This window comes from Flavobacterium adhaerens, assembly GCF_040045115.1.
In the GTDB taxonomy this organism is placed as follows: domain Bacteria; phylum Bacteroidota; class Bacteroidia; order Flavobacteriales; family Flavobacteriaceae; genus Flavobacterium; species Flavobacterium adhaerens.
Map to the genome: position 1 here is coordinate 32,177 of NZ_JBDLZX010000002.1, position 57,671 is coordinate 89,847.

Below are 57,671 nucleotides of genomic sequence, written 5' to 3' on the forward strand. Positions count from 1 at the left end.
CGAATAAACGAATAAACGAATAAACGAATAAACGAATAAACGAATAAACGAATAAACGAATAAACGAATAAACGAATAAACGAATTTGCTGTTTATTTCCTAATACTATCGTGAGAGTGGGTTTGAGTTCCCTCATTCCATAAAGTAAGCAAATCTGTAGCTACAGATGCTCCACTTCCTGCGGCAATAGTCAATTGACTTCTCCAGCCAGCCAAAGTTCCAGCAACATAAATACCATCAGCCACTTTATGGTCAATGTTTTTTAGTTGAATTCTTTGTTTTTCGGGAAGTGCTTTTTGATGGGGTTCTACAAATTGCATTAAGCCTTCTATGCTAAATGTGTTGGCCGACCCAATTCCGATTACGATAGTACGGGTTCTATATGAGTTTTTATTAGTTGTTACCGTAAAGTCAGGGTAGTTCCCTTGTATTGATAGTACTTTCTCTTCAGGAATTTGGATGATATGAGGGTAAGTATCAAATAATTGTTGCGTACTTTCTGCCAATAAATCCGAACCTAATTTACCTGCTGGTATTCCGTAGGCATTATTAAAAATAGCTTCTTGAAGAGAAGAGGTTTTTTGGTGTGTGAAAATTCCAATTTTTTTTTCTGAAACAAAGGATTTGTTTTTTGCAGAGCCTAATACCATTGCACAGGATATTCCCGAAACACCACCACCAATTATCAATACGTCGAACACAATAGTTAGGCTTTATCGTTCATTTTTTCTACTATCTTTTTAGACATTCTAAAAATTAGAAGAATTAATACAGCACAAAATGAGGCAACTACACCTACAAGTGCTATTACACTATCTCCTTGGAAAGGATTTTTAAAATCAATTAAGGTTACATTGAAAATGAGCAGCGAAATGGCTAAGAACACCAAGATGTTAGTAAAAATTTTCATAGGTTATATTTTAGTTTTTACAAGTAATTTTTTAATCATAATTTGTTTTTAGCACGGTCAAATAAGATTGAGTTAAGTCCCGTAATAATGTTAGTGGGTAAAAGTATAATTTTTTTCTTTAGAGAAACAAGCCTTTAACATTAGCAGCAAATAATTTAACAGCTATTGCCAATAGGACTACGCCAAAAGTCTTACGAATCACTCCAAGTCCGTTCTTTCCTAATAATTTCTCTATTTTTCCAGATGATTTCAAAACAATATAAACGAGTATGATATTGAGTACTATGGAGATAACTATATTGATAGTGTGAAATTGTGATCGCAAAGAGAGTAAAGTTGTCATAGTTCCAGCACCAGCTATTAAAGGAAATGCTAAAGGAACGATAGAAGCAGAACTGGCTTCTTCGTCTCTATAAAGATGAATGCCCAAAATCATTTCCAACGCTAAAAAAAACAAAACAAAAGAACCAGCAACGGCAAATGAATGCACATCTATACCTATCAATTTCAAAAATTCTTCTCCAATAAATAAAAAAATAATCATAATAAATCCAGCCACTAGCGCTGCTTTTTCAGATTCTATATGACCATGTTTGGTTCGTAAACCAATAATGATGGGTATTGATCCCACAATATCAATAACAGCAAAAAGAACCATTCCGACTGTAATAATCTCTTTAATATCAAAATCCAGCATCTTGTAGTTTTTTTAATAAATAATTACTTTGTTGTTGTTTTAGCTTTCAAAAGTACATATATTTTTTTCAATTAGAATGTTTTGTTGTTAATCTGATAGTTTGTGCATAAATGAATCAAGTGTTAAATAGACTCGCTTATTTTGGATTTGATTTTTATGTAAGTAAAATTGGTGCAATGTGTTAATTTATCCATTTTATGAGTTTAAGTTTTCGGCCTTATTTTTATTTCCTGAATCTTTAGTTACCTTTGCAAAATGTTTCAGCTAGGAAAAACCATCGTATCGGAGGATATACTCCAAAAAGAATTTGTGTGTAATTTGTCTGCCTGCAAAGGAGCTTGTTGTGTCGATGGTGATGCAGGAGCACCATTGAGCTTGGAAGAAACAAAGGTTCTGGAAGAGTTATATCCAAAAGTGAAACCCTTTTTACGAAAAGAAGGAATTGAAGCTATTGAAGCTCAGGGAACTTGGATCAATGGTACCGATGGTGATCTCGAAACACCTTTAATTGATAATAAAGATTGTGCTTACGTTATTTTTGATGGGCCAACCGCACTTTGTGGAATTGAACAAGCCTATAATCAAGGAATAGTCGATTGGAAAAAGCCAGTTTCTTGTCATCTGTATCCTATCAGAGTTAAAGATTTTTCTGAATTTGCAGCGGTAAATTATGACAAATGGGATATTTGTGATGACGCTTGTTCTCTTGGTGCAGCACTCGAAGTACCCGTTTACAAATTTGTAAAAGAAGCTCTTATTCGTCGCTTCGGAAATGACTGGTATCTTGAACTTGAAAAAGTAGCCGAAGACCTAAAAAATGGCTTGTAGTTTAGTTGTGTGAACTTCTTCTTCTTTTCTTAAAAAGGATTATTTTATGGGGGTTTACATCGTTTTTATTGAGTTAAACACCTAGTAATCAGTAAAATAAAATAAGTAAGAAATTTCTCTTAAAAATCTATTTGTTGTTAAAAACTAAGAGTGATTGTGAATAAGTTTGACTTTTAAAAACCGCATTATTTCATAATCTTTGTAATTCGATTTTCGTATCAGTTTTCATTATAAAAAATCAAAATAAACATCAAATCCCATGTCTAAAATAGAACCAATTTTACAAGAAAATAAAAATCGTTTCGTTATTTTTCCAATCAAGCATCATGATATTTGGGAAAGATATAAAACGATGGAAGCTAGTTTTTGGACGGCTGAAGAAATTGATTTGTCGCAAGATTTAAACGACTGGAATCATAAATTAAATGATGATGAGCGTTATTTTATTAAGCACATTTTAGCATTTTTTGCAGCTTCAGATGGGATTGTTAATGAAAATTTGGCAGAGAATTTCGTAAATGAAGTTCAATATGCCGAGGCTAAGTTTTTCTACGGATTCCAAATTATGATGGAAAATATTCATAGTGAAACGTATTCACTTTTAATAGATACTTATGTAAAAGATGAAGCAGAAAAATCCGAGTTGTTTAATGCTTTGGATGTGTTTCCAGCTATTCGAAAAAAAGCAGATTGGGCTCTTAAATGGATAGAGTCCGATTCTTTCTCAGAAAGACTTATTGCTTTTGCAGCAGTAGAAGGAATTTTCTTCTCGGGAGCATTTTGTTCTATTTACTGGTTGAAAAAACGTGGTCTGATGCCTGGTTTAACCTTCTCAAATGAATTGATTTCACGTGACGAAGGAGTTCATTGCGATTTTGCTGTGCATTTACACAATCATCATTTGGTAAATAAAGTCCCAAAGACGCGTATTAGAGAAATTATTGTAAATGCTTTAGATATCGAAAGAGAATTTATTACCGAATCACTTCCTGTGAGTTTGATTGGTATGAATGCAAACTTAATGACACAATATCTTGAATTTGTTGCTGATAGATTATTAGTAGAATTAGGTTGTGCAAGAGAATACAATGTTGCCAATCCATTTGATTTTATGGATATGATTTCACTTCAAGGAAAAACTAATTTCTTCGAGAAAAAAGTTGCCGAATATCAAAAATCTGGAGTTAAAGTTTCCGAAAGTGGTGATGCTCAAAAAATTAGCTTTGATGCTGATTTTTAAGAAGTCTCTAACCAGAATTTGATACAATAAATAATAAAATAAAATAGTTATAAATTAAGTAGTTTTTAAGTTCCCCCAAATCTAAAAACTAAGTTGATTCAGCCCAATATTAAAGGGACTTATGACGGCATTTTGTTGCATTTTTTTAAAATGAAGCAAAATATCGAAGGGAGTTATGTGTCAACACCGAGTAAAAAATGAATTATGAATTCCTACTATTCGTAAGTCGAAATTCATTCACTAAAATAAATTTGATAGTATGTACGTAGTAAAGAGAGATGGTCACAAGGAGCCTGTAATGTTTGATAAAATTACAGATAGAATTAAAAAATTATGTTACGGCTTGAACGAATTGGTAGATCCAGTTAAAGTAGCTATGCGAGTTATTGAAGGTTTATATGATGGAGTTTCGACATCAGAACTTGATAATCTTGCTGCAGAAACTGCTGCTTCTATGACAATCGCACATCCTGATTATGCACAGTTGGCTGCTCGTATTGCGATATCAAATTTACACTCGAATACAAAAAAATCATTCTCGGAAACGATGAATGAAATGTTTCATTACATCAACCCAAGAACCAATCTTGAAGCTCCATTATTAGCCGAAGAAGTGCATAGAGTGATTATGGAAAATGCTGAATTTTTAGATTCCCATATCATCTATAATAGAGATTTTAACTACGATTACTTTGGTTTCAAAACTTTAGAGCGATCGTATTTATTGAAAATAAACGGTAAAATTGTAGAGCGCCCACAGCATATGCTTATGCGTGTTGCGGTAGGGATTCACTTAGACGATTTAAAATCGGTTATGGAAACGTACGACTTAATGTCTAAAAAGTACTTTACACATGCAACTCCTACATTGTTCAATGCTGGAACACCGAAACCGCAAATGTCTTCTTGTTTCCTTTTGGCAATGCAAGATGATAGTATTGATGGTATTTACGATACCTTAAAACAAACCGCAAAAATTTCACAATCTGCTGGTGGAGTAGGGCTTTCTATTCACAATGTTCGTGCTACAGGATCTTATATTCGTGGTACTAATGGTACTTCAAACGGAATTGTACCGATGCTGAGAGTGTTTAATGACACGGCACGTTATGTAGATCAAGGAGGTGGAAAACGAAAAGGGAGTTTTGCCATTTATATCGAAACTTGGCATGCTGATATTTTTGAATTCCTTGATTTGAAAAAGAATACAGGTAAAGAAGAAATGCGTGCAAGGGATTTGTTTTTTGCAATGTGGACTTCAGATTTGTTCATGAAACGCGTACAAGAAGACTCAACTTGGACCTTGATGTGTCCTAACGAATGTCCAGGTTTGTATGATGTGTATGGAGAAGAATTTGAAGCGTTATATACAGATTATGAGTTTAGAGGGAAAGGTAGAAAAACCATCAAAGCGCGTGAATTATGGGAAAAAATTCTAGAATCTCAAATCGAGACTGGAACTCCATATATGTTGTACAAAGATGCAGCGAACAGAAAATCAAATCAAAAAAATCTAGGTACGATTCGTTCATCAAACTTATGTACTGAGATTTTAGAATATACTTCTAGCGATGAGGTGGCAGTTTGTAATTTAGCTTCTATTTCTTTGCCAATGTTTGTTGAGAACGGAGCGTTCAATCACCAATTGTTATTCGATGTGACCAAACGTGTAACTCGTAACTTGAATAGAGTAATTGACCGAAATTACTATCCAGTTAAGGAAGCAGAAAATTCTAATTTACGTCACAGACCAGTAGGATTGGGTGTACAAGGTTTGGCAGATGCTTTTATCATGTTGCGTATGCCTTTTACCAGTGATGAAGCTAAAACATTAAACCAAGAAATTTTCGAAACACTTTATTTTGCCGCATGTACAGCTTCTATGGAAATGGCAATCGAAGAAGGTCCATATTCTACTTTCAAAGGTTCTCCAATGTCTAATGGAGAATTTCAACACAATCTTTGGGGATTAAAAGATGAAGAATTGTCAGGAAGATGGGATTGGGCTTCATTGAGAAAAGAAGTTATGAAAAACGGTGTTCGTAACTCATTATTGGTAGCTCCAATGCCAACAGCTTCTACTTCTCAGATTTTAGGAAACAATGAAGCTTTTGAACCATATACTTCTAACATTTATACAAGACGTGTATTGTCTGGTGAGTTTATTGTTGTTAATAAACATTTATTACACGATTTAGTAAAACTTGGTTTATGGAATGAAGACTTGAAGCAAGAAATCATGCGTCAAAACGGATCTGTTCAAAATATTGATATCATTCCTCAAAATTTGAAAGACTTGTACAAAACCGTTTGGGAAATGTCTATGAAAGATATTATCGATATGTCTCGTCAGAGAGGATATTTTGTGGATCAATCGCAATCATTAAACTTATTTATGCAAGATGCTAACTATTCAAAATTAACATCGATGCACTTTTACGCTTGGCAGTCAGGTCTGAAAACAGGAATGTACTATTTGAGAACGAAAGCAGCGGTAGATGCCATTAAGTTTACTTTGAATAACGATAAAAAAACTGTTTCTATTCCAGAATCTAAACCGCAAGTTAGAAATGCTGAAGCCGTAGAGGTTGATACTTCGATGTCAGTAGAAGAATACAGAGCTATGATCGAACTAGCTAAAAATGCTGGCCCAGAAGATTGCGAAATGTGTGGGTCTTAATTGATAATGACATTATAAAAAAAATAGCCGTTCCTGAATAGGAATGGCTATTTTTTTTATAACGGATTTATTGTTTTATGCTTCTTGTTTTCTCTCTCCAATTTGTTGTCTCCACATCGCATAATAAAGTCCTTTTTCGGCTAGTAAGTCGTCATGTTTACCTTGCTCAATTATTTGCCCTTGTTCTAAAACAAATATTTTATCAGCATGCATAATCGTAGATAAACGATGGGCGATTAAAACGGTTATTTGATCTTTTTTGGATGAAATGTCCCGAATGGTTTTGGTAATTTCCTCTTCGGTAATCGAATCTAATGCTGAAGTTGCTTCGTCAAAGAGTAATAAATGTGGATTTCGTAACAAAGCTCTGGCAATAGATAGGCGTTGTTTTTCCCCTCCAGAAACTTTAATACCGCCTTCACCAATAGTTGTGTAAATACCGTTTTCTGCTCTCGCTAATAAATTCTGACATGCCGCTTTTTGCAATACTTCATTGATTTCGGTATCAGTTGCATCGGGTTTCACAAACAGTAAGTTGTCTTTTATAGTGCCCGAAAAAAGCTGAGCATCTTGTGTTACAAATCCCAATTGTTGTCTTAACTCGGTAAGATCGATGTCATTTGCATTTTTTTCATTGTAAAAAATGGCTCCTTCAGCTGGGTTGTACAAACCAACGAGCATTTTTACCAAAGTTGTTTTTCCGCTTCCTGAAGGTCCTACAAAGGCTATAGTTTCGCCAGCTTTGGTATCAAACGAAATGTTTTTTACCGCATAGGTGTTTGCGCTTTGGTGTTTGAATGATATATTTTGAAATTGTAAATGATTAATAGCTCCAATAGTTTTTGGATTGACTGGGATTTTTTCGCTTTCTGAATTCATTAAGGTTCCAAAGTTATCCATAGAAGCTTTGGTCTCATTGTAAGTGGCGATTACATTTCCTAATTCCTGCAATGGATTGAATAAAAAGAAAGAAAAGAACATCAAGGTAATCAAATCTCCGGGTTTGATAATGTCATGGAAAATGAACATATACAATGAAAACACTAAACAGGTTCTCATAAAATGAACTGTTGTGCCTTGGATGAAACTTAACGAACGGATGAAGCGTACTTTTTTGAGTTCTAATCCAAGAATTTTTATGGTAGTTGCATTGAGTCGGTTGACTTCTTGTTCTGTTAAACCTAAACTTTTTACAAGTTCAATATTGCGTAAAGATTCTGTTGTTGCTCCAGCCAAAGCGGTTGTTTCGCCTAAAATCTCTTTAGAAACTTTTTTGATCCTTTTGCCTAAAAAAGAACTAACAAAGGCAATTACGGGAACTGTTATTAAAAATATTGGGCCTAATAGCCAATGAATACTCACCGCATAGACCACTATAAAAACAATGCCAACTACAGATTGGAAAATTAACGAAATGGATATAGTGATAAATTTTTCGCAATCAATTTTTACTTTTTGGAGTTTTCCTAAAGTTTCACCAGAACGTTGGTCTTCAAATTCTTGAAAGGGTAATTGTAATGCTTTTTGAATACCGTCCGTGTACATTTGAGCACCAGTTCTTTGGATGATAATATTGGTGTAATAATCCTGAAAGTTTTTTGTAATTCTGGACACCATTGCTGCTCCAAGTGATAATCCCAACCAACCTAAAACGGCTTTTATAAAATTAAGTTTGTTGTGACTGAAATTAGCAACTCCTACACCGCATTCATTTAGTAATTTTCCAATAATGATGGAGTCAAACATCGAAAAACATTGATTGATTGTGGCCAAAAATAGGGCAATATATAAAAGTGTTTTGTGGGTTTTTATATAGTTATATAGTGTTTTCATAAAAAATGTATTAGGTAGAAAGATTCAGTTGCAATCCCTTTTTGATTGAAAGGAAACAAAATTATAATAAAACATCGAAATATTTCGATATATAAAAAATATATTTTTATATTTGTTGCATGATTACGGAATTAACAATTAAGCAAGTCGAAAAAATATCTAAAGCTTTAGGGGATCCCTATCGTTTGAAGATCATGAAGATGGTGGGTAAAAGTGAAGAATGTGTACAGTGTTGTGATGTGATTTCGGAGTTCAATCTGGCTCAGTCAACAATGTCTCATCATTTGAAACAATTGATCGATGCTGAATTGCTTATAGCAGATAAAGAAGGTCGTAATCTAAAATTTGTAGTAAACAGAGAAATTTGTGCTGCTTATGCTAATTATGTTAGCAATTTTGGGCTTTAGCCTTTTTTTTATTTCAAAACATCGAAATATTTAGATATTTAAATACTTAAAACAATCAAATTAATTAAAGAAATTATGAAAAAATTGAATAACAAAGTGGCTGTGATTACAGGAGGTAATAGCGGTATTGGATTGGCAACAGCCAAATTGTATGCTCAACAAGGAGCAAAAGTGGCAATTACGGGACGCAATAAAGAAACTATAGATAAAGCTGTTTTTGAAATAGGTCAAGGATCTATTGGTTTGACAAGTGATGTATCGGATTTGAAAGCCATTGACAACACCTATAAAACCATTAGTGATACTTTTGGTAAAATAGATGTATTGGTTGTAAATGCTGGAGTTTTTATTGCGGCACCGATAACCGAATATACTGAGGAAATGTTTGATCAAACCAGTGATATTAATTTTAAGGGTGTTTTCTTCGGGATTCAAAAAGCTTTACCGTATTTAAACAATGGGGCATCGGTAATTATTACAGCTTCAACGGTAGCACACAAAGGATATGCAACAACAGCGGCTTATTCTGCTACTAAGGCAGCGGTGCGTTCTTTAGCCAGAACCTTATCGGCTGAATTATTAGATCGTAATATCCGTGTGAATGTTTTGTCTCCTGGTCCAATCGATACACCTATATTCCAGAGAGATGGTGCTTCGGAAGAAGAAGCAAATCAAACCAAAGCTCATTTTGCTTCTACCATACCTGCAAAACGAGTAGGAACTTCAGAGGAAATGGCTGAAGGCTTTTTGTATTTGGCCTCAGATGATTCTAAATTTATGATTGGTGGTGAATTGTTATTAGATGGGGGAGCAGCAACTTTGTAAATTGTGAAAATATATCCAAGTAGTGATTTAATCGAGTTAAAGCGCTACTTGGATTTATATAAAAAATTTATTATTAAGGGTTGAATGAAAAACCTACGCTAAAAAACAATCGCACTGTATCGAAATTATTTATCCACGAAGTGTCAAAATGTATGGGACCTAAAATAGATTGATACGAAATTGCAGCTCCTCCTGATAGTACCAAGCTTGTTTCTAAACTGTCGTCCCAATTTCCTTTAGGGCTAAAGGCATTGCCAATGTAATCATTAAAGTTAGCAAAGCCTACACTAGCCAGATTAAAATGAGGAGTGAGGTATAGCTTTCCAATTGCATTTATTTGTGTACCCAGTCTAATTCCCATTAATTGTGAGACATTGAGTTCGTCTTCATGAAGACCAGGAAAAGAAAAACGATAGCTTCCTGAATTCTGAATAATACCTCCCATAAAATATTTTGCTGCAAAACCAAAATCACTCAGAGATTGATGGTTTTTAAGTTTATCCATGAACATAAAATAAGAATCAAAGCCAATCATTCCTGATATTCTTTTTTTAAAAATTATTCTTCTTTCAAAAGTAAATCCTAATTTGGTATAACCATTTGTCGAACCCGATACGGCGGGCAAGGTTTCATCTAAATACGAAATATTAACATCAGTTAGTAATGAGCGATTTATATTGGCTTTTAAAATGGTTCCATTAGTAGCAAAGAATACTTTATCCATATCATTATACGAATAATGAATGCCAGCTTCAATGCTTTTAAAGTTGTAGTTATGAATCGAGAAAATATTGGAATTGTAATCGGAGTTGTATTTTGGTTTTAATTCGGTATAGTTGTAATTTAATCCAAAACCAACGTAATTTTTTAGAGAGTTTAAATTTTTATTGAATTCGGTATTGAATTCGAAGGCATTGTATAGCATATTATCGGCTGATTTGCCATCGAGAAAAATCTCTTGTTTTAAAAAAGCACCATATAATTCTGATCCCCACCACCAACTTTTATTTTTACTAAAGTTTTTTTGAAAGCCAATTCTAGCTTTAGGCTGTTCGGCTATGTCAGCCGTAACAATTAGACGAGAGGATTGTGTCAGAATATTTCTGGCAGTATAGTTAAGGATTAAGCCAACACCTCTGTAGGTGTCATAATGTAATGAAGTGTTGAGTTGGTTTTTACTATGTTCGTGACCATATAATGTTAGTCCTAATTTATCTTTATCTGTAATAAAATAACTATAGTTGATTTGATCAAAAAGATTAGTTCCCATCGCTCTATTAATTCCAGCAATTAAATCTGATGGAGTATATTTGGTATGTGTTTTAATGTTTGTTCGAGCGATTACTAATGGAATATTTTCTTTACTTACGTTTTTGTAAACAATAGTATCAAAGGAAAACTCTTTTAATGTTTCTGGAAGTTGATGAGTTCGTTGTTGGTAGGGTTTTAATTTTTCTGCTAAAGCTGTCAAAGCAGGTAAAACTTCGTTGGTAGCGATTTTACCGTCTTTATAAATTTCGCTACTTTTTTCAAAATCAGCAGTAGAAAAACGTAAATTGGGCAGATGATCGACCAAAATGTCACAGAGTGCTTGATTCGCTGGGTTTTTAATATTGCTGGGGAACATACTGGTTTGCATCAAGACTGTTACGAGACTGTTCAGTTTATCGATGGGTTCCATTCCTCCACCAACATCGCTTCCAATAATGATATCGGCTCCCATTTGTTTGGCTACATCGGTAGGGAAATTATTCATGACGCCGCCATCAACCAAAACTGTTTTTTCATGAGGTATAGGATTGAAAATTGCTGGTAAGGACATGCTGGCTCTCATTGCGTATGCCAAACTTCCTTTGCTTAGTATGACTTCTTTTCCTTCGACTAAATCAGTCGCCATTGCCCGAAAGGGAATTGAAAGTTTGTCAAAATCTTTGATGTTGTAAACAGGAAAAGTTAGTTCGGAAAGGTATTCTCTTAAATTTTGATCGTTTAATAAGGAACTCACACTGTTTAGTTTCCCATCTTTGACCCCAATTCCAACTAAATATCTTTGAAATTCTCTTTTTTCTTCTACACCTACATTTTTTAGAGACAAACCACCTCCTAAAACTTTATCCCAATCGATATGATTGGTAATGCTTGCGATACTGTCTCCTGAATATCCCATGGCATATAACCCCCCGATGATGCTTCCCATACTGTTCCCAACTATAAGATCTGGAACAATGTGTAGCGAATCTAATTTTTGTAAAAGAGGAATGTGAGCAATTCCTTTGGCACCGCCTCCACTTAGAACTAATACGACTTTAGGTTTTTTGTCTTGAGAAAGTATTATTTGTGGAAGGCTTATTACAAATAACAGGATAATGAACAGCGTTTTTTTATTTATAATCATAGCATATTTATGAGTGTGAAAAATAGAGGCCTTTTTGTTTGTTTAAAAATACTTAGTTATTTGTAATTGAGCAATTTTTTGAATGAAATTAGTGTCCTGCGGTTTTAGAAAAAATATTAATTACAATAACTCCAATTAATATCAGAGTTAAACCAATAATAGCTGGCAAATCGAGCATTTGTTTAAAAAAAATAACACCAATTATAGTGATCAAAACAATCCCTACTCCAGACCAAATAGCATAAGCAATTCCGATTGGAATTGTTTTTATGGCAAAACTCAAAAAATAAAAGGCTCCACAATAACCAATAATAGTAATAATACTTGGGATTAATTTGGTGAATTCAGCTGATTTTTTTAATGCTGAAGTAGCAATGATTTCAAAGACAATCGCAATCATCAAAAATAGAAAGTTTTTCATATCTCAAGTTTTTGTTCAAAGTTATATTTTTTATTAATGAAAAATAAAAACCCTCACATTTCTGCGAGGGTTCTATCTTAATTCTTAGTACTAAAAGTCTTAATACTAGTATCTGTAATATTCTGGTTTGAATGGTCCTTGAACTTCAACACCAATATAAGCCGCTTGATCGTCACGTAAAACTTCCAATTCAACGCCTAATTTAGCCAAGTGCAAAGCAGCTACTTTTTCATCTAAATGTTTTGGTAACATATACACTTCGTTTTTGTAAGCTGCACTGTTGTTCCATAATTCAATTTGAGCCAAAGTTTGGTTGGTAAATGAGTTACTCATTACAAAACTTGGGTGACCAGTAGCACAACCAAGATTTACCAAACGACCTTCAGCCAAAATGATGATGTCGTTTCCAGCGATAGTATATTTGTCAACTTGTGGTTTGATTTCGATTTTAGAAGCACCGTGGTTTTTGTTCAACCAAGCCATATCAATTTCGTTATCAAAGTGTCCGATGTTACAAACAACCGTTTTGTCTTTCATTTTCTCGAAATGACTTCCAACTACGATATCTTTATTTCCTGTAGTTGTAATGATGATATCAGCATTAGCAATTACAGTATCTAATTTTTTAACTTCGTAACCGTCCATAGCCGCTTGTAAAGCACAAATTGGATCGATTTCAGTAACGGTTACAATAGAACCAGCACCTCTAAAAGAAGCAGCAGTTCCTTTTCCAACGTCACCGTATCCGCAAACTACAACTCTTTTTCCAGCTAACATCAAGTCAGTTGCACGACGAATAGCGTCAACAGCAGATTCTTTACAACCGTATTTGTTGTCAAATTTTGATTTAGTAACAGAGTCGTTGATATTGATTGCAGGCATTGGTAATGTTCCCGCTTTTACTCTTTCGTACAATCTGTGAACACCAGTTGTAGTTTCTTCTGATAATCCTTTGATTCCAGCTACCAATTCTGGGTAACGATCAATAACCATATTTGTCAAATCTCCACCGTCATCCAATATCATGTTCAATGGTTTTCTGTCTTCACCAAAGAATAAAGTTTGTTCGATACACCAGTCAAATTCTTCTTCATTCAAACCTTTCCAAGCATAAACAGAGATTCCAGCAGCAGCAATTGCAGCAGCAGCCTGATCTTGAGTAGAAAAAATGTTGCAAGAAGACCAAGTAACTTCAGCGCCAAGAGCAATCAAAGTTTCAATCAAAACAGCAGTTTGGATGGTCATGTGCAAACATCCAGCAATACGAGCTCCTTTAAGCGGTTGTTCGTCTTTGTATTCTGCACGAAGTGCCATTAAACCTGGCATTTCAGCTTCGGCCAATTCAATTTCTTTTCTTCCCCAAGCCGCTAGAGAGATGTCTTTTACTTTGTAAGCCACATAAGGCGTAGTCGTTGTACTCATTTATAGTATATTTGTATGATATTTAAATTTTTTGCAAATTTATGTAATAAGTTATGATTTAAAAAGCATTCGACAATATTTGTGATTTGTTTAATGCTGTTATTAAGTGTGTTTTAGATTGTAGATTAGTTATTTAGAATTTTTGATTTAAGGAATATATGACAATAATTGTGTTTCTTAAATCGTAATGGAATTCAAAATCTGAAATCTAAAATCTAAAATCTATCCCGATAGCTATCGGGACTAAAATCTAAATTCTCAATGCCTTTATACAAAACAATAGATCTTGAATTCAATACTCGGATTCTGATTTGGAAAGTAGCTGAATCCTTAGAGGAACTGGAGTCGAAAGTAGAATTGAAACCCAAAACCCAATTGCGGTTCAATGGGATGAAATCAGAGTTGCATAAAAGAGCTTTTTTATGCGTGAGAATGTTATTTAAAGAAATAGGGGTTTCCGATTTTGATTTGCATTATGACAAATTCGGAAAACCTTATTTGAGTGATCAGCGTCATATTTCAATCACTCATTCGCATAATTTTGCAGCTATTATTGTGAGCGATAAGACCGTTGGAATCGATATGGAATTGCAGCGCGAAAAAATCATTCGAATAGCTGATAAGTTTGTTGATTCGGAATTTACGTATCTACAACCCGAATTACAAGATGAGTATGTCAAAAAACTCACCGTAATTTGGGGAGCCAAAGAAGCTATTTTTAAGATCCGAAACGAAAAAGGAATCAGCTTCAAAGATCATATTCAAGTAGATAATTTTTTATTGGATCAAAATCAGACTAAAGCTTGCCTTCTTTTTGATAATTTGCAAATGAAGTTTGAGGTGTATTATCTAGAAGTAGAAAGTTTTACTTTGGTTTATACTTTTGAGGGGAAAATACTTATATAGTCACTTTATTTCGATGTTCGAATATATTGAGGAATAAAAACGTACCCATCTTTCTGGCACGACGTTTTAAAATGTCTGCATTTTCGCCCTCATAAAGATCATCTATAGTTTGTAGCCAATAGTTTAACCAAATTCCAAACTCATTTGTTGTGATAACACCCCCAAAAAGGGCATCTACTTTTGTGTGAACTTCCAACGGATTTCCTTTGTATTTTTTGACTGCGAATAAATTGGTTTCCCAAAAATCGGTAAGTCTTTCTAAATGCTCTTCCCAATTTTGAATTGTTCTATTAAAATAAAAACCGATTTTCCCATCGGTTCTTATTTTGGTATAAAAGGTATGAACCAAAAGGGAGATGTCGTCTCGGTTTTCTATTGTTTTTTTCATCGTTAAAGATTGTTGACAATAATCAAAATAATGCTAATAAAGACACTAATCAACATAAGATTAAAAACAACTTTACGACTAAATTGAGCTAAAATTGAGGTGTTAGCAAACATGCTTGATAGTACAATAAGGGTTAGTTGTACCATTTGTAGAAATGAAGTGCCGTTAGAAAGAACAAACATGGCTGCCGCTGCACCAAGACAACTTTGCCCGATTATGGCTAATGTTGCTGCACCAAAATAATTTTTGTTGAAATTTTCGAATATTGAGTTGTAAAGTGTCATAATGTGTAGTTTTTATAATAACAAAACTACACTTGTATTGCTTCTCGTTTTTATGACTCAAATCATAATAAGAATTTTATCGATAAACTTTTCGCTTAATTATTTTCAATTCACTTTTTTTCTCTAATGATTTTATGGCTCTAATAACAGTCTCTACTCGTAGGCCAGTTAGATCACCAATTTGTTGTCTGGTAAAACTGATAAGATAACCGTTTTCATCTTTCTTAAAATTAAAATGTTCGATAGCATAATCGATCAATTTCAAAATGCGGTGTTCTGGTTCCTGAGAGGATATTTCGGCTGCCATAACAGATTTGTAATAAAGACGCTGTGATAGATTTTGGACGAATTTTAATCCCACCAGTGGATTTTTGGAAATTAATTCTAAAAACTGATTTTTAGGCACACAGACAATTGTGGCATCTTCAACAGCAATTGCGGTAGCAGGATATAGTTTGTCTATAAATAGAGGAGGTTCGCCAAAACATTGGTTTTCATAAAAAAAGCCTTGTATGAATTCTCGGCCGTCATCGTTATAATTACTCATTTTAACCTCACCCGAAAGAATTTGGTAGTAATGCGTAGGTAACTTTCCTTCTTGAAAGACTATGTCCGATTTTTGATATTTTTTTATCAATCCGCCAAATTCTTCCAGTAACTTTAAAGCAATCATAATTTTTTATTTAAAAAAAATAAACCTGAAATCGAAACAACAAATATAATTCATTCAAAATTGTTTACAGACTTTGAAAAAACTTTTACTTTTACCGTTCTATGCAATATAAAAACGAATTATACCAAGAATTACTGCAATACAAGCTAACGGGCAGAAAAGCCCTTGCCATATTACTGGATCCCGACAAAATAGTTTGGGAACATTTAGCGTATTTAATAGAACAGATAAACCAATCGCCAGCAACACACATTTTTGTTGGTGGAAGTATAGTAGAATCGAAAATTTTAGACCAATTAATTATTCGTTTAAAAGAAGAAATCAACTTGCCGATTCTTTTGTTTCCAGGTGATACTTCTCAGATTTCATCTCAGGCCGATGGGATTCTATTTTTGTCGTTAATATCCGGTAGAAATCCAGATTATTTGATAGAACATCAAGTAAATGCAGTTCCTATTTTGAATAGGATGAATTTAGAAATCATACCTACTGGGTATATGTTGATTGAAAGCGGGACTCAAACTGCGGTAGAAAGAGTGAGTCAAACCAAGCCTTTAGCCCGTAATAATATCGAATATGCTATTTATACAGCTCAGGCTGGCCAAATGTTGGGTAATAAACTTATTTATCTAGAAGCAGGAAGTGGAGCAAAGCACGCTGTTCCCCTAGAGATGATTTATCAGGTTTCAAAGGGTATTCAAATTCCATTAATTGTTGGTGGCGGAATTGCAAATCGTGAAGCTATTCAAAATGCGTATGAAGCTGGTGCAGATTTGGTAGTAATTGGAACTGCTTTCGAAAAGAATATTGATTTTTTTAATTCTTAAAATACTAAAATTGTAGAATAAAATGTTTGATTATTTATTTGCCCAATATAGTGGTTATCCAATTCACGAGGTTTATTTAGAACTTATTGCTGTTTTTTTTGGACTTTTGAGTGTATGGTTTGCTAAGAAAGATAATATTTGGGTTTTTCCAACTGGTTTAATAAGCACATCTATTTATGCGTATTTACTTTGGCAATGGAGTTTGTTGGGAGATTCCATGATTAATGTGTATTATTTTATAATGAGTTTTTATGGGTGGTATCATTGGACAAGAAAGAAAGATAATATCGTTGAATTTCCAATTTCTTCGATGAACAGCAAAGAAATGGTAACAGCAACCATTATTTTTGCATTAACCGTTTTTTTTGTAGTTATTGTATATCTTTATTTTGATAAATTTACCAACTGGTACTCTTATTTAGACACATTTTTGACTGCAATTTTTTTCGTTGGAATGTGGTTAATGGCTAAAAGAAAAGTAGAAAATTGGGTTTTATGGATTGTAGGGGATCTACTTTCAATACCTCTTTATTTTGCCAAAGGATACACTTTTACCAGTTTTCAATATATAATATTTACAATTATTGCCATTTATGGCTATTTAGAATGGAAGAAAATCTTGTACAACTCACAAAAACTGGAGCTTCATCAGTTATAAAAATTGCCATTTTTGGTCCAGAATCAACAGGTAAAACAACCCTAGCTACCCAGCTCGCCGATTATTACAAAACGGTTTGGGTTCCCGAGTTTGCACGCGATTATTTACAAGAAAAATTAGATAGCGGTCGTGGAATTTGTGACATTGATGATATGTTGCCGATAGCTTATGGGCAAACAAAATTGGAAAATGAAGGAGTTTTAAAAGCGAATCGTTATCTGTTTTGTGATACTAATTTGTTGGTAACCAAGGTTTTTTCGGAGTTGTATTATAATTTTTGTGATTCGTTATTGGATAAAGCAGCGCGTTCGCATCAATATGATTTATTCTTTTTGACCGATATTGATGTCCCTTGGGAAGATGATGGTTTGCGAGATAGTCCAGATGGAAGGGAAGATGTTTTTGGAGCATTTAAACAATCATTAATTGATAATAAAAAACCATTTATTACTATTTCTGGTGACAAAGAAACACGTTTGAAAATAGCTGTTGACATCATTGAAGACTTGACAGAGGCATTGCAAATGGGGTTGTCATCTGCAGATTTTGTTCAAATTTACGAGCATGGTATTCCAATTGAAAATATTAAGAGACAGTTAGAGATTTTTAATGAAGGAATTCCAAAAACAGTTTTAGTGAATCCAGCCACCCATAATCATGGGATTTTAAAATTGTCAGAAACTGATTTTGAGCAAAAAGCCGTTTTTTTTGACGAGAATAAATCTAAACTTCAGTTGCTAAAATTTGTTCCTGCTTCAGGCGCAGCTACAAGAATGTTTAAATTTTTGTCAACTTTTTTAAATGATTTTGATTTAAGAAATGAAACAATCAATGCTTATATCAATCGAAAGAAGGATACTGAGTTGCCACTTTTTATTGTTGGGATGGATAAATTTCCTTTTTTTATAGAGATTGATAAAAAGTTGCATGAAATATATCCCGATTTTGATACTTTTAAACGTGATTATAAAAACTATTATTTTATAAAAACATTATTGGCTTCAGAGTATTTTGATTTTGCTAATAAGCCTAAAGGGATATTACCATTTCATAAATATCCCAACAAGATTTCTGCTCCTATTGAAGAGCATTTGTATGAATGTGCTTTTTATGCAACTTCAAATGATAAGTCTAGTTTGCATTTAACGGTTTCCGAAAATCATCAAGAGCAGTTTGAGTCTATTATTAATCAAGTAAAAGAGAATGTTGAAATAAAATCGAATTCAAAAATTGCTGTATCGTATTCCTATCAAAAGAAAGAAACCGATACCATAGCTGTGGATTTAAATAATAGCCCTTTTCGAGATGAAAATGATAAATTAGTTTTTAGACCTGGTGGACATGGTGCATTGATTGAAAATTTAAATGCAATTGATGCAGATCTTGTTTTTGTGAAAAATATTGATAATGTGATTCAAAATAATATTCATCAAATTTCTTTTTATAAAAAAGCTTTGGCAGGAATTTTAATGGAATTACAAAGCCAAATATTTGAATATATGAATGCTTTGGATACTGAGGAAATGACTATTGAAGGAATAGGTGAGATTACTCTTTTCCTAAAAAATCAATTGAATATAGAAGTGAACGCTGATTTTTCAAAATTTAAACTTAAGAACCAAATAAGTAAATTAAAAGAATTGCTTGATCGACCTATACGCATTTGTGGAATGGTAAAAAATGAGGGAGAACCTGGAGGAGGACCATTTTGGGTAATGGGTGCAGATGGGAGAAGAACATTACAGATTGTGGAGACGTCACAGGTTGATTTGAATAATGCTGAACAATTGAAAATACTTAGCAATGCAACACATTTTAATCCAGTAGATTTAGTTTGTGGATTAAGAAATTATCAAGGGCAGAGGTTTGATTTGAAAAAATTTATTGATCTGGATAGTGGTTTTATTGTTTATAAAAATCATGGAGGAAAGGATTTAAAAGCCTACGAACTTCCTGGTCTATGGAATGGGGCTATGGCCAATTGGTTGACTGTTTTTGTTGAAGTTCCTTTGTTTACTTTCAATCCTGTGAAAACAGTAAATGATTTATTAAAGCCAGCTCATCAACCATTATAAAATGGAATTAGAAATTATCCTTTCGGAGATAAAGTATAAGGCAGTACGAAGCAGTGGAGCCGGTGGACAAAACGTGAATAAGGTTTCGTCTAAAGTTGTGTTGTCTTTTGATTTGAAAAATTCTCAAGGATTGAGTGAAGAAGAAAAAGCTTTATTAGAAATTCAAATAGCAAATAGACTTACTGTTGATCAAATTTTAATTCTGAATTGTGATGAAGATAGGAGTCAGCTTAAGAATAAGGATTTAGTAACGAAAAGGTTTTTGTATATTATTGAAAGAGGATTACATGTTCCGAAAGAAAGAAAACCTACCAAGATTCCAAAATCAGTAATCCAAAAGAGAATAAAAGACAAGAAGAACATGTCAGAATTGAAGCAGTCTCGAAAAAGACCTGAATTATAGAATATATAATAACAAAACAGCAACCTATAAAAGGTTGCTGTTTGTTTTAAAGGATTAATGTTTGTTGTTATTTATCTTCTTCAACCAAAGCTACTTCATACATATCTTTTCCATCAACTTGAACTGGTTGGTAGTAAGTTTCACCAAATTTTACATATTTTGTGTCACCTACAGTAACTTCTTCACCGCCTTCGGGTAAATTATCCACTAGAGTTCCTGCTTCGGGAGCAACTACGGTATAACCATTAGATGATTTTTCATAATACGAACCACCGTAATAATAATTGTTTACCGTTGTTCCGTTATTTATGGTTTGTGCACCACTAGGAATAGTTGTTACGGTTCCCCCAACTGGAGCAGCTACAGCTTGATAACCACCACTTGTTGGTTGGTACCAAACACCTTGATCGTAGTGATATTTTGAATTTTCAACGCTAACTATAATAGCAGTTGTAGCCAAAGTAGCAACAAAGAAACCCCATGGATGCCAAGCTGGTCCCCAGTAAAAAGGACGATAAGGTCTTGGGTAATAAGGGTGGTAGCAATTGTAACGATAGCCACCATATCTATAAGGAGGTCTAGCATATGGCCTACTGTTGTGTCTTACATAAGTATTTCGGTTATTATGGACATTAACGTTTCTATTAACATTGACGTTGACATTTTTTTTGCTGTTGTCTATGTTTATTTTGTTACCACCTTTAATGTTGGTGTTTTTATTGCCAATACTTGTTTTGTTACCGATATTATTTTTGTTACCAACTTTGTTTTTATTTATGGTATTACTATTTCGGTTACCAACTTTTGAATTGTTACCAATTTTAGAATTACTGTTTATTGAGCTTGGTTTTTTAACAGTTGATGGTTTTTTAATTCCAGAAGTCCCTCGATTAGCTGAAGAAACATTTGGCCTTGATTGAGAAGCTGATCTCGATGGCATTGATTTGTGTGTAGCTCCTCCATGTGTAGCCCCACCTCCATGTGCAGCTCCACTACCACGTGTGCCACCACCACCACGGTGTTGAGCAAAGCTTTCAGCTGTGATGAATAGAAGAAGACCAAATAAGCATAGAAATGCTTTTCTTGTAAGTGTTACTTTTATTATTTTCATTTTGAAAGTTTTAAGAAGTTAAATTGTTTTTTTTATAAGTACCTGTATAAGAATTAACTGTAGCTAAATTAGTAAATTTATCTTATTGTTTATTTGTTTAAAGGAAATATCTGATGTTATTATTTTGTAATATTTTTAGGTTTGAATTGAAAAATAAATGATTTTGATAGTTCAATAGCATTAAGTGTGATTAAAACAAAATCAGGAAACGCTATAAATTTCTAAAAATCTTTTTTACTTTTGCGCTGTCTCAAAGGGGTGCTCTAAAATAACGAGCTGAGATTATACCCAAAGAACCTGGGCAGGTAATGCTGCCAAGGGAATAGATTCCTGAAAGTGTTTTTTCTTTCAGGAATTAGAACAAATCATATTTTTTTAACAAAAGAATAATTGCCCCTTTTATTCGTAAATCATTTACGGATGAATAATCTATTTTTTAAAAAAGATGCTAAACAGAAAACCAAAAGAGTTTTGGTAACCTCTTCTGTTTTTCTTCTGACTTCTTTTTTCTTAACTGCGCAAGAAAAACAAAAAGATTCTACCCAAGTCAATCAACTCGATGAGGTTTTGGTTTCGGCAGTAAGAGTTACGTCTAAAACGCCAGTGACTTTTTCTAATATGAGTAAAAAACAACTAGAATCTAGAAATCTTGGTCAAGATATTCCAGTTTTGATGAATTATTTACCATCAGTTGTAACCACTTCTGATGCAGGAAATGGGATGGGATATACCGGAATTCGTGTTCGTGGTAGCGATGCTACTCGTGTTAATGTTACGATTAATGGAATTCCGTACAATGATGCCGAAAGTCAAGGTACTTTTTGGGTAAATATGCCCGATTTTGCTTCATCGGTAGAGAGTTTGCAATTACAACGTGGAGTTGGAACTTCAACCAACGGGTCTGGAGCTTTTGGAGCAAGTTTGAACATGTTGACCGATAATTATGCGTCTAAAGCAACTGGTGAAATTTCGACATCCTTTGGTAGCTTTAATTCTAATAAGAATACTGTAAAGTTTAGTACGGGTTTGCTGAATGACCATTTTGAAATTGCAGGACGATTATCAACGCTGAAATCGGATGGTTATATCGATAGAGCGAGTTCGGATTTAAAATCGTATTTCTTGCAAGGGACTTATGTTGGGAAGACCACTTTAATTAAAGCGCTGGCTTTTGGAGGAACCGAAAAAACGTATCAAGCTTGGAACGGAATTGATGCTGCAACTTTAGAAAGAGAACGAACTTATAATCCTTCGGGAGCATTTACCGACGAATTTGGAAATACTCGTTTTTATGATAATGAAACCGATAATTACCAACAGGATCATTATCAATTGCATTGGAATGAAGCGTGGTCTGATAAATGGAGTTCAAACTTTGCATTGCATTATACCAAAGGGAAAGGGTATTATGAAAACTATAAAGAGGATGCCGATATGGCTGATTATAGTTTGAATGCTGTTGGTGCAATCTCAACTACTGATTTGGTGCGTCAAAAATGGTTGGATAATGATTTTTATGGAACTACTTTTTCGGTAAAATATGCAGCAGATAAACTGGATTTGATTATCGGCGGAGGATGGAATAAGTACGAGGGAGATCATTTTGGGAAAGTAATCTGGGCACGATATGCTTCACAATCTGAATTAGGAGATCATTATTATGACGATTTTTCGACAAAAATAGATGGAAATATTTTTGCAAAACTTAATTTTCAGCTTACCGAAAAATTGAGTTTGTATGGAGATATGCAATACCGAAATGTTCAATACAAAGCCAATAGTTGGGAAACAGGTTTGGTAGATGATAATTTTAATTTTTTTAACCCAAAGGGAGGTTTGAATTTTGAAGTGAATCAGAAAAACAATCTTTATTTTTCATACGCAAGAGCAAACAGAGAGCCTAATCGAACAGATTATGAAGGCGGAAATCCAAAACCAGAGAAATTAGATGATTATGAATTAGGATGGAGATTTAAATCTTCTAATGTCCAAGTAAATTCAAATGTTTACTATATGGGTTATCAAGATCAACTGGTCTTAACGGGTGAGTTGGATGATGTTGGTAATCCTATCCGAAAAAACAGCGGTGATAGTTACAGGTTAGGTTTAGAAGTAGATGCAACTATTCGATTTTCTGAAAAATGGTCACTTTCTCCTAATTTTACTTTGAGTACAAATAAAAATGTCGATTTTGTTACAGATGCAACGGGAAGTTTAGTCGATTTGGGAGATACCAATATCGCATATTCTCCAGATTTTATTGCCGGAAATATTTTGATGTTTTCCCCATTAAGACCATTAAAAATAAGTTGGTTGTCAAAATATGTTAGCGAGCAATACATGAATAATATCGATGATGCAAGTGGAAAATTAAAAGATTATTTTGTGAATGATTTAAATATTAGTTACGAAATAAAAGTAAAATCCGTTTTCAAGGCTATTATGGTTAATGTTTTGGCAAACAATATTTTTAATGTTGATTATGTTTCCAATGGAGCCGATTATGGAGGAGGATATGTGTATTATTATCCTCAAGCAGGAGCTAATGTTTTAGCAGGTCTTACCCTTAAATTCTAAAAAAGAATATTTCTTTATGTCAAAAATCCTGATCGTAATTGAACTGTCAGGATTTTTGTTTTTAGATTGAATAGAATTTAGAGGATCTTAAAAATTGTCTTCGATGAAATTATGGATTACTATAGGAAAAGGAAATGTTTTGGCAGTTTCTATGCTAATGCCTTTTTCAAAAATGCCTTCTATTCTTGCTTTCCAAAACTTGATATGCAAATGTTGATGTGAGAGTTTGTGAGTAATACTTTGATCGTTGTATTCTAGTAAACTCGTAATCTTGTTTTTTGGTGGGAAATATTCAGGGATTTTAGAAGCTAAGATTTCAAAATCTACCTCCTTTTCAGTTTCAATAAGAGGGAACTCGTATAAATTATACCAAATTCCTTTTGATGTGCGTTTTTGGATTAGAATATTTTCTGTAGTATCAATGCCAATTATATAGTTAAAATAACGGTTTCGGATTTTAATTTTTTTAGATTTTACAGGTAATTGATCGACTTTCTTTTTCTGCAAAGCGGCACAACTATTACTAAAAATACAAATGCTGCAATTAGGATTTTTGGGAACACATTGTAAAGCACCAAATTCCATTATAGCTTGGTTGAATTGAGCAGGGTTATCTTTGGGTATAAGTTGGTATGCTAAAGCCGAAAATTCTTTTTTTGCCAATGGCTGTGCAATATCGGTTTCGATATCAAAGTAACGCGATAATACTCTGAAAACATTTCCGTCAACTACTGGTACGCATTCATTATAAGAGAAAGAAGCAATTGCAGCGGCTGTGTATTCGCCAATTCCTTTTAGTTTCAATAAGTCTTTATAGTTGTCAGGAAAAACACCGTTCATTTCGTTAGCTACTATTTGAGCCGTTTTGTGTAGATTTCGAGCACGAGAATAATATCCTAATCCTTGCCAGAGTTTTAAGACTTGCTCTTCATGGGCATTTGCCAAATCAAAAACTGTTGGAAAAGTAGTTGTAAATGATAAAAAATAAGGTGTTCCTTGCGCAACTCTGGTCTGTTGTAGCATGATTTCAGAGAGCCAAATTGGGTATGGATCGGTGGTTTTACGCCACGGCAAATCTCTTTTATTTTGTAAGTACCAGTTAATTAGTGTTTTATAAAAATGCATCTGAAAATTTTAGAAAACAAAAGTAAATGTTTATGTAATTAAATTTTAACGATTTAGGTTGATTTATTGTTTTTTAAATTCCTATATTTGCACACTCAAAAAAATTATTACAACATAATAAAAAGGAAAGAAAATGACGAAAGCAGATATCGTAGCGAAGATTTCAGAAAAATTAGGTCTTGAAAAAGGAGATGTTCAGGCAACAGTAGAGACTTTTATGAACGAAGTAAAAAACTCACTAGAAACAGGTGATAACGTTTACTTAAGAGGTTTCGGTAGTTTTATCGTTAAGACTAGAGCTGAAAAAACTGGAAGAAATATTTCTAAAAATACCACTATCAAAATTCCAGCACATAACATTCCTGCTTTTAAACCTGCAAAAGTTTTTGTTGAGGGAGTTAAAGTAAACAACGAAGCAAAATAACACTATTAATTAATTATAAAATCTATTAGATATGCCAAGTGGTAAAAAAAGAAAGAGACATAAGGTAGCGACTCACAAACGTAAAAAAAGAGCGAGAGCTAACCGTCATAAAAAGAAAAAGTAGTTTTAAACTACTTTTTTCTTTTTTAAGTTCATTGAAATCGAGAATTAGTATTCAGGTGTTCAGTTTTAAGTCATCAGTTTTTCTGCAAGCTTAATACTGTCTTCTGTTAACTAATTTTCACCGGGTACAAAACCTGTTAAATTATTGTTTAATCCATCTGTAGATAAGATTTTAGATTTTAGTCCCGATAACTATCGGGGTAGATTTTAGATTTTTACTAAGTCTATTTTCTTTTTTCTATTCTCTATTTTCTGAAAAAACAGATAAAAATTTACAAATGAACAAAGAATTAATTATTCGTTCTAGTTCTGATTTCGTAGATTTTGCCTTATTAAAAGATGGAAAACTAATTGAATTACACAAAGAAGAAGAGAAAAGCAACTTTCAGGTTGGTGATATTTTTATTGCCAAAATACGAAAACCAGTTGCAGGTCTTAACGCTGCTTTTGTAAATGTAGGCTTCGAGAAAGATGCCTTTTTACATTATCATGATTTAGGGCCAAACTTAGCTTCCCAACTGAAATTCATAAAACTTGTAAGCGCAGGTAAATTAAAAGATTTCTCCCTAAAAAACTTTCAGTTTGAGAAAGAAATAGATAAGAATGGGGCAATAACAGATGTTATTAGTGCCAATCAATCTGTTTTGGTACAAGTCGTCAAAGAACCAATATCAACTAAAGGTCCAAGATTAAGCGCAGAGCTTTCTCTAGCAGGAAGATATATAGTTTTGGTTCCGTTTTCTGACCGTGTTTCTATTTCACAAAAAATAGAAGACAAAAAAGAAAAGGAACGCTTGAAACGCCTTGTACAATCTGTCAAACCAAAAGGTTTCGGTGTTATTGTTCGAACAGTAGCCGAAGGCAAAAGTACAGTAGAATTAGAAAAAGATTTGCAGAACCTGCTTAGCAGATGGAATGCAATGTGTAAAAAATTACCAACTGCTCATCATCCATCCAAGATATTAGGGGAACTCAATAGAGCTTCTTCAATATTAAGAGATGTTTTTAACGATACCTTCAGCGGTATTCAAATTGATGATGAAGAGTTGTACCATCAAACAAAGGAATATGTGCACGAGATTGCACCATCCAAACAATCAATTGTTAAGTTCTATCAGTCTAAGGATACTCCTATTTTTGAGAAATACAATATAGAGAGACAAATCAAGACATCATTTGGGAAAACAGTTTCCATGAGTAAAGGAGCATATTTAATTATTGAACATACTGAAGCGTTGCATGTTATAGACGTCAATAGCGGAAATAGATCCAATAAAGCCACCAACCAAGAGGATACTGCAATGGAAGTCAATATGATTGCAGCTGCCGAAATCGCCAGACAATTACGTCTTCGTGATATGGGCGGAATCATAGTAGTAGATTTTATCGATATGTCGAATCCCGAAAATCGTAAAGTCTTGTTCGACTTCTTGAGAGAAGAAATGAGTGACGATAAAGCAAAACACAAAATCTTACCCCCGAGTAAATTTGGACTAGTCCAGATTACCAGACAAAGAGTAAGACCAGAAGTCAATATTAAAACACGAGAGGAAGATCCAAACAATGAAAATGGTGAAATTGATGCACCAATATCAATCATCGACAGAATCACTTCGGATGTTGAGAGACTTTTAAAAACCCACAAAAAAGTAGTGCTTAATGCACATCCGTTTGTGGCTGCATACCTCAGTAAAGGTTTTCCATCATTGCGTTCAAAATGGTTTTTTGAACACAAAAAATGGGTGAAAATCATACCACGTGACGCTTACACGTATTTAGAATACCATTTCTATGACAAAAAAGGAAATGTTATCAAAGAATAAAAGAAAAACCGCCTTTCGTGAGATTAGGCGGTTTTTTTGTGCTTTTTTTTGGAGCATGATCCAGCTATTCACTTCAATCTTTATTATTTTAAAGAAAAATAATAAAGGATTTCCGTTGCTATCTGGGCTAGAAATCAGTTTTAAAAACAAAAAGTATCCCAAAAAAAACAGCCAATCCCATAAATGAGAAAGGCTGCTTTGCATATCCAAATTGTAATTACTTGATTTTAACTGTTTGAAGTTTCAATACCTGTTTTTTTCTTTGTACCAATAATACTGTAAATAAAACCCCCATTAGCGACATTCCTATTCCAACAAGATTAGGAGAAGCATAACTAAAACCAGCCATTAAAGGCAAACCTCCCAAAAAGGCTCCAAGAGCATTTCCGATATTAAATGAAGCCTGAATTGCAGCTGAGGCAATCATTTCGGCACCAACAGCAACCTGAAGCATCAGCATTTGAATAGATCCAATAAACGTAAATGAAATACAACCAGTGGTAAAAACCAATATCAAACTAATATAAGGATTAGACGAAAGGAAATACACCATTGCCAAATCTAATACCATTAGTAAAAATAACGTAATAAGTGTTCTATCTGCTGGGAAAGTATCTGCCAATTTGCCTCCCATAATATTTCCAACAACCATTCCTGCTCCAGCAAGTATCAATATATAAGGTACATCCGCGCCATCAAAACCCGAAATTTCAGTTAGCAAAGGAGCGATATAGCTAATCCAACAAAACAAGCCTCCAACACCAATTGCCGTTATGAAAATTACCAGCCAAGCTTCAATTTTCTTGAAAAGTTTCATTTGTTTTTTCATAGAAACCTTGTCTTTTATAGGGAGATTAGGCATCCAAAAATAAATAGAAATAAAGGTAAGTACCCCAAAAAAACCAATTAAAGCAAAAGTAATTCGCCAAGAAAAATGATGGCCAATAAAGGTTCCTATAGGTACTCCAATTAAATTAGCGATTGTTAAACCCGCAAACATTATCGAGATGGCTTGTGCTTCTTTTCCTTTTTCGGCAAGACGGCTAGCTACTACAGCTCCTACTCCAAAAAAAGCTCCATGTGGTAATCCAGATAGTAAGCGAGTCAAAATAAATAATTCATAATTTGGAACAATTATCGACAATGAATTGAAAAATGCTAACATCATTGCTAGAATTAGAAGTGTTTTTTTGGGCGGATAATTTCGCGCACCTATTACTAATAAAGGCGCCCCAATAACTACTCCTAAGGCATATGCCGAAATTAAATACCCTGCTATCGGAATGCTTATTTTTAAATCAGATGCTACATCTGGTAATATTCCCATCATGACAAATTCGGTAATTCCAATTGTCAATCCTCCCAAAGAGAGTGAAATTAAACTCTTTTTCATTTTATTCTAAAATTGATTGTTTGAATGTCGTTAAGTGTTTTACTTGTACGGCGTTAATTTTGAAAGGGCAAATTTAATGAGAACATAGTGGAAAAAAGTTGTAAATTTACCATATAAATTTGCAAATATAGGTTATGAAAAAATTAAATCAATTTGATTCTTTGCTTTTAGACGAGTTTGAAGAAGATCAATATCACCTTCCTAAACACAGTCATACCTATTATGAAATTATTTACATCGTGAAAGGGAGTGGTATTCATCAGTTAAATAATAATTTGATACCGTATCATTCGGGTGATTTTTTTGTTATTTCTCCAGACGATGAGCATTATTTTGATATTAAAAAAACAACTCGGTTTTTTTTTATAAAGTTTACCGATACTTATTTTAACTCGAATAAAAAATTATCTTGCGATGAATTTCTGCTCAATACTCCAGAGAATTTTATGCGCGACAAATTACTAAAAGAAAATGTATTAAAGTTAGATAAGTCTTGCGCTAGCATTTTAAAAAATACGATTGATAATATTAGAATCTACAATTGTAAAACAAGTATTTCGACATCACCCATTGTATTCTATCAAATTTTATCCATTTTTGGGTTGATAAAGGAAAGTTTACAACAACAAAATATAAAAATCACAGGTTCTGGAATAGACAACGATCAGATTATTTCTTATATCCATCAAAATATTTATAAACCAAAGCTGGTTCAGATTAAAACAATATCAGAGCATTTTAATATTTCCGAAAGTTATTTTGGGACTTATTTCAAGAGAAATTTTGCTTTGAGTTATAGAGAATATTGCAATAAATTGAGAACTCAATTAATCGAAAAAAGAATTTTGAATAAGCAATTGTCTATGAAACAAATTGCGCACGAATTCGGATTTACAGACGAGAGTCATCTTTCTAATTATTTTAAAAAACAAAGAAATTTAAATCCAAGCGCTATTAAGAAGTTGTAGAATTGTTATTTATTCTTTTACAATTTCTATTTTTCTTCGAATTTCAGTTCCAAATTCGTCAACAACCGTGATATAATGAAATCCAGTTGTAGCCGAAATTGGCATTTCGTGAAATGTCTTTGTGCTTCCTTTAAAGACATTATCAATATACCAAAATAATTTACTGTCTCTTTGCGAATGTGCAACCTTTAGGATTACGGGCTGAATCTCGCTGTTGAAATTTTTGGTCAGATAGATTTTACTGCCCGCTTTGGGATAAATAAAATCCATAGTAATCGTTTGTGTTCCCATACAATCATTTCGAAATGCAGGCAAGGGCAAATACTCAATATGCTTACTTTTGTAATACCAAGCCATTACTGGGGGAAGAACAAACCAGTTTTTGGTCACGATATTCTCTATATTTTCGCAACTACTGTTGACCTGAAATTGTTGTGTTTTATCTAAATGTACTGTTTTGTGATACGGACAAATAGAGGTGTTTTTCCCTTTTTTAGAAACCCACTGATTCATAATAGGACAACCCTCTTTGGCCAAATGACCACTTAAACGGCAAATTTCAACTTCATTCAAATCTTTATATGGTGCATCGAACCATCGCTGTCTGGGTAGCAAATTAAAGACATCAAACAAAACGGGAGCGGCACTGGCAACACCTGTTAAGCTAGGTCTGCCTTCTCCTGTTGCATTTCCAACCCACACTCCAACTACATACCGACTATTGGTACCAATTGCCCATGCGTCACGGTTTCCGTAACTGGTTCCGGTTTTCCAGGCAATTTTGAGAGAACTGTCGTAAAACTTCCAAGCTTCATCTCCTTCTGGTCGATTGACTTGCTCCATGGCATTGTAAGTGAGCCAGATTGAGCCAGCCCCTAAAATGTTTTTTTGTTTGGTTTCATCGCCAAAATCCACTTCAAAATCATCATCGTAATTTAATTCGCCAAATTCATTGGTTCTGTACAGGCCTTGATTTTTATTGAAATAATTCAAAGTCGAAGACAAACCTGCATAGGTTCGGCACAAATCCCACAAATTGCTTTCGGCTCCACCCAAAATGAGCGACAAACCATAATGGTCGGGTGGTTTTGAAACATCCCGTAATTTGAACCGTTGCAATTCTTCGTAAAATTTATTCACGCCAAAATCCTGCAACATCAACACGGCAGGAATATTCAGAGACCTCGCCAACGCTCGATGTGCCGGAACAGCTCCGTCAAAAGTCAAATCGAAATTTTGAGGAGTAAACCCCGAGATTTGTGTAGGGATATCAGCAACTAAAGTATTCGGCAACAACTCTCCATCGTCTTGCATTGCTGCATACAACAGCGGTTTCAGGATACTTCCAGTGCTTCTTGGTGCTTCGATAATATCTACATCTTTTTGATGAGTTGCATCAGTAGGGGAGTTCCCAATATAGCTCATCACATTTTTGTTAGAAACATCAATTACCAATATAGCAAGATTGTGAATTTCATTCTGCTTATATTGGTTGTAATAATACTTTGCAATTTGGTTTATTCTATTTTGCAAACCAATATTGACAGTAGTTTTAACACGATCTCCTTCCTGTGTTTTAGCGATACGTTGTAATAAATGTGGTGCAATTTGAGGTAAATTATAAGGTTTTTGAGGCAAAGGTTCGTCTATGGAAAGTTCGTATGTTTGTTTATCGATTATTCCTTTTTGACGGAGTTTTAGTAAAAGTCTATTGCGTTTGCCTAATAATTTAATTTGGTTTTTTCCAGGATAAATCAAACTTGGGGCGTTCGGCAAAACGGCCAAAGTAGCACTTTCTGCCCAAGATAATTGATAGGATTCTACTCCAAAATACCGCCAAGAAGCCATTTCTAACCCCACCACATTTCCGCCAAACGGAGCATGAGCCGCAAATAATTCGACTATCTCATTTTTAGAATAGCCCAACTCCAATCGAGTAGCAAGGATAATTTCGATTATTTTTTCAAAATAAGTTCGTTCTTTACCATTTCTGGACAAACGAATCACTTGCTGAGTAAGTGTACTTCCCCCACGAACTACTTTACCTGCTTTCTTGTTTTGCTGGAAAGCATTAAACATAGCCACTGGATTGAATCCGAGGTGTTTGTAGAAATATTCATCCTCAAAATAGACAATGCATTTCTTGAATTTGTCCGGTACGCTGTCTTGCGCTGGAAACCGCCATTGTCCGTCACTAGCAATTTTAGCTCCAAGTAATTCTCCTTCTTTACTTTCGATTACCGTGGAATATGGCTCTTGAAACAATGTTCTAGGCAACGAAAAATAATAAACCACCAGCAGCAAAAAGGTTATTGATGATTTTATTTTATGTTGTTTTATCCAGTTTATGATACGTTGCGGGAACTCGATTAGTTTATTTTTCAAAGCTGTTTTATTTTACCGCAAAGAGCGCAAATGATTATTATCAAAACTTAAATTTAGCCACAGATTACACAGATTACACGGATGGAACGGATTTGCACGGATTTTTTTAAACGTTAATTTATCTGCTTAATCTGCCAAATCTGCGAACCATAATTTCACGCAGATTTTGCAGATTTTGCAGATTTTTTTCCAATCCGTGTGAAATCCGTTCCATCCGTATAATCTGTGGCCCAAAAAACTACTTCACCACCTGAACCCAAAATCCTTTAGTCCTTGCCAAAAACGTATTGTCATACATCGCCTCACATTGCAAGCCAGGTAAATAATACGTTCCCAGATAAGAAGCATTCAGTAATATTCTAAAAGTTTTAGCTTCGCCGGCGCGCAATCCAAAATAGAAATTGGTTCGATCATCGCGAATGTCAATATAATCGGCAATATTGTTGGTTGCGTCTCCGTAATCGGTGAAACGGGTATTGACAATCTCGAAACCAGATGGCAGAATTTGCGATAAAGCCACATTCTCTACGTGTTCATTTTTTTGGTTTTTAACCGTAACCTCAGCGACAAATTCAGTTCCCTGATTAATTTTTGAAACATTAATTACTCCGCCTTTTCTGTTTTTGAAAACAATGGACGCCGAAACATTGCTTTGGAAAGTATTTTCTTGCCCGACAGGAAGAATTCCAGTATTGAGCACTCGAACGAATAATCTGTTTTTACGGTTGTTTTTCAAAGTTACACTGTTTGAACCAGATTTGACAACCAAACTTCTGTCGGCTATGGTTTTCATTGTTTTAATAACTTGGGTTTTCCCGCCATTGGTCCATTGCAAATCGATTCCTTTGGCACCGTTATCTTTCGAAAACTTCGTCATGGCGTACAAACAATAAGCGGTGGTTTGTGTACTCATCCATTGGTCACTAGACATACTTTTGGCCAGTTTTACTGCCATCGCAAATGCCTTTTGTTTTTGTCCAAGCAAAAATAAAGTTTCCAAAGCCATGGCACGGTTTCTGTCGGCCGAACCATAATAGTAATAATTATAACGGGAATCGTCTTCAATTTTGCTATTAAGAAATAACGTTTGCCCAGCCGATTTTTGTCCAGCCAAAACATAAGCCACCGCCAAACGCAATTTGCTTTCGTTCGAAATTCCTTTGGTTTCACGGAGTCTATTCATCGAAGACAAATCAGGTACTCCTGCCAAAGCCAAGGTATATAAACGATAGGCTTGTGCCAAATCGTTTCCGTAACTCGGTTCAAATCGCCAACGTTTAGCTTCTTTTTGTTGGTATGAAATCCATTTGGATTTAAAATTGATTGGCAAAAAGTATCCTTTTTTCTCGGCTTCTATCATAAAATGACCCGCGTACGAAGTACCCCAATCATCGGCGGTTGTCCCGCCTTGCCAGTAGGCAATTCCGCCATTCGATAATTGAAAACCTCCCAAACGGCTAATTCCGGCAGTAATATTCTTTTGAGTCAAATCTCTGCGGGTCGCATCCAAATCGGTTATATCGTTCAGATACAATTGCGGGAAAACAGACGAAGTGGTTTGCTCGACACAACCATGTGGATACTGTATTAGATATTGCAGTCTTCCGTTTAAATTAATGGTTGGCATCGAAGAAACCTCCAGTTTTGCCTTATTGCTTCCAGCCACGCCAAAGGTTTTCCACGAAATAGTTTTGGCGCTATTCGGTTCCAAAATCACATCAGTAAACGTATTGGTCACTGGATTCGGATTGGTCATATCGATTTCGACATCATAGACTGATTTCTCTTTGCCTGAAGTCGCCACAATTTGCACTTTCCCAATTCCGGTTACAGAGCCTACGGCCAAATTAAAATAGGCCATTTTTTCGTCTGGCTGGGCAAATGAAACCTTTTGAACAGGACTTCCGATTACTTTCAAACCATTATTGGTTTTAAGCTGAACCGTAACATTTTTGATGTTTTTTTCCATCGCAAAAACCGTAACTGGAATTGTCACTTTCTCTGATGGTGAAATTTTTCTCGGCAACGAAGCCAATACCATCAAAGGACTGCGCACTGGAGTTGCTTTTTCGACACTTCCATAAGCGCTCGTCAAAGCATCGCCGGCGACAATCATCGTTTTGACAGAACCAATGTATTTTGGCAATTTTATTTGGTGGGTTTTGGTTTGTCCTTTTTCCAATTTGAAAGGTCCCATATAAAGTACGACTGGCTTGAATCGATTGGCTTTTTTGGCTTTTCCGCCACCTAAATCCTGGTCTCCACCAATACTGAAAATCTGGTTCACTTTTCCGCCGTAAGCCCCAATCACATCATCATAAATATCCCAGGTTTTAACTCCCAAAGCTTCACGAACATAAAAATTATCCCAGGCATTAGGTGTCTTGAAACGGGTCAAATCCAACAAACCTTCATCGACAATGGCGATGGTGTAGGTCATTTCTTTACCCGATTGCTCGCTCACTTTTAGGGCAAATGACTGTTCAGGACGCAACACATCGGGCATGTTTAATTTTGGAGTCAGAATGGTGTTTTTGTCTACCACTTCTATCGGTACTATTCCATACATACGGATAGGCGAATCGTTTTTGGTCGAAGCGTGTGGTTGCAGTAAACTGATATTAAAGTACACATTCGGAGCCATTTCTGGGGTAATCGGAATGCTGACTTTGGTTTCTCCTTTTTGGGTCTTAGCCCAAAGGGTTTTTACCACTTTGGAACCATTTTCAATCGAAATTAAAGCTCTTCCGCCTTCGCTCGATGGAAATGAAATTTGAGCATTCTCGCTTACGGCATATTTTTGTTTATTGGTAGAAAAAACCAACATATTGGCTGTTGAAGCATCAGTATTTCTGGTTTTTCCAGACCACAATGGCCAATCGATATTTACCGTCAAAGCCGTAGCGTGGCCTCCAACGGCATCCGAAACTCGAATCAGATAACGTCCCCATTCCTCATCGGTCAAGGCGAAACGAACATTTCCTCGTCCGCTGGCATCGGTATTTATTTGGAATGTTTTGTAAGCCGTAGTAACTTCATCCGAATAGTAATTGGACAAATTATCGCTCGAAGCATCCCACCACCAGCGCCATTCTACTTTATAGACTTTTACCTCCAGATTTTTAACCGATTTTGGCCTCCCGTTTTCATCAACGGTAACGATATCAAACTGGTTGACTTTTCGGGTTTCGAGCATTTCGTATTTGTTGAGTTCTGGAGTTTTCAACCCAATATAAGTGGTATAGGGAGAATAGGTCGTCGAGATAACATCGGTGCTGAAATCTCCTCCTTCTTCATAGACTTTGGTAATGAAAGAAGCATTGAGCATACCAGGAGCTTCTTCTTGAATTTTAGGGTCAATTTTTACACTTGCTTTCCCGTTGGTGTCCAATTTTCCGTTGAAAACGTTGATTTCCTCGGTATTGAATTTTCGCACCAAATCATCAAAAGTAAACTGCTCATAATTCTTGAAAATGGTGGTTCGTTGCGTGAATTTTGCCTGCATATCTACATTCAAATTCTTAGCAATTGCCCCGTGCAGCCAAGTTACTTCTAGATTTCCAGTATTGGGATTCGAAGCCGAAAGTTGGGTTCGTTGGAAAGTGTTTTTAATCTTTAAACGGTTGGGTTTAATGGTTTCGATTTTAATGTTTTTGTAAAACTTGGCACCACCCACACTGACCATCGCTTCCCAATTTCCGGTCTGAGCATCTGCTTGCGTTGGAATCGTAAAGGCATAATGATGCCATTCATTCGCTTTCTGAACGGTTTGATAGGTTACTTTCCCGTTGGGGTCGCTCAACCTTAATTTTATCGGATGTCCTGACGGAATCTTATTCGAAGCATCGTTCAAAATAAAAGACAAATACAAATTATCGCCTGGACGCCAAACGCCACGTTCACCGTAAATGAATCCTTTTAGCCCTTTTTGCAACGTTTCGCCATTGACATTAAAATTACTCACCGAAAGAGAATATCCATCGTCTAGTTTTACATAGGTCGATTGTGTCCCGTAAGTCACTATGGCAAAATAGGCAAATGCATCCAACTGAAAATTGGCAATCCCTTCGCTGCTAGTTGTTCCTGTGGCTAATTTTTGCTGCTGAAAATTATACAAATCCACTCTTGCATTCGAGATAGGTTCAGTAGTAATAATATTGTTTACAGCAAATAAATACGATTTGTTTTCTCCTCTTTTTGCGATTACCCCAACATCGGTCGCTAAAATATTGGTTGCAATTCGTGCATTATAATAATAAGAATTGGTACATGGATCTTGGCTTTCTCTCCAATCGTAGTTGTCATAATAATAATCATCATAAGCATTATCGCTATAATTGATGTCTTTTTCATCTATTTCTTCCTCCTCTTCGGTTTCGCTTTCTTCTTCGGTAGGATTTTGGCATTTGTATAACGAATATGCTTTTTTGTACGAGAACTCCACTCGGTAAATCGCTCCAGGTTCAGGTGTGATGATTTTGGACAAATCTAAAGCAAATGTGTTCCATCGACTCAAATTCACAAGACTATTTTCTTTTAAATTAATGGTTGACTTGGCGATGGGCTGTCCCACTTTTTTGAGGTTTCGAGCACCGTTCAGTTCATTATACTGCAGAAACTGTAGGATGTTGTTTTTGTAGATTTTAAACACTTTGACATCCACCGCACTCAGATTTACCGCTTCAAAATTGAGTTTCAAATTGCTGGAACTCGGCAAAATGGTTCCGCTTTTAACGAAACGGACATTGGGTTTTATTTCATCAAAAGAAATTTTCTCGGTGTAATTCTCGCTTAGTTTTTTACCATACACGCTTTCGATTCCTTGAAAAACCTCTAATAATAATTCGCCCATAAGTTTTTGGGAAACTACCGCAACTGGCTCAGCTGCTTCTATCACTTCTTGTTCTTCAGGCTCTTCAACCCAAGCGGTATCAACAGGAACAGCCGTAGCAGTAGAATCAACGACGGTAGAGGCAACTACTTCTGGAACTGCTGCAACCGATTTTTTAGCGACTGGCTCATTATCAAAATAAACTTTTAGTACATTTCCTTGAGTAGAAAACTTTAAATTATTGGTATTTTGAATCGCCACCAAGCCTTTGAAATCCTGACCTCGCTCCAATGGTTCCGAAAAATTTATGGATAATGATTGGTTGTCTCCGTTTTGTATATTGGTTTGGATGACTTTGAACTCATTCAATGCCGTAATCGGAAAATCTATAGTTCCTTTTTGTTCTATATCATACTCGGTTCCGTCAAAATTAATTTCGAGATTGCTCGGAGAATCCAATCGCTGAATGCTGTCAATTCTAAATTTAAATTCATTTGCAAAAGCGGGTGATTTCTCGAAAATAATTTTCAAATCTTTTCCGTTATGCTCGGCTTCCACCAATTTTTTGGCGGTTTCAAAATCGATATTGTCGGCGGTTTTCAGCTCGCAATTCAGGTATTGGTATTCTTTGCTGTAGGACTGCACGTCGATCGTGTTCACGATAAAATCCTGCTTGATGGTTTTTACCGTAAAATTGAATTGAGAAAGTTCCTTATTTTTTTCGGCGACTTTTGGATTGATTTTATCCAAATGCAAAGTTACCTGATATTCGGTGTTAGATTCCAACTTCTTTTCGGGAATAAAAGCGATGGTATTGTTCGAAAGCGCCACGACTTTTCCGTCCACACTTGGGGAAATATCAAACAAATTATCGTCCAAAACCTGATTGACTTTCCAATTGTTTTCGAAAGCCAAAACCACGCGAATGTCCGATTGCGCTGGAACTATCCCAGCCGTAAAACTGACGATGTAGTCTTTGAATAATGAAAAATCGGAGTTGAAATCGGCAGCTGATTTTCGGCCACAGGATTGAAAAATAAAAAACACAAAAAATGCGAGAACTAAACCTTTTGTTTTCACTTTTACACGGAGTTAATGGGTTAGGGATAAATGTTTATCAGAACAAAACTTTTGTATAGATAAATCGTTAATTACAAATGTTATGTTTCGATTGTAATAAAAGTACAGTATTTATTTGGTTAATTTAAGAAGAATTTTAGTATTGGAGTGAAAGTTTTCCCCTTTGGTACACGATTATATCAAGTCCCTACTTTCTTTTACTACAAAATACAACTTTTGGAAGGCGGTTCGATAAGATGGATTTTTTTTCTGTTGAATAAAATCTAGATTTAATAATAGGTTTTAATTGGCATTGTTGCTGTTGACAATTTTTTTTCTTAATAAAACATATTCATAAAGATTTATCAGAATAGGAAAAATTAAGAATACAAGCCAAATTATTACGTGTCGTGGGAAGAATTTAAATTTATAATTCAAGAAAAAAATAACAGACAGGAATAACAAGCAAAAAATTGAATATAATCGTCTTATTTGTGTTTTGGAAAATCTTTCGACGTGATCATCTTTTAATTCTTGTATCTGTTTATAATATTCTTCGTTAAAGAATTTCTTTTTTTCGGGCAAAAAACCAACTAACATATTAAGATTTTGAACCATATAAATGCTTGAAATTCCCAGTAGAAAATATTGTATAGCTATATTGCTTCCATCAATAAAATTACTGTTTTCAATCGAATTATTTTGATATACCCGGTATATATTATCTATTGCAAAAAATAAAAAAATAATTGAACTCCAAAGACTAAGCGCAAAACGATTATTCCTTGTCAATTCATTTTTTGTAAAAGCATGAAAAGAGGAAAACAGTATAAGTATGCTAATAATACTAAACAGAATCATCAAAAAAATATTTATACTGTTTTGACTGTAAAAATCAATAATCCAATATAGAACAGCCATAGAGAGTAATAATGTTGAGCCTTCTGTAAGCTGAGCCGTCACTTTCTTCCTGTTAGTCGCAATGGTCATGATGATAAAAATGGTAACAAAAGCCCATGGCCAAACAGTAACACGACTTTCAAAATTATAAATTCTTTCTCCCTTTCCTGGTATGAAAGAAAAGAAACTTAAGGCTAATGAAATTAGTGCGGAACCGAATACTTTTCGCCAACTATTGGTTATATTTTTAACTTCGAATAGGATTCCAGCTATTAAAGCAATTACACTAATTGGAACTAATTTTTGGTTTGAAATTATAATCTTATATAGAATAAAGAGAGATGGGAGTAATAAAAGTCCGCCCATTAAAGTGCCGTATTTTTTCACAAAATTTTCGAAATCCATTTTTATAATTATAAAATTGCCTATCCCCAAATATATAATAAAAAGTTACTGCCTATTTTCTTCTGCTAGCAAAAAAACCTTCCTTCTGGAGTTCTAACAGTTCAAAATGCTTTAGTAACACAATTGATCTGTTAGGAACTAAACAAGTAGAAGACTTATTATTTTCATTTTTACCAGCTTCAATTTATAGTTACAATATTGGCGACATAACACTGAAAATGAAGAATCAGAACTAATATATGCCCGATATCGTAGATTTATAATTATAAGTGTTCGAAACATACAATTTAATTACCTCCAGCTTTAGCTGGAGATAGTAAAGTTTAAAAAGGAATTGGCTTTAGCCTAAAAAATCATCAATTTTATTTGGCTAAAGCCTTTTTTTGTCAAAACTAAATCCTCCAGCTGAAGCTGAAGGCAATTCCATAATAATACCCCCCCTCTGGTGTTCGATTGCATTGAGTACCTACTTTTTTTTTTAGAACAAAATATAGCGTTTGCAACGCGGTTCGATAAAATCAATTACCACAACGGTTCAACATTCACATTGCAAAACATCTTGTTTTCTTCCTCATAATTTCTGTAACTGCTATTCACATAATCCCTTTCATGAAATACAATTTCGGCTTCTACAGGATTATAATGAATGTATTTCATACGTTGTTCCATTTGTTCTAAACTATCTAAAATAATTGGATGGAATCCGTCTTGCCACAATTTATAATTCTTGGCTCGCCCAGATTTTTGAGCTTCATAACTAAATTTTCTTAAAAGCCATTCCCGTCTGCTCTCAGGGTGTTCTTTGATAGCTTCGATTAATTTTTTGGATGTAAACTTTTTAAAATTCCGAATTATATTTTGCAATTCTCCATCAAAAGCCGTTGCAATCAAATGAATATGACTGCTCATATACACTTAGGCATGCACACTCAATCCTTTTTCTTTGATACAATAATTTAAAGATTCGTCTAAAATATTACAATATATAGGCCTAATGAACAAATCTACCCAGTCAACTACCGTTATGGTTATAAAAGTTGGTATTGTACTGTCTATTACTTTGTATTTCTCCGACATCGTTTTTATTTCAAATATATTATTTTAAGAAGAATATTTATACAAAATAGTTGACATAAGAAATGTATCGCTTCTAAACCGCGTTGCAAACGCTACATTTTGTCTTTTTAATTTAAGTAGGTACTCGATGCAATCGAGCACCAGAGTATGAGTGAGTTTCATTTTTTTTAAAAACTATTTCCTCCTGCTTGCAAAAAACCGTTTCATCAGATCAGCAGCTTCATTTTCCATCACGCCAGAAACCACGGTGGTTTTGGGATGCAGTTTGGTTCCCATAGTTAGAAATCCGCGGTGTTCGTCGCGGGCACCAAAGACAATTTTAGAAATCTGACTCCAATACAAAGCTCCAGCGCACATTTGGCAGGGCTCTAAAGTTACATACAGCGTACAATCTTTGAGGTATTTTCCGCCTAGGTAATTGGCCGCGGCGGTAATGGACTGCATTTCGGCGTGGGCGGTAACGTCGTTCAGCATTTCGGTTAAATTATGGCTTCGGGCAATCACCGTATTATTGACCACCACAACGGCACCAACGGGAATTTCGCCTTTTTCAAAAGCCATTTCGGCTTCCTGCAAAGCTTTCTTCATAAAGTACTCGTCGGTGAAAGGGTTTATCATGTATTAAAAAAAAACTATAATTTGAAATTTTTAGGATTTTGATGAGTTGAAAAAACATCCAGAATATAAATTCTATTTTCTTCTATCCTGTATATAATTTTAAAATTCCATTTTGGAAAAAATCTAATTTATTCCGAATTAAATAAAGGTTCTATCGGGTTCTTCTCGGGAAATAAATTTAGCTTTTCATCTAAATCGAACAAGGTTTCCACAACTAAATCGGCATTTTGAGGACTTTTGGAATAAATATAATCGTAGCAATTTTGTATGGAAATAACTGCTTGGGGAGACCAGACAACTGGCTTCATTTTTTTATTATTTTTTTTCTTGCCTCATCGGTTGAGTACCCAATCTCTCCGGCATCAGAAAGCTTCATGATTTCGTTCAAATGATTTTTATACTCTTTAGTTGTGAATGGTTTCCCAGCTGTTGAATAGGCATAAATATCATTGTTCAGTAAATCTTCAATCTGATTCAATAATTGCACATTCTCAGTATCCAATATTCTGTGTACAATATTTCGGCGTTGTGTTTCTACATTCATATTCTTGAGATTTACTTCAAAGTTATAAAAGATTTCATAAACCTTCCACTTTTCATAAAGTTATCATCGGTGAAAGGGTTTTCCATAGTGGCAAAAATAAGAATTCAATTTGTACCTTTGTGAAATGACCAAGAATTTACTACAAAACATATACAATCCAACCGATTTACGCCTGCTTGACGAAGATCAACTTCCGCAGTTGGCACAGGAATTACGTGATTTTATCATCAATATTGTGGCGACCAAAGAAGGTCATCTTGGAGCTAGTCTTGGGGTGGTGGAACTGACCATTGCGTTGCATTATGTTTTTAATACTCCCGAAGATTTGTTGGTTTGGGATGTAGGACATCAAGCTTACGGACATAAAATTTTGACTGAAAGAAGAGAGAACTTTCATACCAACCGTCAACTAAACGGGATTTCTGGTTTCCCGAGAAGAAGCGAAAGCGTATATGACTCTTTTGGAGTGGGGCATTCTTCGACTTCTATTTCGGCTGCTTTGGGAATGGCTATTGCTTCTAATCTGAAAGGCGATTTCGAGAAACAGCATATTGCAGTTATAGGCGATGCTTCGATTGCATCCGGAATGGCATTTGAAGGTCTGAATCACGCTGGTGTGACTGATGCCAATTTATTGGTGATTCTCAACGACAATGCTATCGGAATTGATCCAAGTGTTGGAGCTCTCAAAAAATACCTCACAGCGGTTAAGGAGGGGAAAAATCCACGAAAAAACAACATCATCAAATCACTGAATTTCGATTATTCGGGACCAATAGATGGCAATGATATTTTTGCCGTTCTTCAGGAATTAAAACGATTAAAAGAAATAAAAGGGCCAAAGTTTTTGCACCTGATTACCACCAAAGGAAAAGGATTGCAACAAGCCGAAGAAAATCAGGTAAAGTATCATGCGCCTGGTAAATTTGATGCTGCTACAGGTGAAATCATTCTGAAACAAGAAGAACATTTACCTCCGAAATATCAAGATGTTTTTGGATTAACTATTTTAGATTTAGCCAAAAAGAACGAAAAAATTGTTGGAATCACACCGGCAATGCCATCGGGAAGTTCGCTAAAATTTATGATGGATATCTTTCCACAACGCGCTTTGGATGTGGGTATTGCCGAGCAACATGCCGTTACCTTATCTGCTGGAATGGCTACGCAGGGAATGATGGTGTATTGCAATATTTATTCTACTTTTCTGCAACGTGCCTACGACCAAGTAATTCACGATGTGGCTTTGCAAAATTTACCAGTGATTTTCTGTCTGGACAGAGCTGGTTTGGTGGGCGAAGACGGAGCCACCCATCATGGTATTTTTGATTTGGCTTATCTGCGATGCATTCCCAACATGATTATCCATGCCCCGCTGAATGAAATCGAATTGCAAAATATTTTATACACCGCACAGTTGGGATTGGAACATCCGATAGCTATTCGATATCCAAGAGGTAGAGGTGTTATTTATGATTGGAAAGAATTGCACTTTGGGAAATACGAAGAAATTGAAATTGGTAAGGCAAAATGTCTGAAAGAAGGTTCAAAAATTGCTGTTTTATCTACAGGGGCAATCGGAAACAATGTTGCTTTGGCCTTGGGTCAAATAGCGTATTCGGAAAATTTTGCCCATTATGATTTTGGATTTGTAAAACCATTAGACGAATCTCAATTGCACCAAATTTTCAATCAATTTGAAATGATAATTACTGTTGAAGATGGAACTGTAAAAGGTGGTTTTGGAAGTGCTGTTTTAGAATTTGCAGCTAAGAATGCGTACAATTCTGGAATTCAGCTTTTAGGAATTCCTGACACTTTTATCGAACAGGGTTCAGTTACAGAGCTTCAGCATTCTTGCGGAATATCAGTTGATAGTTTGAAAATTATTTTTTCAAGTTATTGAAATTAACTATTTTGCGGGTTTAAAATACGATTTTTTTAAATATGACGATTTCTATTAAATATTATACAATTATATTCTTACTTTTTTCTATTTGTAGTTTCGCACAAGTAAAGATAATCACAAGTTTGTCAGATACAATTTCGTCTCAAAAGGTAAATTCAGAACCCTCGAATGTGATTGTAACCAAAAAGCCAGACACTATTTCTCATTGGAAACATAAGAATGTCTTAGGGGTTGATCTTTCGGAAATTGCTTTTGTAAATTGGAGTGCTGGGGGTACAAGTGCCATTACAGGGGTAATTAGAGGGGATTTGAAATACGACTATAAGGATGATTATCAAGTTTGGTCTAACGAACTTTTTTTTAGATACGGATTGAATAAGCAAGAAGGTATCGAGCTTAGAAAAACCGATGATGCATTCAAACTTAATTCAACTTATGGTTTACGAACAAGTCCTTCTTCAAATTGGTACCATTCGGCAAAATTAAATTTCAATACCCAGTTTACAAATGGTTATAGTTATCCCAATACCGAGAATCCTATTTCGAAACCTTTTGCTCCAGCATATACTTTTTTGGGTATAGGATCAGAGTATATTTATAAACCCAAAAATTTTACTTTATATTTATCTCCAGTTACTCTAAAAAACACATTAGTTTTAGATCAAGATCTAGCCAATTCTGGAGCTTATGGTGTAAAAAAGGCGGTTTATGACGAAAACGGAAATTTGCTTGTTGAAGGAGAAAAAGAAAAAACAGAACTCGGAATTCTAGTAACTAATTACCTAGAGAGAGAAATTTTTAATAATATCATTTTAAAAAACCGATTGACATTATATACCGATTACTTGCATAATTTTGGGAATATAGATGTAGATTGGCAATGTTTCTCCTATCTGACCGTGAATCAGTATGTAAAAGCCAATGTTGGTTTTAACTTAGTTTACGATGAAGATGTTGACGTTATTAAAGAAGTTGACGGGGTAAAATACAACGAAGGGGCAAAAGTACAGTTAAAGCAAGTATTGGCTATTGGTTTAGAATACGTGTTTTAGTCTGAATGTTTGAAGGAATTTCTTTTATCCGTTTCTAATAATAGTTTGAATACTTCGGAATTTTTCTAAATGAATCTCTGTTTTTCAATTGTTATTCTATAATTAAGTTTTGAAATATCTGATTATTAAGGTGTTATGCGTTTGTTTTTTTGTTAAATTTGAGTAAATCTTAACATTATAACTTATGTCTAAAAAAGCACTTTACTTGTTAGGCATTGTGGTAACAATTATTTTGGGTACTTTTTTGTATTTGAAATTTTGCTGCAATTGCTGTGTTGAGCCCCCAACTGGATCGCCCGAAAAAGTAGTAACAACTCCTAGTAGCGATTCTAATTTTGTACCTTTTGTGATTTCTGGGTCAGGTTTTGATTATCATACCAATCAGAATTTGAAATTTTTAAAGAACAGCGAAATCATAATTACGCCTGTCAAAGATTCTGTAACTCTTGGAATCATTAGTCTGAAAGATTATCTGATTAGCAATCCAAATCAAAGAATTTTGATTACAGGTTATGCTACTTCAGACGAGAAAAACACAACCCAATTTGAAAACCTCGCGTTAGCAAGGGCGCATACGATCAAAGATTTTTTTGTTTCGAAAGGCCTGCCAGATGGACAATTTGATCTTAAAGGAGTTGTTCAAGAAACTTGGAAAATGGATTTAGATACTTTATTAGGACCAGCCGAATATCAGATTTCTGAAGCTATAACTCCAACCGACGAATGGTCAACTCTCAAGGTAAAAATAAATGCCGATCCTCTGGTTTTATACTTCAAAACCAATAAAGCAACAGAACAGTTAAGTGATGCCGAAAAAAGTAAATTGGCCGATATTGTAAAATACATTCAAAATGTTCCAGAAGCAACGGTTTCGGTAGTGGGGCATACTGATAATGTTGGAAAAAGTGAGCCTAATGTTATTTTAGGTCAAAAACGAGCTGATTTTGCAAAAAACTATTTGTCTGATAAAGGAATAGATGTTTCAAAAATTGAGGCTACGAGTAAAGGGCAAAATGAACCAATAGAAGACAATTCAACTCCAGAAGGACAAGCCAAAAATCGTAGAGCAGTAATTTCAATCAAATAATCAACTAAAAAAATAATATTATGAATATACCTTGTATCTTAATTCCTGCACTAGTAGGGTTAATCTGTGGAATCCTTGGTTACTTATTAGGGAAAATGAACTCTAAGTCAGATGATATTACTGTTTCTTTACAATCTGAATTAGATGCTTGTAGAGCCAATTCTAAAAAATTATCCATTAGAATTAGTGAACTTGAAGGTGAGTTGGCCAATGCAAAACTAAATGTTTCTAAAACTATTCAATCATTTGCAGCTCCATTAATTGTGTTTAATGCAGATCTAGCAGCAAGTATTTACGGAAAAAAAATCAAAGAGAACGATTTGAAAGTCATAGAAGGAATTGGTCCTAAAATAGAAGATTTGTTCCATAAAGCCGGTATCACGACTTGGTTAGCACTTTCTGAAACAGCAACCGATAAATTGCAAGCCATTCTAAATGCTGAAGGCGAAGCGTATTCGGTACATAATCCAGGAACGTGGTCCAGACAAGCTAAATTGGCCTATGAAGGCAAATGGCAAGAATTGAAAGACTGGCAGGATGCTCTTGATGGCGGAAAAGAATAGTTTTTGTTTTATATTAAAAAAAACCGGCGATAACGTCGGTTTTTTTATAAATCTAATTTGTTTTTTTCCCATTGATGGTGTCGTACAATTCTAAAGCATTTCCATCGGTAAGCATCGAAACAAAATGACAAATATGAAGTAATCTTTCGTATAAATTGTCTTTGACCAATTGGTGTTTTTCGGGTAGCATTTTTAAGAGCAAATTGTCATAATTAGATAGTTTGCCTTCGTATTTATTATTGAAGGCTGTGACAAATTTATCCAATAAGGTTTGAATGATTTGATAGCCAACGATTTCTTTTTCTACTACCTCACGACTCTGATAAATGTTTTTGATGCTTATTTTGATGATGTCATCCATTTGGGCTTTGTACTTACTTTTATCCATTAAGGCATAAGGGAATTCTCCTTTTAGGATGGCTTCTTCATTTTCGATAAAAACTCGTACGGCATCATTAATCAAACTACCTATAGCTAAAGCTCTTAGATAGCTAATTCGATCTTCTTTGGTTTCTAAAGTTTTGTATTTTGAAGTGTCAATGTTGTCTTTTACCAATTTGATTAAATATTCTAAAGCAAAATCCTCAGAGACCAAACCCAAATTAATTCCGTCTTCAAAATCGATAATTGTGTAGCAAATATCGTCGGCAGCTTCGACCAAATAAGCCAGCGGATGTCTTTCAAATCCAATATCGTTTCCTTTTTTGTTTGGAATCATTCCCATATCGGTTGCAACTTCTTGAAAGAAATCTTTATCAGTCTGGAAAAAGCCATATTTTTTATCAGCAATATTTTTAGTGGGTTTTTTGGGTAAACTTTCCTTTGGATATTTCATAAAAGCGCCAAGCGTGGCGTATGAAAGTCGGATTCCGCCATCGACACCTGGTCGCGAACTGTTTAAAACCGAAAAGCCGTTGGCATTTCCTTCAAAATCAATTAAATCTTGCCATTGTTTTGGCGAAAGTTGCTCTTTGTATTGCAATCCTTTTCCAATAGAGAAAAATTCTCCAATTGCTTTTTCTCCCGAATGTCCAAAAGGTGGATTGCCGATATCGTGTGCTAATGATGCAGCTGCTACTATAGCGCCAAAATCATTCATATGGTAACCGTGAACATCTTTTAAGTAAGGATATTTTTTTAAGATTTTTTTGCCGACCAATCTCCCTAACGAACGTCCTACAACCGAAACTTCCAGACTGTGGGTAAGACGAGTGTGTACAAAATCGGTTTTAGAGAGCGGGATGACTTGGGTTTTGTCCTGTAAACTTCTAAAAGCAGAGGAGAAAATGATTCGGTCATAATCTACTTCAAAGCCCAAACGCGTATCGTCTTGTTCGGTTCGTAATCGTTTTCCTTTGTCGCCCTGACGTTTTAAAGATAAGAGTTGTTCCCAGTTCATCGTGATTTTTGATTGTCGATTTAATTGAACCAAAAATACATTTTATTTTAAGATTTTTTGCAATCTCTAAAGTTGTTGTTTAACTGCGTGAGGGATAGCAGTAAACTACCAAAGTAGTACGGATAGCCCGACCGCTTTGTTGCAAAAGGGCGTATAACCACAAACAGAATTTGCCCTTTTGCAAGAAAGGGGGCACGCCCAAATTTTTAGTTTAAGTTAACTTTGCAAAAAAATGCGTGTGAGCGTGGAAACCGAAGTGGTATAAAAAGAAGAAACGGCTATTTCATATATCGAAATGGCCGTTTCTTTTTTTGAATTGGCTATTGAAGTATAAACTTGATGGCAGTTCCCCCTCCAGGAGCTAAATTTAAATCCAATTGGGATTGATTTGTGACGGTTTTAGTTTCTATTGTAACAGGATAAGGATTGGTTTTGTAATTGGCTCCTGGTCCATCTGAGTAAATTTCGGCTTTATAGGTTTTGCCTTCCTCCAAAAAGGATAATGAAACCTTTAATTTTCTAGCGTCTTTATTGCTTATCGAACCTAAGTACCAGTTTTTTTCGTCCCAATCTTTTCGGGCAATGGTTACATATTCACCAATTTTTGAATCCAATACTTTGGTGTCTGACCAAATACAAGGAACTTCACGGATGAATTTAAATTCTGGTTTTCCTTCGTAATTTTCTGGTAAATCGGCTGCCATTTGTAGCGGACTAAATACGACTACATATAATGCCAATTGACTCGCCAAGGTTGTTTGTACTTTAGCATTATTTGGTGTTTTATAATCAAAATTGAAAATACCAGCGGTGTAATCAAGAGGGCCAGAAAGCATTCTGGTAAACGGTAAAATAGTGGTGTGTTCTGGTGAGTTTCCACCATCGGCAGACCAAGCATTATATTCCTGTCCTCGTGCTCCTTCTTGGGTCATCAAATTTGGATAGGTGCGTTGCAATCCTGTTCCTTTTACAGGTTCATGATTATCGATCATGATTTGGTATTTTGCAGCGGTTTCGATTACTTTTCTATAATGGCGAACTCCGTATTGGCTGTCGTGCCATTCTTTTTTATCCAAATACTTGTTTACGTAACCTGTTTTTACGGTATTTATGCCTAAACTATTGTACAGTTTGAACGCCTCGTCCAATTGATTTTCATAATTTTTTGAGGCACCAGCAGTTTCGTTGTGACCAATTAAGCGGACCTTTTTTGAGGCAGCATATTGGGTTATTTCCTTCAAGTCAAAATCTGGATATGGTTTTGTAAAGCTAAACACATTTCCATCAGCTGTCCAATCGCCATCCCAGCCAATATTCCATCCTTCAACTAGAACTCCGTCTAAATTATTTTTGGATGCAAAATCGATGTATTCTTTTGTGATTTTGGTTGTAGCACCGTGTTTTGGTCCTTGACCCCAAGAGTATTTCTCGAGATGCATTCCCCACCAAATTCCAATATATTTGGAAGGTTTTATCCAAGACATGTCTGTAATTTTTGAGGGTTCATTAAGATTTAACATTAATGTTGAGGTAACCAAATCTCCTGGTTTTTTGCCTATAATAATGGTTCTCCAAGGGGTAACGAATGGAGTTTGCGCATATACTTTGACACCATCTGCCCAAGGGACTAAATCACTTTTATATTGATTACCGTCTTGTTTTAATAAAGTCATTGAAGCAAAATCGGTAAGATTGGCTTCGTGAATGGCTACAAATAATTTGTCTTTGGTTTCAAAAGTTGCTGGTGTATTAATGGTGTCTGTTTGGCTGATAAAGCTTTTTTTGTATTCGCTTTCGTAATAGCTATTGTCTCTATGAACCGGTATTGACCAAACTTCGTTATCAAACGGAAAAGTAAACTGAGTGATTTCGTTAGTAATTTTCACCTTGTCAAGATGAGGTTGTTTAGGAAATGAATATCTAAAACCTAATCCGTCATCAAAAATTCGAAAAATAATATCGACTACTCGTTCTTCTCCTTTAGATTCTTTTAAATGAACGATTAATTCGTTGTGATTGTCCTTGATTTTTTTGAATTCTCCCCAAGGTTGTTCCCAAGTGGTATTGCTTGAGTTTTCTTCAATAGAAACAATTTCAAAGCCATCCGTCATTTTAGAAATTCCATCAAATTCAAAGCCTAATAATGAGGGTTCTATAACTGTTTTTTGATTAGAATACAGGCTGTATTGAGGTTGTCCTGTATTGGTTAAACTAAATTTTAATTCGTTGTTTTTGTTTGGGGATGTAATAGTATGTTCTTTTGGGCTATTGCAGGATAAGGATAATGCAAATACAAAACCTATTAGGCAAAATCTATATATCGTTTTTCTCATTTTTTTTATTTGCATTGTTGTTTACTTAATTTCGTTTAATAATTGTTTTGCTTTTTCAGGTTGCATAGACACAAAATAATCAAAGACATTGTCGAGTTTTTTTTGAGCATCGGTATTGCCTTTTTTTTCTTTTCTCAAATTATAAAGTGTGCTAATATCTGCAAAAGCACTATTGGTGTTTTTTACACCTGCAAAAGTTTTTATTTTTTCGAGATAGGTATATCCAAATTCTTTTGTTGGTTCAATCATTGTACCTTCTCCAAAGTCATTCCAAGTAATTAATTGGAGATAATTGACATTGGCAGATTTTGCCATTGCGAGTGTTTGTTCAAGAGTTGTCCCGTTGTTGTGCTCTATTGTCCAGCCAATTTCATCTCCAGCACCTCCTTCTTTGTAAAAATCTTTGAAGCCAGGGTAAGCGCTTCCCATTGCTACAGATAATTTTGGAGCAGTATTGGTGTAAAAATTGGTCAAATAGGTATTGTTTTTATATACCCAAGCATATTCGCCAGAAGCATTTGTTCCTGCCGAAACCGAATGATCCCAAAGTGTCAAAAACGTTGGTTTGGTTGTTAAACCGCTAAATGCTGCTGTCCAATCATCGGGTGTGGTTAGTGTGATTGGACCAAAATTCAGCAATAATGGTTTGTTGTTTATTTTGATATAATTTGAGTCAGAAAAGTAATGGGTCTGTAAATAATTCATGTCTGTTTTGGCAGCGCTAGATATTGTTGGAGCTAAATTGGCATTGACAATATTGTTCAAAAAGCGGTCTTCGTAAACAATTGCATATTCTAAACCTACATCATCTAGCATGGCAATAAGTTGTTCTGTATTTTCTTTGATCATTTTGTAATCATTAAGATCGTAGGTTCCGTACCAATCGATTAAAACGCCATCGATTCCTGCGTATTTCATCAGTAACAAATGATTTTCGATCACTGCTTTGTCACCCGAATGGTAAGGGCCAATTAGAGGGTAGTAGTACGAAGCGATTTCTCGACGACCATTAGAGTCAATGTTATTTGGGTTTTTATTAGCCATTGTCCAATGGTATCCCCATTTTTTATCGGAACTACTTTCGTTTGTTTCAAACCAAGCCATATAATGCATGTAAATTTTGGTGTTGTTTGCTTTTTCTATGGGTACGGGTTTTAAGTCTTCTGTAGAAGGCGTTGGAGGATCTGACTTTTTATCATCACTACTACAGCTTGACACTGTTATAATGTTGATTATACCAATGCACAACAAGGATATATATCTTTTCATTTTATTTTTTTTGAGTGTTAAAAAATATCAGCCTCCTACGACTAACCAACATAGGAGACTGACAATTGATAATCTAATACCCAGGATTTTGTACTAGATTCGTATTTGTAGTAAGAACGGTACTCGGAATAGGGAAGATGCCTCTGTATTTTTCTGTTGGTCCTTTTTCCCACCATGGAAGGAAGAATGTTCCAAAGCGGATGTTGTCGGTTCTTCTTTTTCCTTCGAATGTAAATTCTTTGAGGAGTTCTTGATCTATAAAGTCTAGATTAATCGTGTCAGGCATAGTTTCACCAGCACGAGTTGTGATTTGTTGTACAAAAGGTATAGCCAAATCGGGTGAACCTAAACGCACATAACATTCGGCTTGCATCATCAAAATTTCGGCGTAACGAATCAGTACAAGATCATGATCTCTTTCCCATAATTCGCCTTCTTTCATTTCATATTTACCTAAGCGTACACCTTGGTTGTCTTTGGCATCCGATACGCTATTTACTTCTTCGGTATAAGTCAAAGGTTCACCGTTGTCCATGATGATTACCGTTCCAGTGGCTAGATTGATTTGATCTCCTGCTACCATGCATTTTTTTCTTTTATCGGTATCAGAAAAGGCCGAATAAACACCAGGTTGAGCACACATTCCGTTTGCACTCCAAGGAAAATCTCCCGTTACAGATACTGTCAGTTTGTGCAAATAATGACAAGACATAGAGTTCATATAATTTCCAACGGTTCCTGCCTTTGAATCATAAGGAATGGCAAAAATGATTTCAGGAGATTTTTGATTTTCGGTCGCAAAATTGGCAAAGAAGTCTGTTGCTAGTGTGTAGCCTGAAATTTTTTGGCACATATCAATACAATCCTGCCAACGAGCAGTTTCTATATAAACTTCAGAATTCAAATACAATCTTGCTAATAATGAGTAAGCTACATTTTTGGTCATTTTAGAATATACCACATTTGAGTTCAGGTAAGGGATAGCATCTAATAATTCCTTCTCGACAAAGTTGTACACTTGTTTTCGGGTAGAATTTGTTGGCAATCCTACATCTTCAAAGTTGGTAACAATAGGGACATTGCCAAATAAATCTAGAAGATTGTAGTAATAGTAAGCTCTCAATGCTTTCAATTCTGCATAAATTGGTGCTTTTTGATCGGTTGTTAGAGCCGATTTGTCTATTTGATAAATAATGGAGTTTATCTTAGCAATTCCGGTATAATTGTAACGCCAAGCCGAAAGAATCATTCTGTTGTCAGCTTTCCAAGTGTGTTTTTGTGCTTCTTGATATTGTCCGCCATCGTACCAGTTGGTTCCTCTAGTAGGAATAGTAGCTTCATCAGAAACTGTTTCGTTTAAGAAAAAAACATATTCACTTGTTGGATAAGAGTTTGTAATTCCGTCAGCAAATCCTCTTAACGACGAATAAGCTCCGCCTACTAGCGCATCAATTTCTTTGGTAGTTTTACCAAAGTTTCCATCTTCTACTTTGTCATATAATTCTTCATCCAAATCGGTACATGAAATAGTAAAAAGCATACTTGTGATTAATAATGCTATTATTTTGATTTTCATTTTATATATTTTTAGTTATCTATTAGCTTAATTATTTAGCGTAAAATTTAATCCGATTGAAATGGTTGTTGGTCTAGGATAGTTGTTGTATTTGTCTATACCTGGAGCTGCCAATCCTGTTTGATCGGAACCGTCTTGAGCATTTAGACCAATTTCAGGGTCAACTCCTTTGTAGTTTGTAAATACTGCTAGATTTTCGCCCAAGAGGTACATTCTAAGTTTAGCTCCTTTCCAATTTACAGGCAACGTATATCCCAATGTCATAGTTTGAAGTCTAAAGAAAGAAGCATCTTCTATCCAATAACTTGAATATTTGGGTGCACTGGTAAGGCCGCTGTTTAAGAAATCATCCGGTACGTTATAGGTAGGTAATCTGTTTGGGTCATTTAGCATCATGTTAGTAGCATTTAATGCTTTTTGACCAAACATTCCGTAACCTGAAATGCCAAGATCAAAATTTCCGTAAGTAAAATTCATTCCTATTCCTAGGGTAAAATCAGGTTGTACATTACCAAGTTCTCTTTTGTCTTCCTCATCGTTTAAAGCATCTGCAAGTATCTTGTCACCAGCTTTGTTGTAGTATAACATCGCTCCGTTTTCGTCTAAACCTGCACTTTCAAATCCCCAAAAAGTTCCAACAGGATATCCTTCGGCAATAATTTGTGAATATTGACCTGACATTCCAGATAATCCGTGTAGCGAACCACTGTAAATTACGTCGGTACTGTAGGTTGGGTTGGATAATTTTTCGATTTTTTGAAGGTTATGAGCCAAAGTCATATTGGCATCCCAAGTAAATTTGTCTCCTCTAATGATATCGGCATTCAAAGAAAGTTCTACCCCTTTGTTAGACATTTCTCCAACATTGGCAAGCATAGTGCCTACTAAATAAGGAGGTTGAGGGACTTCGTAAGTGTATAGTAAATCGCTGGTTTTTTTAGAATACCATTCAAATGAACCCGTAATCCTGTCAAAAAGACCAAAGTCGATACCAATATTTAGTTGTGCAGTTGATTCCCATTTTAAATCAGGATTTGGATTTTGTGTTGGTGAATAGGCTAAACTCCAAGAGTCTGTTACAGGGTCGTAGTAACTATCATTGCCTACTCCTAAAATAGAAAGTGATTTGTATTCGCCTATTCCGTCTTGATTACCCGTTACGCCATATCCTAATCTAAATTTTAAGTTTCCTAACCAGTTTTTGGTTCCACTCATAAAATCTTCATTGGATATTTTCCATGCAACAGATGCAGATGGGAATGTTCCCCATTTATTGTTTTCACCAAATCGGCTTGAACCATCACGTCTTACCGTGGCCGTAAACAAATATTTGCTGTCATAACTATAATTTGCTCTGGCAAAAAATGAAATTAAGTTTGATTTTCCTTTGTACGAATACACATCTCCCAATCGATAGTTGTATCCCGCTCCTAAGTTGTTATAACTAAATTCATCAGTGACAAATCCGCTACGTTGTGCGCCAAAACCTTTGTATATGTTCTGGAAATAGGAATAACCTGCCATTGCACTAATGTTATGGTTATCTATTGTTTTAGAATAGTTTAAGTAAATTTCGCCTTGTCCGTTTGTATATTCAGAGTAGGTTTTTTGGGCATAACCATCTTCATTTCTTCCTTCCATAACGGCGTATGATGGTTTGTAAGTATTGGCCTGAACAGCATTATGTTCTAATGAAACGTTTGCCGCAACAGTAAAATCATTAAAAAGTTTGACTTCGGTTTTAAAATATCCGAGTATTCTGTGTCGTTCATTATCAACGGTTCTATTGGTTAAGATTTCTACTGGATTTTCATAAAGAGTTGCATTTACAACTGAAAATTCACCATCAGAATTATATACTGGAATTGTTGGGTTTAAATTATAAGCGCGTTCAAAAATCCTGTAGTCTAATGGGTGCCATTTGTCTATGTTGGCAAATATCCCCATATCAAATTTGACCTCTTTATTTTCGCCCAAGTATTGATAAGCACTTATATTGCCGCTTAATCTTTCAAGGCCTGTCGTTTTTATTACACCTTCGTTATTCAAATAGGATAGTGAAGCTCTAAAACCACTTTCGGCTTTGCCAGAATTGATGCTCAAAGTATGTGATTGTGAAATGGCAGTTTGCTCTAATTCTTTTTGCCAATTTGTATTTGCACCATAATCAATAGCATCCATATTCCCGGTTTGGCGTACATAACCTCTCCATTGGTTTGCTGATAATAAATCTAAATTGTCCGCAACATAGCCAACGCTTGATAATCCGCTATAGACAACAGAAACCCCTTTTGTTCCTGATTTTGTGGTTATGATAATGACACCATTTGCGCCTCTAGATCCATAAATTGCTGTTGCTGATGCGTCTTTGAGAACATCAACAGTTTTAATATCTGCGGGTTGCACTACGTTTATATCTACTCCTGCAATTCCATCTACCACTATCAATGGGCTATTACTTGCTGTTAGTGAAGTTCCTCCACGTAAGCGCAATGTAGAGCCTGCACTCGGATCGCCCGAAGGGCGTATAACATTTAATCCGGCAACCTTTCCTTGCAAAACTTGTTCTGTCGAAGAGATTGTTCCTTTAACTAAATCATCCGCTTTAACAGTAGAAATAGCTCCTGTCAGATCTCCTTTTCTCACAGTACCGTAACCAACCGAAACTATTTGTACTTCGGCCAATTGGTAGCCATCATTTTGTAAATGAATATTTAATTTTGAAGTCGTATCTGTAATTCTGATTTTTTGGGTAGTTGACCCTATAAAAGAAACCTCCAAAGTATTTCCTACTGTAACTTCGAGTGTAAAGCTTCCGTCAAAATCTGTTGCTGTTGCATTTTTTGTGCCAACTTCTAATATTGTTGCCCCGGGTAATGCTCCTCCAGTACTGTCATAAACGGTTCCTGAAACTTTCTTTTTTTCTTGTGCATACGATCCTGCTGATAGAAAAAGCATCAGAATCATCAAGAACAATGATTTGTTTCCCCAAATTAGGTTTAGGGTTCTTATTTTATGTTTACTATTCATTAGAATTGGTGTTTAGTTTGATAGTTTGTTATTTGTCTAAAGTTTTAAGCGGCATCGTCGTATCAGAAATTATTTTGTCTTTATTGTCTTTTACCAAGACATGTATTTCTGTAAGACCTTGAATTCCGTCTAACTCTGAAACCAAATTGACAAATCCTTTTATTTCGGAAGTATTACCGGCAAATTCTCCTGTTATAATCTTGCTACCTGCAGTAATAGTGTAGATCAGTTTGTTGACACCCGATTCGTTGTTTTTTCTGGACATACCTAAAAAATCTCTTTGGCTGATTTGTAATGGGAAAAAACCAAATGTAGGTGGAGGTGGCGGTATGAACTCGCCTGCATACAGGATCTGGTCTCCAGAGTTTGTTGTCCAATCCTTAGCTACCATGAGGAAAACGATATTTTCCATAACATAACCAGGCTCAGTATTGTAGTATTCTTGCGGAATTAAGTCCATTCTATAAAAACCATTGCCTAAATCTTTTAGCTTGGTTTTTTCTGAAACTTCTGGAATCCAAGCTTGATATTCTTGTAGTACCCCCCAATTGTTTAAACCACTATGAAAGTGAACACTCGGAACACCTTCAAAACCTTCTTTTAAATTTGAATTGAATAAAATGCTTACTCCTTTGTCAATAGTTGGCTTTGTTGGATAAGATCGAATGAGTTCATTGGCAGTATAAAAAGAAGAAAAATCGGTGTAAGGCATATTGGCAACTTCAGATTGTTTAGAGCCATTAAAGTTTTTTAATCTAAACCAAAAACCAGCGCTGGCTGCAATTTCTTCTGGAGTTTTAGAAAAATAAACGGTAGGAGTCAAGGTAAAACTCCATATGCCATCACTTTCGTGTTTTAATTTGGCAAAGTCTGAAGAATGTTCCCAGTTACCAGCATCTGGCTCCGATGGAGACCAAATCCATAGATAAACATCTTCGTTGGGTGTAAAAGTTGTACTCGATAAATCGAAGTACCATGTTACCTGTTCGTCGTATTTATAAACAACAGGATAAGAACTCATGCTTCCTACTGAACCTGCAGATTCTTGAGCCAGAACCAAATTAGGAATTGTAAAAATAGCCAGTACAATTGTATATATTATGTTTTTCATATAGTAATTTTTTGTTTTATCGGTTAGATATTTCGTAACCTTATTTAGTGTTGTTGTGATAAGCTTTTTGGCTTTTCTATCAACTAATTAACTGCCTTTAACTTAAAAATATAAGAGACAAAAGCGGTACCCTCTGAACTTCTGATTAATTGGATCTCCATTTGGTCATTATTTCCTGGTACAGATGTTACTTTGAGTTCGTCGGTTTTATTAGTTTTTTGAGCATCACTATAGAGGTAAATGATGTTTGCAGTTGCATCGGTTTGCTGAAAACTAGAGTTGAGTTTCCAGTATCCTCTTGGAGCAAATAAAGGAGGGACATTACCTGTTACTTCATAAGTTGTAGGCTGATTTTTATCATCAACACTAAAATTGATTACAAAATCAGGGTAATTAAAAAGTGTACTTAAATTTTGTTCACTGGGCTCAATGGCATTCTTTTTTGCAAATTCATCTACCATTTTCAAGTTCATTAAAGTCCAATTTCCATTTACTTTTTCGTAAACCGTTATTGGCTCTACATAATTTCCATCGTCTATTTGATCACATCCGATGAATAGTAAGCATAGTAATACTACTAGCCCATACATGCTTTTACATTTCATAAATTTTTTGGTTTTGTTAGTTATTGATCTGTTTGAATGAATGAATCGAAATTAGATGTATAAAATCGCACAGAAAAAAAATTTATGAAAAATCAAGATAGAAATGAGTTGATTTCTTATTTAAATAGTTAAAAATAAGGTAGTTGTAAAATAAGCGCTCTTTAAAAAATCAAGATTGAATTTAGAATCAAAAACAGTTAAAAAACACAATAAAAATAATAATATTCAAATAAATTATGATTTAATTTTTAATTACACATTAATACTTTGAAATTTTTATCAAATAAATTTTATTTAGACTATATTTAACATTTAGTTGATGTGAGAGAAAAATCGAGTAAGTAAAAGCTTTCAAAAACGTAAATAAGTGGTAAAAATGAAGCTTTGTCGCTTTGTGGGTGATGTGAATTCTTTTATACTAAAGTCAAAAAAATAAATTGTAAGTAAGATGCAAAGATTGATAGTTGTATTGATTTTTATGTTTTGTACTGCTTTGTCAGCA

Annotated in this window: 47 protein-coding genes (1 of these 47 cut by a window edge); 19 read left to right on the forward strand and 28 right to left on the reverse strand. The window is 34.9% G+C overall.

The window, feature by feature from the left end:
- Nucleotides 1-92: 92 nt before the first annotated feature.
- From ABEB18_RS02835 to ABEB18_RS02845, 3 genes are all read right to left on the reverse strand, one after another.
- Entirely contained in the window at nucleotides 93-701 is a 609-nt protein-coding gene (locus ABEB18_RS02835) for an FAD-dependent oxidoreductase (RefSeq protein WP_348797510.1), read from the reverse strand.
- A 5-nt stretch (nucleotides 702-706) separates the two neighbouring features.
- A complete protein-coding gene (locus ABEB18_RS02840; protein WP_348797511.1) occupies nucleotides 707-910 on the reverse strand; it encodes a hypothetical protein in 204 nt (67 codons plus the stop codon).
- Nucleotides 911-1,028: 118 nt separating this feature from the next.
- Nucleotides 1,029-1,607, reverse strand: a complete 579-nt coding sequence (locus ABEB18_RS02845; RefSeq protein ID WP_348797512.1) for a MarC family protein — start codon at nucleotides 1,605-1,607, stop codon at nucleotides 1,029-1,031.
- Nucleotides 1,608-1,862: 255 nt separating this feature from the next.
- Between ABEB18_RS02845 and ABEB18_RS02850 the strand changes: the two genes are divergently transcribed.
- From ABEB18_RS02850 to ABEB18_RS02860, 3 genes are all read left to right on the forward strand, one after another.
- Nucleotides 1,863-2,435: a DUF3109 family protein gene (locus ABEB18_RS02850; RefSeq protein WP_348797513.1), complete on the forward strand. Its 573-nt coding sequence runs from the start codon at nucleotides 1,863-1,865 to the stop codon at nucleotides 2,433-2,435.
- A 259-nt stretch (nucleotides 2,436-2,694) separates the two neighbouring features.
- Complete coding sequence (locus ABEB18_RS02855) at nucleotides 2,695-3,675, forward strand: ribonucleotide-diphosphate reductase subunit beta (protein ID WP_348797514.1); 981 nt, start codon at nucleotides 2,695-2,697, stop codon at nucleotides 3,673-3,675.
- 259 nt (nucleotides 3,676-3,934) lie between these two features.
- Entirely contained in the window at nucleotides 3,935-6,355 is a 2,421-nt protein-coding gene (locus ABEB18_RS02860; RefSeq protein ID WP_348797515.1) for a ribonucleoside-diphosphate reductase subunit alpha, read from the forward strand.
- A gap of 75 nt (nucleotides 6,356-6,430) precedes the next feature.
- Here ABEB18_RS02860 and ABEB18_RS02865 read toward each other — a convergent pair whose 3' ends face one another.
- The gene (locus tag ABEB18_RS02865) at nucleotides 6,431-8,188 is read right to left on the reverse strand and encodes an ABC transporter ATP-binding protein (protein WP_348797516.1); all 1,758 of its coding nucleotides are present in this window, start codon (nucleotides 8,186-8,188) and stop codon (nucleotides 6,431-6,433) included.
- A 119-nt stretch (nucleotides 8,189-8,307) separates the two neighbouring features.
- Here ABEB18_RS02865 and ABEB18_RS02870 point away from each other — a divergent pair, with 119 nt between their 5' ends.
- Entirely contained in the window at nucleotides 8,308-8,595 is a 288-nt protein-coding gene (locus tag ABEB18_RS02870; RefSeq protein WP_348797517.1) for an ArsR/SmtB family transcription factor, read from the forward strand.
- 75 nt (nucleotides 8,596-8,670) lie between these two features.
- Nucleotides 8,671-9,420 carry an SDR family oxidoreductase gene (locus tag ABEB18_RS02875; RefSeq protein WP_348797518.1) on the forward strand — a complete coding sequence of 250 codons (750 nt, stop codon included), beginning with the start codon at nucleotides 8,671-8,673 and terminating at the stop codon, nucleotides 9,418-9,420.
- 73 nt (nucleotides 9,421-9,493) lie between these two features.
- Here the strand turns inward: ABEB18_RS02875 and ABEB18_RS02880 are convergent, their stop codons facing one another.
- From ABEB18_RS02880 to ahcY, 3 genes are all read right to left on the reverse strand, one after another.
- Nucleotides 9,494-11,815, reverse strand: a complete 2,322-nt coding sequence (locus ABEB18_RS02880; RefSeq protein WP_348797520.1) for a patatin-like phospholipase family protein — start codon at nucleotides 11,813-11,815, stop codon at nucleotides 9,494-9,496.
- Nucleotides 11,816-11,903: 88 nt separating this feature from the next.
- On the reverse strand, nucleotides 11,904-12,236 hold the full coding sequence (locus tag ABEB18_RS02885; RefSeq protein ID WP_348797521.1) for a DMT family transporter: 333 nt from the start codon (nucleotides 12,234-12,236) through the stop codon (nucleotides 11,904-11,906).
- A gap of 105 nt (nucleotides 12,237-12,341) precedes the next feature.
- A complete protein-coding gene (gene ahcY, locus ABEB18_RS02890; protein ID WP_348797522.1) occupies nucleotides 12,342-13,658 on the reverse strand; it encodes an adenosylhomocysteinase in 1,317 nt (438 codons plus the stop codon).
- A gap of 261 nt (nucleotides 13,659-13,919) precedes the next feature.
- On the opposite strand from ahcY, the gene ABEB18_RS02895 reads away from it, so the two are divergent.
- On the forward strand, nucleotides 13,920-14,564 hold the full coding sequence (locus ABEB18_RS02895; RefSeq protein ID WP_348797523.1) for a 4'-phosphopantetheinyl transferase family protein: 645 nt from the start codon (nucleotides 13,920-13,922) through the stop codon (nucleotides 14,562-14,564).
- Here the strand turns inward: ABEB18_RS02895 and ABEB18_RS02900 are convergent.
- The 3 genes from ABEB18_RS02900 to ABEB18_RS02910 all read right to left on the reverse strand — a co-directional run bounded on the left by ABEB18_RS02900 (nucleotide 14,557) and on the right by ABEB18_RS02910 (nucleotide 15,909).
- Complete coding sequence (locus ABEB18_RS02900) at nucleotides 14,557-14,952, reverse strand: group III truncated hemoglobin (protein WP_348797524.1); 396 nt, start codon at nucleotides 14,950-14,952, stop codon at nucleotides 14,557-14,559. The two genes, ABEB18_RS02895 and ABEB18_RS02900, sit on opposite strands and share 8 nt — an antisense overlap.
- Nucleotides 14,953-14,954: 2 nt before the next feature.
- Complete coding sequence (locus ABEB18_RS02905; protein WP_348797525.1) at nucleotides 14,955-15,236, reverse strand: hypothetical protein; 282 nt, start codon at nucleotides 15,234-15,236, stop codon at nucleotides 14,955-14,957.
- Nucleotides 15,237-15,312: 76 nt separating this feature from the next.
- Nucleotides 15,313-15,909 carry a Crp/Fnr family transcriptional regulator gene (locus ABEB18_RS02910; protein ID WP_348797526.1) on the reverse strand — a complete coding sequence of 199 codons (597 nt, stop codon included), beginning with the start codon at nucleotides 15,907-15,909 and terminating at the stop codon, nucleotides 15,313-15,315.
- A gap of 101 nt (nucleotides 15,910-16,010) precedes the next feature.
- Between ABEB18_RS02910 and ABEB18_RS02915 the strand changes: the two genes are divergently transcribed.
- From ABEB18_RS02915 to arfB, 4 genes are read left to right on the forward strand one after another with little or no spacing between them, the layout of a single operon-like run.
- A complete protein-coding gene (locus ABEB18_RS02915) occupies nucleotides 16,011-16,736 on the forward strand; it encodes a phosphoglycerol geranylgeranyltransferase (protein ID WP_348797527.1) in 726 nt (241 codons plus the stop codon).
- Nucleotides 16,737-16,758: 22 nt separating this feature from the next.
- Nucleotides 16,759-17,394: a nicotinamide riboside transporter PnuC gene (gene pnuC, locus ABEB18_RS02920; RefSeq protein WP_348797528.1), complete on the forward strand. Its 636-nt coding sequence runs from the start codon at nucleotides 16,759-16,761 to the stop codon at nucleotides 17,392-17,394.
- Nucleotides 17,343-19,469: a DUF4301 family protein gene (locus ABEB18_RS02925; RefSeq protein ID WP_348797530.1), complete on the forward strand. Its 2,127-nt coding sequence runs from the start codon at nucleotides 17,343-17,345 to the stop codon at nucleotides 19,467-19,469. Before pnuC ends, ABEB18_RS02925 begins: the two co-directional genes overlap by 52 nt.
- A 1-nt stretch (nucleotide 19,470) precedes the next feature.
- Complete coding sequence (gene arfB, locus ABEB18_RS02930) at nucleotides 19,471-19,872, forward strand: alternative ribosome rescue aminoacyl-tRNA hydrolase ArfB (protein WP_348797531.1); 402 nt, start codon at nucleotides 19,471-19,473, stop codon at nucleotides 19,870-19,872.
- Between the two features lie 67 nt (nucleotides 19,873-19,939).
- Here the strand turns inward: arfB and ABEB18_RS02935 are convergent, their stop codons facing one another.
- Complete coding sequence (locus tag ABEB18_RS02935; RefSeq protein ID WP_348797532.1) at nucleotides 19,940-20,983, reverse strand: DUF6515 family protein; 1,044 nt, start codon at nucleotides 20,981-20,983, stop codon at nucleotides 19,940-19,942.
- 420 nt (nucleotides 20,984-21,403) lie between these two features.
- Here ABEB18_RS02935 and ABEB18_RS02940 point away from each other — a divergent pair, with 420 nt between their 5' ends.
- The gene (locus ABEB18_RS02940; protein ID WP_348797533.1) at nucleotides 21,404-23,560 is read left to right on the forward strand and encodes a TonB-dependent receptor; all 2,157 of its coding nucleotides are present in this window, start codon (nucleotides 21,404-21,406) and stop codon (nucleotides 23,558-23,560) included.
- 87 nt (nucleotides 23,561-23,647) lie between these two features.
- Here the strand turns inward: ABEB18_RS02940 and mutY are convergent, their stop codons facing one another.
- A complete protein-coding gene (gene mutY, locus ABEB18_RS02945; protein WP_348797534.1) occupies nucleotides 23,648-24,685 on the reverse strand; it encodes an A/G-specific adenine glycosylase in 1,038 nt (345 codons plus the stop codon).
- Nucleotides 24,686-24,818: 133 nt separating this feature from the next.
- Between mutY and ABEB18_RS02950 the strand changes: the two genes are divergently transcribed.
- Together ABEB18_RS02950 and ABEB18_RS02955 are read left to right on the forward strand one after the other, a co-directional pair.
- Nucleotides 24,819-25,109: an HU family DNA-binding protein gene (locus tag ABEB18_RS02950; protein WP_035634379.1), complete on the forward strand. Its 291-nt coding sequence runs from the start codon at nucleotides 24,819-24,821 to the stop codon at nucleotides 25,107-25,109.
- A gap of 401 nt (nucleotides 25,110-25,510) precedes the next feature.
- The gene (locus tag ABEB18_RS02955) at nucleotides 25,511-27,055 is read left to right on the forward strand and encodes an Rne/Rng family ribonuclease (protein ID WP_348797535.1); all 1,545 of its coding nucleotides are present in this window, start codon (nucleotides 25,511-25,513) and stop codon (nucleotides 27,053-27,055) included.
- A gap of 217 nt (nucleotides 27,056-27,272) precedes the next feature.
- Here ABEB18_RS02955 and ABEB18_RS02960 read toward each other — a convergent pair whose 3' ends face one another.
- The gene (locus tag ABEB18_RS02960; protein WP_348797536.1) at nucleotides 27,273-28,448 is read right to left on the reverse strand and encodes an MFS transporter; all 1,176 of its coding nucleotides are present in this window, start codon (nucleotides 28,446-28,448) and stop codon (nucleotides 27,273-27,275) included.
- Nucleotides 28,449-28,582: 134 nt separating this feature from the next.
- Between ABEB18_RS02960 and ABEB18_RS02965 the strand changes: the two genes are divergently transcribed.
- Complete coding sequence (locus ABEB18_RS02965) at nucleotides 28,583-29,416, forward strand: AraC family transcriptional regulator (protein ID WP_348797537.1); 834 nt, start codon at nucleotides 28,583-28,585, stop codon at nucleotides 29,414-29,416.
- A 9-nt stretch (nucleotides 29,417-29,425) separates the two neighbouring features.
- On the opposite strand, the gene pbpC is transcribed toward ABEB18_RS02965, so the two are convergent.
- From pbpC to ABEB18_RS03005, 8 genes are all read right to left on the reverse strand, one after another.
- Nucleotides 29,426-31,801 carry a penicillin-binding protein 1C gene (pbpC, locus tag ABEB18_RS02970; protein ID WP_348797538.1) on the reverse strand — a complete coding sequence of 792 codons (2,376 nt, stop codon included), beginning with the start codon at nucleotides 31,799-31,801 and terminating at the stop codon, nucleotides 29,426-29,428.
- A gap of 238 nt (nucleotides 31,802-32,039) precedes the next feature.
- A complete protein-coding gene (locus tag ABEB18_RS02975; RefSeq protein WP_348797539.1) occupies nucleotides 32,040-37,712 on the reverse strand; it encodes an alpha-2-macroglobulin family protein in 5,673 nt (1,890 codons plus the stop codon).
- A 282-nt stretch (nucleotides 37,713-37,994) separates the two neighbouring features.
- The gene (locus tag ABEB18_RS02980) at nucleotides 37,995-38,996 is read right to left on the reverse strand and encodes a hypothetical protein (protein ID WP_348797540.1); all 1,002 of its coding nucleotides are present in this window, start codon (nucleotides 38,994-38,996) and stop codon (nucleotides 37,995-37,997) included.
- 522 nt (nucleotides 38,997-39,518) lie between these two features.
- Nucleotides 39,519-39,905: a hypothetical protein gene (locus ABEB18_RS02985; RefSeq protein ID WP_348797541.1), complete on the reverse strand. Its 387-nt coding sequence runs from the start codon at nucleotides 39,903-39,905 to the stop codon at nucleotides 39,519-39,521.
- 6 nt (nucleotides 39,906-39,911) lie between these two features.
- Entirely contained in the window at nucleotides 39,912-40,073 is a 162-nt protein-coding gene (locus ABEB18_RS02990; RefSeq protein ID WP_348797542.1) for a hypothetical protein, read from the reverse strand.
- Between the two features lie 174 nt (nucleotides 40,074-40,247).
- Nucleotides 40,248-40,691, reverse strand: a complete 444-nt coding sequence (locus ABEB18_RS02995; RefSeq protein ID WP_348797543.1) for a nucleoside deaminase — start codon at nucleotides 40,689-40,691, stop codon at nucleotides 40,248-40,250.
- 128 nt (nucleotides 40,692-40,819) lie between these two features.
- Entirely contained in the window at nucleotides 40,820-40,999 is a 180-nt protein-coding gene (locus tag ABEB18_RS03000; RefSeq protein ID WP_348797544.1) for a type II toxin-antitoxin system RelE/ParE family toxin, read from the reverse strand.
- On the reverse strand, nucleotides 40,996-41,235 hold the full coding sequence (locus tag ABEB18_RS03005; RefSeq protein ID WP_348797545.1) for a hypothetical protein: 240 nt from the start codon (nucleotides 41,233-41,235) through the stop codon (nucleotides 40,996-40,998). Before ABEB18_RS03005 ends, ABEB18_RS03000 begins: the two co-directional genes overlap by 4 nt.
- Before the next feature lie 124 nt (nucleotides 41,236-41,359).
- On the opposite strand from ABEB18_RS03005, the gene ABEB18_RS03010 reads away from it, so the two are divergent.
- From ABEB18_RS03010 to ABEB18_RS03025, 4 genes are all read left to right on the forward strand, one after another.
- On the forward strand, nucleotides 41,360-43,141 hold the full coding sequence (locus ABEB18_RS03010) for a 1-deoxy-D-xylulose-5-phosphate synthase (RefSeq protein WP_348797546.1): 1,782 nt from the start codon (nucleotides 41,360-41,362) through the stop codon (nucleotides 43,139-43,141).
- A 125-nt stretch (nucleotides 43,142-43,266) separates the two neighbouring features.
- Nucleotides 43,267-44,196 (forward strand): DUF3078 domain-containing protein, encoded by a 930-nt coding sequence (locus ABEB18_RS03015; RefSeq protein ID WP_348797547.1) that lies wholly within the window; start codon nucleotides 43,267-43,269, stop codon nucleotides 44,194-44,196.
- A 184-nt stretch (nucleotides 44,197-44,380) separates the two neighbouring features.
- Nucleotides 44,381-45,283 (forward strand): OmpA family protein, encoded by a 903-nt coding sequence (locus ABEB18_RS03020; protein ID WP_348797549.1) that lies wholly within the window; start codon nucleotides 44,381-44,383, stop codon nucleotides 45,281-45,283.
- Nucleotides 45,284-45,303: 20 nt separating this feature from the next.
- Nucleotides 45,304-45,846, forward strand: coding sequence for a helix-hairpin-helix domain-containing protein (locus ABEB18_RS03025; protein ID WP_348797551.1), 543 nt, complete (start codon nucleotides 45,304-45,306; stop codon nucleotides 45,844-45,846).
- A 52-nt stretch (nucleotides 45,847-45,898) separates the two neighbouring features.
- Here ABEB18_RS03025 and ABEB18_RS03030 read toward each other — a convergent pair whose 3' ends face one another.
- From ABEB18_RS03030 to ABEB18_RS03060, 7 genes are all read right to left on the reverse strand, one after another.
- Nucleotides 45,899-47,245 carry a deoxyguanosinetriphosphate triphosphohydrolase gene (locus ABEB18_RS03030; RefSeq protein WP_348797553.1) on the reverse strand — a complete coding sequence of 449 codons (1,347 nt, stop codon included), beginning with the start codon at nucleotides 47,243-47,245 and terminating at the stop codon, nucleotides 45,899-45,901.
- Nucleotides 47,246-47,565: 320 nt separating this feature from the next.
- Entirely contained in the window at nucleotides 47,566-49,578 is a 2,013-nt protein-coding gene (locus tag ABEB18_RS03035) for a glycoside hydrolase family 97 protein (RefSeq protein WP_348797555.1), read from the reverse strand.
- 21 nt (nucleotides 49,579-49,599) lie between these two features.
- Nucleotides 49,600-50,847 (reverse strand): glycoside hydrolase family 99 protein, encoded by a 1,248-nt coding sequence (locus ABEB18_RS03040; protein ID WP_348797556.1) that lies wholly within the window; start codon nucleotides 50,845-50,847, stop codon nucleotides 49,600-49,602.
- Nucleotides 50,848-50,920: 73 nt separating this feature from the next.
- On the reverse strand, nucleotides 50,921-52,423 hold the full coding sequence (locus ABEB18_RS03045; protein ID WP_348797557.1) for a RagB/SusD family nutrient uptake outer membrane protein: 1,503 nt from the start codon (nucleotides 52,421-52,423) through the stop codon (nucleotides 50,921-50,923).
- 27 nt (nucleotides 52,424-52,450) lie between these two features.
- Complete coding sequence (locus tag ABEB18_RS03050) at nucleotides 52,451-55,453, reverse strand: SusC/RagA family TonB-linked outer membrane protein (protein WP_348797558.1); 3,003 nt, start codon at nucleotides 55,451-55,453, stop codon at nucleotides 52,451-52,453.
- A gap of 28 nt (nucleotides 55,454-55,481) precedes the next feature.
- A complete protein-coding gene (locus tag ABEB18_RS03055) occupies nucleotides 55,482-56,564 on the reverse strand; it encodes a hypothetical protein (RefSeq protein ID WP_348797559.1) in 1,083 nt (360 codons plus the stop codon).
- A gap of 83 nt (nucleotides 56,565-56,647) precedes the next feature.
- Nucleotides 56,648-57,169, reverse strand: a complete 522-nt coding sequence (locus ABEB18_RS03060; RefSeq protein ID WP_348797560.1) for a DUF5004 domain-containing protein — start codon at nucleotides 57,167-57,169, stop codon at nucleotides 56,648-56,650.
- 448 nt (nucleotides 57,170-57,617) lie between these two features.
- Between ABEB18_RS03060 and susR the strand changes: the two genes are divergently transcribed.
- Nucleotides 57,618-57,671, forward strand: partial view of a SusR family glycan utilization regulator gene (susR, locus tag ABEB18_RS03065; RefSeq protein ID WP_348797561.1) — the 5' portion only. 1,545 nt of this gene lie beyond the right edge of the window; the window shows 54 of its 1,599 coding nt (coding positions 1-54); the start codon lies at nucleotides 57,618-57,620; its stop codon lies off the right edge, out of view.

Coding starts and splice junctions, on each gene's coding strand:
- ABEB18_RS02840 (WP_348797511.1), bottom strand. CDS start 910: ATGAAAATTTTTACTAACATCTTGGTGTTCTTAGCCATTTCGCTGCTC.
- ABEB18_RS02845 (WP_348797512.1), bottom strand. CDS start 1,607: ATGCTGGATTTTGATATTAAAGAGATTATTACAGTCGGAATGGTTCTT.
- ABEB18_RS02850 (WP_348797513.1), top strand. CDS start 1,863: ATGTTTCAGCTAGGAAAAACCATCGTATCGGAGGATATACTCCAAAAA.
- ABEB18_RS02855 (WP_348797514.1), top strand. CDS start 2,695: ATGTCTAAAATAGAACCAATTTTACAAGAAAATAAAAATCGTTTCGTT.
- ABEB18_RS02860 (WP_348797515.1), top strand. CDS start 3,935: ATGTACGTAGTAAAGAGAGATGGTCACAAGGAGCCTGTAATGTTTGAT.
- ABEB18_RS02865 (WP_348797516.1), bottom strand. CDS start 8,188: ATGAAAACACTATATAACTATATAAAAACCCACAAAACACTTTTATAT.
- ABEB18_RS02870 (WP_348797517.1), top strand. CDS start 8,308: ATGATTACGGAATTAACAATTAAGCAAGTCGAAAAAATATCTAAAGCT.
- ABEB18_RS02875 (WP_348797518.1), top strand. CDS start 8,671: ATGAAAAAATTGAATAACAAAGTGGCTGTGATTACAGGAGGTAATAGC.
- ABEB18_RS02880 (WP_348797520.1), bottom strand. CDS start 11,815: ATGATTATAAATAAAAAAACGCTGTTCATTATCCTGTTATTTGTAATA.
- ABEB18_RS02885 (WP_348797521.1), bottom strand. CDS start 12,236: ATGAAAAACTTTCTATTTTTGATGATTGCGATTGTCTTTGAAATCATT.
- ahcY (WP_348797522.1), bottom strand. CDS start 13,658: ATGAGTACAACGACTACGCCTTATGTGGCTTACAAAGTAAAAGACATC.
- ABEB18_RS02895 (WP_348797523.1), top strand. CDS start 13,920: ATGCCTTTATACAAAACAATAGATCTTGAATTCAATACTCGGATTCTG.
- ABEB18_RS02900 (WP_348797524.1), bottom strand. CDS start 14,952: ATGAAAAAAACAATAGAAAACCGAGACGACATCTCCCTTTTGGTTCAT.
- ABEB18_RS02905 (WP_348797525.1), bottom strand. CDS start 15,236: ATGACACTTTACAACTCAATATTCGAAAATTTCAACAAAAATTATTTT.
- ABEB18_RS02910 (WP_348797526.1), bottom strand. CDS start 15,909: ATGATTGCTTTAAAGTTACTGGAAGAATTTGGCGGATTGATAAAAAAA.
- ABEB18_RS02915 (WP_348797527.1), top strand. CDS start 16,011: ATGCAATATAAAAACGAATTATACCAAGAATTACTGCAATACAAGCTA.
- pnuC (WP_348797528.1), top strand. CDS start 16,759: ATGTTTGATTATTTATTTGCCCAATATAGTGGTTATCCAATTCACGAG.
- ABEB18_RS02925 (WP_348797530.1), top strand. CDS start 17,343: ATGGAAGAAAATCTTGTACAACTCACAAAAACTGGAGCTTCATCAGTT.
- arfB (WP_348797531.1), top strand. CDS start 19,471: ATGGAATTAGAAATTATCCTTTCGGAGATAAAGTATAAGGCAGTACGA.
- ABEB18_RS02935 (WP_348797532.1), bottom strand. CDS start 20,983: ATGAAAATAATAAAAGTAACACTTACAAGAAAAGCATTTCTATGCTTA.
- ABEB18_RS02940 (WP_348797533.1), top strand. CDS start 21,404: ATGAATAATCTATTTTTTAAAAAAGATGCTAAACAGAAAACCAAAAGA.
- mutY (WP_348797534.1), bottom strand. CDS start 24,685: ATGCATTTTTATAAAACACTAATTAACTGGTACTTACAAAATAAAAGA.
- ABEB18_RS02950 (WP_035634379.1), top strand. CDS start 24,819: ATGACGAAAGCAGATATCGTAGCGAAGATTTCAGAAAAATTAGGTCTT.
- ABEB18_RS02955 (WP_348797535.1), top strand. CDS start 25,511: ATGAACAAAGAATTAATTATTCGTTCTAGTTCTGATTTCGTAGATTTT.
- ABEB18_RS02960 (WP_348797536.1), bottom strand. CDS start 28,448: ATGAAAAAGAGTTTAATTTCACTCTCTTTGGGAGGATTGACAATTGGA.
- ABEB18_RS02965 (WP_348797537.1), top strand. CDS start 28,583: ATGAAAAAATTAAATCAATTTGATTCTTTGCTTTTAGACGAGTTTGAA.
- ABEB18_RS02980 (WP_348797540.1), bottom strand. CDS start 38,996: ATGGATTTCGAAAATTTTGTGAAAAAATACGGCACTTTAATGGGCGGA.
- ABEB18_RS02985 (WP_348797541.1), bottom strand. CDS start 39,905: ATGAGCAGTCATATTCATTTGATTGCAACGGCTTTTGATGGAGAATTG.
- ABEB18_RS02990 (WP_348797542.1), bottom strand. CDS start 40,073: ATGTCGGAGAAATACAAAGTAATAGACAGTACAATACCAACTTTTATA.
- ABEB18_RS02995 (WP_348797543.1), bottom strand. CDS start 40,691: ATGATAAACCCTTTCACCGACGAGTACTTTATGAAGAAAGCTTTGCAG.
- ABEB18_RS03000 (WP_348797544.1), bottom strand. CDS start 40,999: ATGAAGCCAGTTGTCTGGTCTCCCCAAGCAGTTATTTCCATACAAAAT.
- ABEB18_RS03005 (WP_348797545.1), bottom strand. CDS start 41,235: ATGAATGTAGAAACACAACGCCGAAATATTGTACACAGAATATTGGAT.
- ABEB18_RS03010 (WP_348797546.1), top strand. CDS start 41,360: ATGACCAAGAATTTACTACAAAACATATACAATCCAACCGATTTACGC.
- ABEB18_RS03020 (WP_348797549.1), top strand. CDS start 44,381: ATGTCTAAAAAAGCACTTTACTTGTTAGGCATTGTGGTAACAATTATT.
- ABEB18_RS03025 (WP_348797551.1), top strand. CDS start 45,304: ATGAATATACCTTGTATCTTAATTCCTGCACTAGTAGGGTTAATCTGT.
- ABEB18_RS03030 (WP_348797553.1), bottom strand. CDS start 47,245: ATGAACTGGGAACAACTCTTATCTTTAAAACGTCAGGGCGACAAAGGA.
- ABEB18_RS03035 (WP_348797555.1), bottom strand. CDS start 49,578: ATGAGAAAAACGATATATAGATTTTGCCTAATAGGTTTTGTATTTGCA.
- ABEB18_RS03040 (WP_348797556.1), bottom strand. CDS start 50,847: ATGAAAAGATATATATCCTTGTTGTGCATTGGTATAATCAACATTATA.
- ABEB18_RS03045 (WP_348797557.1), bottom strand. CDS start 52,423: ATGAAAATCAAAATAATAGCATTATTAATCACAAGTATGCTTTTTACT.
- ABEB18_RS03050 (WP_348797558.1), bottom strand. CDS start 55,453: ATGAATAGTAAACATAAAATAAGAACCCTAAACCTAATTTGGGGAAAC.
- ABEB18_RS03055 (WP_348797559.1), bottom strand. CDS start 56,564: ATGAAAAACATAATATATACAATTGTACTGGCTATTTTTACAATTCCT.
- ABEB18_RS03060 (WP_348797560.1), bottom strand. CDS start 57,169: ATGAAATGTAAAAGCATGTATGGGCTAGTAGTATTACTATGCTTACTA.